Source organism: Anaerostipes stercorihominis, assembly GCF_057535655.1.
This window is the reverse complement of sequence record NZ_BAAJCL010000017.1, coordinates 1-45,841: the sequence shown is the minus strand read 5'-3', so window position 1 is coordinate 45,841 and position 45,841 is coordinate 1. Positions and strand designations below refer to the sequence as shown.

Genomic DNA, 45,841 nt, shown 5'->3' with positions numbered 1-45,841 from the left:
CCCAATTTGGATTAGTCTCAATGTTAGATTACTACACCAAAAGGTGTGTTACTTGTTAAGTTGATTAAACCGCCGTATACGGAACCGTACGTACGGTGGTGTGAGAGGTCGAAATTTCTCGCCTAAGAGGAATTTCTCCTACTCGATTGTGACTGAGGAAGCGTTTGGTTTAGTTTGTGAGGAGGTTCAGAAGGAGATCGTTTTCTTCTTTTTTGCGAATACAGAAACGAATGTATTCGCCGTGAAGTCCCCGGAAGCTTGCACAGTCTCGAATCATCAGTCCATGCCGGATACACCGCTCGAACATGGCAAAGGATGAGGTGCCGTCCAACAGTCGGATCAAAAGAAAGTTGGCATAGGAAGGATAAGTCTTGAAAGAAGTACAGGCTTTGAGGATATCCAGACATCGGCATCGCTCGCTGGAAATATAGTCTCTTGTCGCCTGAATATAGTCGGTATCCATAAACATGGAACCTCCTGCCAGTGCAGCCAGAGTGTGAATGGTCCATGGATCTTTGATGTTATTCAGTTTTTCTAAAAAGTTCAGATTTCCGCAGATTCCGTAGCCCAGACGCAGCCCCGGAGCGGCAAAAAATTTTGAGGTTCCGCGCAGCACCATAAAGTCATCAAATTGATCAATGAGAGAGACTGCGGAGATTGTCTCAGGATCAGGAGCGAATTCTACATAAGTCTCATCAATCAAAACAAAAATTTGATGTTTTCGGCAGTGAGTTAAAATCTCAGAGATTTCATCAATGTGTAACGCGCTGGATGTGGGATTATTGGGGTTGCAAAATGCAAATAAATCAATATCATCCGTAAGCTTTTCTTTTAAATCTTTCAAATTTAATTGAAATTGATCTTCTTCTTTTAGATAATATTCTTCCGCGCGCCCGCCTGTGAGAGTGATCTCTCTTGAATATTCAGAGTAAGTGGGAGAGAGCAGCAGTGCACGCTTAGGGGAGAGAAGCTGCATGGTCAGACGAATCATTTCAGTTGCTCCATTGCCGACCATAATGTGTTCGGCAGGTACTTTACAGTACGCTGATAAAGCAGAGCGCAGCTCTTTGTAATCCCGGTCCGGGTATTCCGTGATGGAATCAATATGTGCTATCATACTGTTTCGGAGCTGCTTGGAGATACCCAGAGGATTCACATTTCCGCCAAATGGAATGATCTGGTCTTTCTTGATTCCATAGTATTCTTCGATTTTTTCTAAATCACTTCCGTGAAACTCTTGCTTTTTTTCTGACATGGTATTCCTCTTTTCCTTTCATAATGTGTCGAAATTTGCTATAATTGATTTTATCACAGATGTAAGATTACATTTATTATACTCACAAAATCTTTTGATTGGCAAGGAGCAGAAACAGATTATGTCAGAATCGTTGGAAAATTTTATGAATCTTGTGAAAAGAGATCCTAAGAAAGCGAAAGCACTCTTCTTTTCTGATACATTTAAAGAAGAGTATCTTAAGAGGGAAGAAGAGCAGGGACTTTATCATCAGCTGCTGCTGGGACGCAACAGAGAACAAATTCTGGAAGAATTTTTAATAAGTGTGGGAGAAAAGAAGCCGGCACAATTAAAAGCAGTGAAAACTCTGTACCAAGTAGATCTGTTTCATTTCGATGAACCGCTGGAGATCGTGGTGAAAAAAGAAGGCTGGGGATATCTGGTAGGGAAAGCAGAGACCACCGGCAATTTTACCTCTGTGAAGAACGGAATCTTTTCGGGAGAGGATTTTGAAGATGGACAGATTCGCTTTTATGTAGAGTTATATCATCTTCCAGAGGATGGTGCCAGGGATAGTTTGACGATTCAGACAATGTATCAGACCATTTCCATTGAGATTGTGTACCATGAAAAGAAAACGGAGCGGCAAAGAGAAGAGCAGTCCAGAGAAAAGAAACTTTTTGAATTATATATTGATTTTTGTACCGGCAAAATTTCGCTCCCTGTTTTTGTGGAGCGCGGACATATGGTTTTGCAAAAAATGCCCGATCATCCAAAGAAGAACAGTATCTATAAATTGATGGAACTGCATTTGGATATTCTTGCGAAGGAAGATGTATCCGGGAGAATGCCGGATGCATCAGAATATAAAGAATATCCTATGATTCTATCGTATGTTCTTTATTTACAGGCGCTTTATGAAAAAGATTCAGACAGCATTGCCGCAGCTGTTTCCCAGATCAGAGAAACGTTTGAGCATTGCGGGCAAACGACAGCAAAAGGGTTTTTGTTCTGGTTTCTGATGCAGTTAGATCAGGATCTGGCACAGGATTTCAACGTGCAAATGGAACAGATGAAAGAGCTGTATCAGGAAGGAGTAAAAAATCCGCTGCTTCGATTTGAGGGATGTTGTGTGATCGGTGAGCAGCCGGAGCTGATGCATCGTATCGAATCTTATGAATTGTGGCTGTTAGAGTTTGGTGCGGGTGAGCGTCTGCTCAATGAAAAACTCATTCAAAGGATCTGTTTTCTGCTTTCCAGAAAGAAGATTTTTTCAGAAGAAGTGCTTTGGATGCTGCTTTGTGTTTATAAAGAATATTCTAGTTCGGATATCCTTCAGGCAATTTGTGCATGGATGATCCAGGGGAACTGCATGGATGAGGATTGTCATCCGTATTATGAGAAGGCGCTGCAGCAGGGAATTCAGCTGATCGGACTCCAGGAAGCTTATTTAAGAACAATTCCGGATACGCAGTATCCGATTTTGCCGGAAGAGATTCTCCGGTATTTTACTTACAGCAACAGTTTAAGCAGGCAGGAACAGGGCGCGTTCTATGCAAATTTAGTAAAAAACCGCAGAAAATATCGAAAAGTGTTTCAAAATTATGAAGAATTGATCGGTGTATTTCTGAGAGAGGAATTAAAAAGAGGGCAATTAAATCATCATTTACTCCTTTTGTATCATTACTATTTTGAAGAACTGCTGGAGGATGAAGCTTCCAGAGAAGACTTGGGCAATATTATATTTTATCAGGAACTGGTATGTGAAAATCCTTTTGCACAGAAAGTGGAAATTTTTCAGGAATGGAAAAAAGATTCAGAGCTCGTTTCTTTACAGGAAGGGGCTGCGTATATTGAAGTATTTGATCCTCGGGCATCGTTTGTTTTCCTCGACCAGGAAGAGAATCGCTATGTGGGTTCCGTTTCTTATCAGAAAAAATATGTATGGGGGAAGGAACAGATTGCAGCCTATTGTAAGAGGGCTGCGGGAACCAATCCGCACTATTTAATGTATTTAGGGGCGGAACTGGGAAAAAAGGACGTGCTGACAGAAGAGGATTTTCCGGTTGTGTTATCGGTGTTGGAGACCAATAAATTAAAGGATTCTTTTCAAAATAAAATATTTGAAAAGGTTTTGGACTATTATTGGAAAAACGGAAAAGAAACACAATTAAAAGAAGCTTTGGCTCATGTGGATTGGAAGCAGCTTCCGGTTGAAAACAGAAAGCATATGATCGAGTATTTTATTGCCGGAGGATTCTACGAGGAAGCGCTGCGTGGAGTTGGACAGTATGGTTATCATTTTTTAAAACCCGAATTGCTCAAAGATTTGTGCCTGCATGCTCTGACAACGTTAAGTACGAAGAGATCTGAAGTATTAATTGGAATGTGCAGCCGGGCTTTTGATCAAGGGCAGGAAAATAGTGAGATCATCGGATATTTGCAGAAATATTTTCACGGAACAAAAGAACAAATGCTCAAGGTTTTTTATGCAGGTGAAAAAATAAGCATGTATATGAAATCCTTTGCAGAGAGTGTTCTGAGAGCTTGTGTGGATGAAGGGATGGATGGAACGGAATTTCAGGTCTTTTCCAGATATTTAAAGCAGGCAGGAGCAGACGAAACATTAATTGACGCTGTCTTGGTAGAGTATGTTTCATTGGTATATCAGACCGGGCAAAAGATGCCGGAAGAATTTTACGAGCTGATCGGCAAAAAAATTGATGCGGACAAGATGGACTGGATGTACCAATGGCTGTATTTAGAATATTATCGGGATCACAGAGAAGAACGATCAGAATCGGTTTTGCGCAGAGTAAGAAAAATTTCAGATGTTCAGATTCAGACAGGAAATGTAGTTCCAATCTTATTTGAGTATTTGGATATCTTAAAGCTTCCAAAATATTTATGTGCCAAAACCTTTGTGGAATATCGTGCGGAGGAAGGGAAGGAATTAACGTTTTATTACGCCAATTCCAGAGGCAGCCGGTTTTATGAGCTTGCAATGAAGGAATTGCTGCCCGGATATTATGTAGTTTCTACCGTGATGTTTGCAGATGAACTTTCCGATTTTTTTATTACAATCCCGGGAGAAGAAAAACGCAGGAGAAAAGATATTAAAATCACAGATCACATTAGAAACAGCAGAGGAAGCCGATTTTATGAACTGAATGAAATGCTGAAGAATCAGCATCAGGATTTGAATCAGGGAGCAATGGAGCAGTATGAAATAAAACGGAGAATGGCAGAATTTATAAAACCAATGTTAGAGGATTAGTAAGAATGCAGACGGCAATACATTTTGAACATGGTCTGGCATATGCTTGTGTGTTGGATCAGGAAAAAATAATAGAAGAAGAACCGGTTCGATTCCGCGGCTCATGGCTGGATGTTGTGTTTCACGCTCTGGGCAGCAGAGGAGAAAAGACGATTGGGATTGTTGCGGACGATATGACGCCTCAGGTGTTTCAGAAGGCGGAGGAAGAGTGCAGGCAGCATGGAATTGAAAAGGAACGATTTAAATTCTATACAAAAGAAGAAGCGATTTTGGGATTTCTTAAGTTCCATAAAATGGATTTTAGGAGAGGAACGATCGTATTTTTTGATGATACAAAGGAACGCTTTATTTGCTATAAGGTCCGGGAAGACAAAGGAACGATTGTCGTGGAGAAACAGGACTGTACGCAGGAAATGGGAGATTCCCGGTCTGCTTCGGAAAAAGATCAGAATTTTTTGAAAATTATTCAAGGTCTTTTGTCTGCAGATGTTGTTGCTGCCGTATATTTGACCGGGAGCGGATTTGATGCCCGATGGTATGAGCAGTCTGCAAAATTACTTTGCAGGGGACGCAGAGTTTTTCTGGGGAAACATCTTTATGCCTGCGGAGCCGCATACTTAAGCGGCAAGGAGATTTTAAACACGCACGGTGAGGATGCGCTGATTCTGACGGATTCGGTGGTAACCTGCCAGATTGGGCTTGTGGTACATCATCACGGAAGAGATATCTTTTGTCCGTTGATCAAAGAAGGAAAACCATGGTTTGAGAGCAAGGGAATGCTGGAGATTTTTGTTTCTGGAAGGAATGGTTTGGTGTTTGAATTGAGAAGTCCTGCCGGAATTAAACAGGCATCTATACGTTTTATGATGGAAGGGATGAAAAAGGATCCCAAAGTGGTTTATAAATTGAAGATTGAGGGAGAATATGTAACGCCGGATCAGTGCAGATTGAAAGTGTATGATCTCGGTTTTGGAAAACTGAGAGAATCCAGTCATCAAGTATGGCAGCAGGTGATTCGTCTGGAGAAGGGGGATTTTCATGAGTAAAATTGTTTTATGTGAGACACAGGAAGCCTCTGTTTCTTACCGTATTGAGAAAATTAATCAGACATTTCAAAGCTATGAGGAGTTTTGCTGGCTGTTAGAGCATTATCTGATTTTCTTTTTGACGGAGGGATTGGACCATTCGTTGAAAGCGTATTTAAAAGAAGAATTAAATCTTTCAGTAAAGAGCGACGATACGGTGCAGCAAGTGAAAGAGATTGTAAATTTTCGCAATTATTTTAATGCGGATGAGAAGATTTTGTTTCAGCAGAAATTAAGAACCACATATTTGTATTCCGCAGCCAGAAAACAAAAACTTCTCGCGGATTTGTATCTAAAACACCAATTGTATTTAAGTGCACTGCTTGCGTATCAGAAATTATGGAAAACGGCAGGTCAGCTAAGGCCTTCGGAGAAAGTGGAAGTATTATATCATATGGGATTATGCCAAAGTCGTATGTTTTGCTTTGAGGAGGCAAAGGAATGTTTTCAAAAAGCCCTGATGCAAAAAGAGCAGAAAGAGATTCAGGAGGCATATTTTACGGCTGCCTATCTTTCCGGGGATTATCATTCGTTTGTGGAGGATGGAAAGAAGATTTCATTTTCAGAAGAACGATGTAAAGTCATTTATGATAACATAAAACAAAGGGAGCAGGAAATTCGGGAGCAGGAATCATTTGTAAAACTTCGAAAAATCGATTATCATAGAAAGAAAGCAGATGATATTATGACAAGAAGGCTTACAAAAGCGATGTTAGGGAAGTGGAAGGATGAATACAAAGCAGAGATTATCTGAAGATCTTGAAAACAGCAGGGAGATTCAGCTGGAAAAGAGATTTGTGGCGCTTTATGAAAATGAAATTCAGAAAATTGATGATCAGAAGGAAGATCTTTTGCAATTCATGAAACAGGAACCGGGAGAGCGTGCGGAAATTGAAGATGCTGCGAGACAGTATTATCGGGTATTTGCCAGAGAATTCTATGAAGTTTCTGAGGGAAGAATCAGTGATGATGAATTCTTAACCCTGTGGGAGAGAGAAGAAGAGCTAAAGCAGGGGCTTCACAGCATTCACTCATTGGAGGGTGAGAAAAAACAATTGGAAAAAGAGTTAGAACATGTCCGCCGGGATGAGGCAGAACTTGAAAAAACCATCGGCGGGGCCAGAGAGAAGAAAAAAAATCAATGGGCGATTTTTTTGTCTTTTTTATGTATGGGAGTGGCGGCGCTGATCTTTGCCGTTGCAGTCACCATTCGTTTTCGAATTCCGATTTTACAGTATCTCTGGCAATCAGCAGCAGTATTTGTCATTGTTTTGCTGTTGCTTGGCATTTTATTTCAGATGCAGAAAAAGGCAGCCGAAAGTGTCAGATTGTATGAAATGATGAACGGGCATAAAAACAGTTCCAGAAGGAGACTTGAGAATAATCAGCAGGAGATTGCCAATGATTTGAAATATTATTATGAAGAATTTGAAGTTCTATTTGAATATATATCGGAAGAACAGTGGAAATTATTTGATTTTTGTGTTAAAGTGTCAGCCAGACTCCGATTTTCGGGAGAGATTTCAAAGGAAGCGGAGAAACTGGAGCGGATACTGAAAAAATATCAGTGGAAGAGTGCAAAGCTATGGATGTATTATCCCAGGGCTTTGTATGATCCGGGAAAGAAAACAACATGTCTTGACACACTGCTTCAACGAAGAAACCGATGTGAGCAGATGCTGATCAAGCATGAGAAAATAATTCAGGAAAGCGGTCTCGATTGAGACCGAAGTTGAGAAACATTGTATAAAAGGAATAAATTTTTAATAGAGGAGTTTTGACATGAAGAAAGAATTAGAAAAAACCTATGACCCGGGCGCCATTGAAGAGCGTCTGTATCAAAAATGGCTGGATCACAAGTATTTCCATGCAGAAGTGGATCACACAAAGAAACCATATACCATTGTAATTCCGCCTCCGAATATTACCGGGAAACTGCATATGGGGCATGCGCTGGATGAAACACTTCAGGACATTTTAATCCGTTTTAAGAAAATGCAGGGATATAGTACTCTCTGGCAGCCGGGAACAGACCATGCAAGTATCGCTACAGAAGTAAAAATTATCAATGCCCTAAAAGAAGAGGGAATTGAGAAAGAAGATCTTGGAAGAGAGAAGTTTTTAGAGCGTGCATGGGAATGGAAAGAAGAATATGGGGGAACTATTGTAAGTCAGTTGAAGAAACTGGGTTCCGCCTGTGACTGGGACAGAGAACGTTTCACCTTGGATGACGGATGTTCTGAGGCAGTAAAAGAGGTCTTTATTAAATTATATGAAAAAGGCTATATTTACCGTGGGTCCAGAATTATCAACTGGTGTCCGGTGTGTCAGACATCTATTTCCGATGCGGAGGTAGAATATAAAGATCAGGAAGGACATTTCTGGCATATTAAATATCCGGTGGTTGGAAGTGAGGAATATTTGGAGATTGCCACCACCCGTCCGGAAACGATGCTTGGAGATACTGCGGTGGCAGTTCATCCGGAGGATGAAAGATATGCCCATCTCATAGGAAAAATGTTAGAGCTTCCATTATGTAACCGGCAGATTCCGGTAGTTGCAGATGAGTATGTGGATCGGGAATTCGGAACCGGTGCAGTAAAAATTACTCCGGCACATGATCCCAATGACTTTGAAGTGGGAAAACGTCATCATTTGGCTGAAATCAATATTTTAAATGATGATGCAACCATCAATGAAAACGGCGGGAAATATCAGGGAATGGATCGGTATGAGGCAAGAGAAGCCATTGTGAAAGAATTAAAAGAGCAGGGGTATCTTGTAAAAATCAAGAAGCATGAACATAATGTGGGAACCCACGACCGCTGCAAGACGACGGTTGAGCCGATGATCAAGCCGCAGTGGTTTGTAAAGATGGATGAGCTGGCGAAACCTGCCATTGAGGCGGTTAAAAACGGTGATTTAAAATTTGTTCCGGAGCGTTATACCAAAACATATCTGCATTGGCTGGAAAATATTCGTGACTGGTGTATTTCCAGACAGCTTTGGTGGGGACACCGCATTCCGGCATATTATTGTGATGAATGCGGAGAGGTCGTTGTAGCAAGAGAAGAACCTCATGTCTGCCCGAAGTGCGGATGTACTCATCTTACACAGGATGAAGATACGCTGGATACATGGTTCAGCTCCGCTTTATGGCCGTTCTCAACTTTGGGATGGCCGAGACAGACCGAAGAATTGGATTACTTTTATCCGACCAATACGCTGGTTACCGGATATGATATTATTTTCTTCTGGGTAGTAAGAATGGTATTTTCAGGTTATGAGAATACAGGAAAATGCCCGTTTGATACGGTACTAATTCATGGATTAGTACGTGATGAACAGGGCCGTAAGATGAGCAAATCCTTGGGGAATGGCATTGATCCTCTCGAAATCATTGCAGAATATGGTGCAGATGCACTGCGCTTTACACTGGTGACAGGAAATGCACCGGGAAATGATATGCGTTTTTCTGAAAAACGTGTCATTGCCAGTCGTAATTTTGCCAATAAAGTCTGGAATGCATCCAGGTTTATTATGATGAATCTGGAACAGGCAGAGTTTAAAAATGTAGAATTAAAAGATTTAACCAGTGCAGATCAATGGATTTTATCAAAATTAAATACATTGGCAAAAGATGTGACAGAAAATATGGAAAAATTTGAACTGGGAATTGCCGTTCAGAAATTAAATGATTTTCTGTGGGAAGAATTCTGCGACTGGTATATTGAGATGGTGAAACCGCGTCTGTACAATGATGAAGATGAAACCAAAGCGGCTGCTTTGTGGACTTTGAATACGGTTCTTACAGAAGCGTTAAAACTGCTTCATCCGTATATGCCGTTTATTACCGAAGAAATCTACTGTAATCTGACAGACGAAGAGTCCATTATGCTTGCCAAGTGGCCGGAATTTAAGAAAGAATGGAATTTTGAGGAAGATGAGAAGGCAGTGGAAACAATCAAAGAAGCCGTTCGGGGAATCCGAAATATTCGTGCCCAGATGAATGTATCTCCAAAGAAAAAGGCACAGGTATATGTCGTATCCGAAAGTCAGGAAGTGCGGGATATCTTTGAACAGGGGAAAGTGTTCTTTGCAACTTTGGGATATGCCAGTGAAGTCTTGATTCAAGATGACCAGACAGGCATTGGAGAAGATGCGGTATCTGCCGTGATCCCAAATGCGGTGATTTATATGCCATTTGCGGAATTAGTAGATATCGAAAAGGAAAAAGAACGTCTTGCAAAAGAGCAGAAACGTTTGACAGGAGAGATCAAACGCTGTGAGGGTATGCTTGGAAATGAAAGATTTATAAGCAAGGCACCGGAGGCAAAGGTACAGGAAGAAAAAGATAAGCTGGCGAAATATCAGCAGATGTTAGCACAGGTAAAAGAGCAGTTAGAAAGAATTGCAAAGTAAATAAAATAAAAAACAAAACGGTTTCAAAAAGCTGGTCTTTTTGAAACCGTTTATTTTTTTGGAGAACCGAAATGTTTTATCAGCTCTTCTTAATTATTATAATATTTGTAATGTTTAATACAATACCTAGATGAAAAAAATAATTGTTGACAAATGATAAAGGTAAAAGTAAAATAGAATCCAGAATAATTATTCTATGGAGAAATAAAATTAGGGTAAATACGAATTTTGAAAGGAGGAAATGGTGTATATCATTAAGAAAAGGAATTTGAAATAATATATTAAAAAGAGTTTTAAAAGGAGAAATTGTAAATATGAAGATAGTGAAAAGATGGAAAATGGCAATTGTTATAATATTATGTACATTAGGAGGGACGATAACTTCTTTTAGCACAATTCCTGTTTCAGCATCGAATGAAGAGAAAGAAGATTATCAAAGACAAGAAGAAATTGTGAAAGCGCAAGAATCTGATATTATGCCTTGTGGAGAAATTAGCGGGAAAAAATATTCTTTTGCATATGATTTTAAATACTATGTTAATTTAGCGGTAAACGCCAGTTTGTCTAAACCTAATATAACGGTTCATTTATCTACCACGAATTCAGGAGGGGAAGATTATATTTATTTTACGGCATATAAAAATAAATTATTTGGAGGAACTAAAAAAGGTGAATTGAAATTTAAAGCAAGTGGAAGTTCTACAAAAGTAATGAATTTAGCAAAAGGAGATTATTCTTTCCGTGTTCGTAAGTCTGAAAAAAGTCCTAGGAAGAAGGCGGTTATAGGAACCGGTTGGATAAAACAAAATTAGAAGGAGAAATATATGTCTTTTATAAATGAAATATTTGCAGTTGTTTTTTTTATGATTTTTTCGATTTTTATCATTGTTTTATTTCAGTTAAAGTATCATTGGGATGTTTGTGAGCTGTTTCAAAATATAATATGTATGATGATGTTGACCGGGGTTTTGACAATAACTTTATTCCCTGTTCCGTTGGGAAAAGAGGATGTTTCATTTTATTATGCGTCGAATTTCATACCGTTTCATTCCATATTAGGATATATATATGATGCAGCCCATGGAATATATCATGGAGTGAAAGTTCAGCTTCTGGGTAATATCGGTTTGTTTTTGGTTGTGGAACTTATTTTATGCTGGGTTTTTAGACTGTCATCCTGGAAAAAAGCAGTTGCGATAGGGTGTGGCTTTAGTATTGCCATAGAGGGACTGCAGGGAATTTTGGGAATGATGTTGGGAGTGTTTTATCGCTCAGTGGATATAGATGATATCATTTTGAATACAATAGGATGCATGATTGGGTATGGTTTGTATTCTGCAATTACAAAAAATAAAAAGCAGATTTTGGAAAATTAAATCCGTTCAGCTAGAAAAACGGTTTCAAAAAGCTGGTCTTTTTGAAACCGTTTGAATGTTATGATAATTTACCGGATTTACTACAGGTTAGTTTTACAGTGCGTGTTAAACTTTGTATATAACTGCCGTCTTGATATTTTTTTGCAGTAGCAGTAGCTGAAGCGGCAGCATTTGATTTTGCTGCGGATGTCTTTGTAATTTTCCAGTTGCTGTTTGGGCAGGTAGTAGATACCGTTGCTTTGGTACATTTGGCAGAACTTCCGTTATAAGTAAAGGTACCGGTCACAGTGACAGACCAAATGGTTTTGCCGGAACTGCTTTTATAAGTATTGGTTTTACGTCCGCTTTTAGTGGAAGATGCAGAAAACAGCAGAACATCAGAGCTTTCTTCTATGGTTGATTCCATATAGCTGCCATCTTCGAAGGTCTCAATTGTGACAGTATTTGATGTGTCTTCTGCCATAATAGGAACACTGTAAAGTAAAATACATAAAAATGTGAGAAAAAATATTTTTAAATGTTTCATCCTGAAATTCCTCCCTAAAGTTAAGGTAATTCTTCGATTGTAGTATCTTCATGAATAATAATAGTATCTCTTGCATCTAAATAGGATTGGTATACTGTATAAGTGCGGTAAGAAAAGAAAGCAATTATTATAATAAAAATACTGATCAAAAAAATACGAATATTATTTGCTAAATTTGTCTTTTTTAATAAATAATCGTCTTCAACACTGTCATAATAGCTGAGTACGATTTCTTTTGGAGAACCAAAATTCTCTACTAATTCTTCATAAGAAAAATCAGGAAAATCAATAGAAAACTCCTGAATGCGTTCTTTTAATTTTTTGATAAACTGTCGTTCATATTTTCCGTAAACAGGAAATAGTCTTCGGCAGTTTTTTAAATACTGATTCATAAATCCTCTCCTTAATGGTTTGAAAATCATTCTCTGGGTCCAAGAATGGATTGAATTGCATCAATCATTCGGTAATAGTCTTCTGTCAATTTAGATAAATGCTCTTTTCCGGCAGTTTCCAAATGATAATAAACTCTCGTCTGGCGTTTTCCTACCAATTCTTTGTAATCAGAAATAAATTTTTGATCTAAAAGTTTATACAAAATAGGATACATGGTTCCCTCGGCAATTTTAATTTGTCCGTTGGAACGTTTTTGAATCGATTGAGTTAACTGATATCCATAACAGTCACCTTCTTCTAAAATTTTTAAGAGAAGCATCTCAATTCTATATAGGTTGCGATTGGCCATATCGTAATCCCTTTCTAATGTAATATATATTTATTATAATATTATGTAATTTAAAAGACAATACATAGATGAAAATAATAATAGTTGACAAATGGAAGAAATAAAAGTAAAATAGAACTCAGAATAATTATTCTATGGGGAGATAAAGGTTTGAACAATATGAATTTTGAGAGGAGGAAGTTGATGAAGTGTTTTTAAAAAACAGAAAATCCATATAATACAAAAGGTGGTCAACCGATTCTGTAAAACAGACTGTATTATATAGATGTGACAGGTATAACAAAAATAAAAAGAAAAGTGAAGCGAAGGGAGAAAAAATATGAGGTCTACTATTTCAAAGTTTACTCAAATTAGTATTTGTAGTGTGATATTAGCATTTGTCTTAATTAGTAATGTGTTGGCGGGTTCCAAAAAGTTAGATGCTTCAGGGCAAGTAAGAACGACAATTAAGGCAACTCATAAAAATCCAGTGGTTGTGGAAAAATCAGGATATAAAAACTTCCAAACAGTAAAATAGTGAAATGTTTATCTAACATTAATATCTTATGGATGAAACAGTGTATTTTATCCATAAGATATCTTTTAAAATAAGGAAGATTCAGAATATGAAAAAATTATTTAATTTAATTGGACTTTTTACGGTATTTTTTACGATTCTGTTTTTTTGTTATCTTGCAGATAAAAAATATACAATTCAAAGTACGCAAAAAGAGTATTTTTTTAATTTGTCTCATTATATTACAGATGAGAGATTAGAAAGTTTAGCAGAAAAAAGTGATGTTACAATACAAATTAGGGAGTTTAAGAATGCAAGCTTTGGGCATAAACGAATGAATATCACATTTCTCCATCCCAAAGGAAAATTTAAAAGTGGAGTACAGCCAAGTATTTTTCCAAAGGAAAAAGTCGTATATCGAAGAAGAAATTTAAAGAAAAGAGCAAAGATCCAATATTTTTCAGTGAAAGAATCCAATGAAGAGAAAGTACAAAATCTGGAAAATTGTTGAAAAAGGATGGCTTTGAAACGAGTTTGGATGCAGAATCCCCGCATCCTTTTGGTGTTGCTATGCTGTTCAATATATTAAATGTAAAGTTTTTTTCGCAAATCTTTCTTTTAGCTGTTTTTTGTATTGTGTCCTATTATGTTTACCGGTCAAAAGAAATTGGAATTTTAAAATTATACGGATGGGGTACATTTCGCATTTCCTGCCGGATGTTTCAAACGATGTTCATTCATACTGCAGCATTGGCTTTAGGAGGCATGATTTTATTTGGAGGATATGTTTTAAAAGCCGATATTTCTATGCTTTTGATTTATCTGAAATTATGTGTTTATATGCTGGGATTTTTGTTCTTGGTTTATATGGTATCAGTGCTATTCGGAAGTTTTTTTATATCAAGAATTTATATTGCCGATGCAGTAAAGAATAAGAAAAATTATGAAATAAATTTTTATCTGACATTAGCATTGAAGATTATAATTGTAATCTGTGTTATGACCAATGCCAAACAGTTTGTTCGTCAGATTCGTTATACAAAAAATGTAATTCAGGAAATGAAGCAACGGAATTCATGGAACTTCAGTTGGTTAAATACATCAACTGTGCCGGCTGAAAACATACAAAGAGAATTGGAAGCGGTCATTGGAAAGTTTTCCGATAAAGAGATATATAACTATACTCCACCGGAAGAATTATATCAAAATTCAGAACTTAAAAATGTTTCTACGGAAGAATTTACGGGAAATTATATGGAACTTTCCGATAATTTATGTGAAAAAATAAAAATTGTGGATACCAAAGGCAATCGAATCCGGACAGCAGATATGGAGGGCAGGACATGGCTTATGATTCCGGAGAAGTACAAAAAAGAACAAAAGCAGATAGCAGAAGAACTTGGAATTGAAAATGCCAAAATACGTTGGTTGAAAAACGGACAGATCTATGAGGATATTTTAACGCCGGGCTATTACGCAATGGACGTGGTTTTGTATGTACATCCTGTAAAGAAAGTTCTGTGGATGAACCAGGGAAGTGTGTTGTATTCGGAAAAAGGGGCAAATAAATTGAAAAAGGCAATTCAACAAAAAGGTATTGATTTTTCTGCAATGAAATTATACACACTGAAAAATGAGAAAGATATTTATGTTCGGGATGCAAAAACCGATTCATTGGAAGCAGGATTCCTTTTGGTAATGAATTTGTGTTCATATATTTTATGTTTGATGACAGTTTCTGTTATTTATTTGGAGTTTAGAAAGAAAGAGTTTGGAATCTACAGACTGTTTCATCGAATTCCCGTCTGTGCAATGTTAAAATTTTTATGCTTGAATGGAATCATTACCATAGCGGCAGCATTGGCGATTGGTGTTTCTGTTTGGATGTATCTGATGATGGAAGGTATGCTTTATGGAATCATGTTCTGGAAATATTTTAGAAAAAAAGCAATTTTGACATTGAAAGGGGCATAGGGGAAAATGGCATATATAGAAATGAAGCATATTAGAAAATCTTATGGAGATAAAAAAGTTTTAAAGGATTTTAATTTATCCGTAGAAAAAGGAGAATTTATAGGGATTCGGGGAGAAAGCGGAAAAGGAAAGAGTACTCTTTTGAATATTGCGGGACTTTTAGAACCCTGCGAAGGAGAAATAAAAATAGACGGAAATGCAGTAACTTCAAAGGATTATAAAAATTTGTTGAAACGATTTCATATTAAGATAGGTTATTTGTTTCAAAATTTTGCATTGATTGACGATACTTTTGTTTATGATAATTTGAAGATTGTACAAAAAAGATTTTCAAAAGAAAATCGAAAGAAGATAATGGAAGTATTATATAAAGTGGGTTTTTCGGAAAGTATACTGAAACAGAAGGTTTATCAATTATCGGGAGGAGAACAGCAAAGAATTGCTTTAGCTCGTATTATGTTATATGACAGTGATATTATTTTGGCAGATGAGCCTACCGGAAGCTTGGACCGAAAGAATAAAGAAATTGTAATGAAATTGCTTGTGAATTTGCAAAAAGAAAAACGGACGATTTTGATGGTGAGTCATGATGACGATGCGTTAAAGTATTGTTCAAGAACTGTTCAATTATAAGATTTCCGACTTGTCAAAAAATATCAATATGATAATCTACAAGCAGAGTGAACAAAGGGTTCACGAAGGGGTACACCACCATGGGTGAGAGCTTCTTCGTGGACCTTTTTTGATGTCAGGAAAGAGGTTCCTTTTCTATAGGGGAAATATGTCGATATTATTCTGAACGACAGTGACCCCTTGGAAGTGGTTGCATTTGTTGGAGGCGGCTGACAAAATTAAATATAGTTGAATAGGTAAGACTTAGATTAAGTTAAACTCAACATTTTCAATCATCATTTCATGAATGACACGAACAAGTTTGTGTGCTACATGTCCTAATGCATTGTAATGACGGCGGCCTTGTGAAATCTTAAGATGGTAATAATCCTTAAAGGTTTTATTTATTAAAGTTGTCTGCCATGCAGCATTTATAAGTGCATAGCGAAGAAGTTTAGAACCCCGCTTGGATCATCCGGAACTGCCACTTGGCAAGGCTGCTGAGAATCTTGGAGTCAGTGGATCTGCGCTGAAGAACTGGATGAAAGCAGCAAAGGAACATAAAGGCGAGGTTCCTACCTGTGGTTCCGCAAATTATGAAAGTGAAGAAGCAAAAGAGATTGCGAGATTGCAATGTGATCTTCTAAAATTTTTAAGAGAAGCATCTCAATTCTATATAGGTTGCGATTGGCCATATCGTAATCCCTTTCTAATGTAATATATATTTATTATAATATCATGTAATTTAAAAGATAATACATAGATGAAAATAATAATAGTTGACAAATGGATGAAATAAAAGTAAAATAGAACTCAGAATAATTATTCTATTGGAAGATAAAGTAAGGATCAATATGAATTTTGAGGGGAGGAAGTTGATGAAGTGTTTTTAAAAAACAGAAAATCCATATAATACAAAAGGCGGTCAACCGATTCTGTAAAACAGACTGTATTATATGGATAAAATTATGGTAGCATACTTGTTAGGAAAAGAAAAGGAGTCTTTATGAAGTTAATAAAAGATGCAAGACGGGTTTTTCTAAAATCCAAACTGCTGACATTTGCAACGGTTTTAGTTTATGGGTTTGCAGTCTGCTTTTTGCTTCGGTATTATAAATTGCCGTTAGGGTCAGATTCTATTACTTTGCCTCTGGAGCGAGCATTGAAGTTGTCTTTTATTTTGTTTCTGGCAACTCTTTTTATTAGTTATGAATACTATCTGAAGTTTCAAAAAGAAGGGATTGCGGAAATTGCAATTTGTACAGCCAAAGGGAAAAAACATCGACAGTTGATGGCAGCATTTTTTATTTTGACTGTATGGGTGTTTTTATTGTCTGCGATCATTATGGGAATTACCATTATAGAATATCAGTATTATCAGATTTCTGATCCGAATCATGAATATGTAATACATATTGTAAAGAATATCATAGTAAATATTTTCCTTATATTGCAGTTGGCATCTTGTATCGGGTTTTGCTTATCGAAGACGGAGAAGAGAATTTTTTCATATCTCGTGTTTTTGGTAATTGTATACTGTGTTTCTCCGTATCCTGAAAAGATTGCGGATGCACAGTGTATGGCAGGAAATATAAAAAACAGTATTTATCCAATCGTGGAATTTTTGAATATTATGCCATTGGTAAATAGCGGATTTTCAACCATCTATGCATTTGGGCAATCAATTTTAAGTTATAGGATTGCTTTGATTTTATTTTGGACTTCAATGGTAGTTTTTTTCATTCTCATGAGTAGAAAGTGTAGAATCTGCTATAAAATTGCGGCATTTATATGTTGTGTTATTTTTTTGGCAGGATATGCAATGCCGGCATCAAAAGTGAACATGAATAATAATCCGGACAATACCATGGCACATGATCAATATTATTATGAGACTGGCGTTGGTAAGGTGAAAAGAAAAGATGCAAATTATAAAATTACGGCTTACAATATGGATTTAAAAATCCGAAGGCAATTAGAAGCTAAGGTTTCCATGAAAGTAACTCGAAGTTTGAAAAAATATCTTATGACGTTATATCATGGATACAAAGTACGAAAAGTATACGATCAAAATGGAAAATCAATGGGGTATGATCAGAAAGGGGATTATATTGAAATCCGAGCAGAGGACAATATTAAAACCATTACAGTAGAGTATGAGGGATATAGTGCTGCATATTACTCTAATGCACAGGGAATTTATCTTCCGGGAGACTTTGCATATTATCCGAGAGCAGGGTATCTTCCGCTATATCAAAAAAGCCAAATGGCGATGACTTCCAATTTTGTATCAGAGGATACAAAATTCAAAGTTTCCATTGATTATCGAGGAAAAATTTATACAAATTTAGTAAAAAGAAAAAAAGATTATCAAGGAAAAAATGACGGGTGTACAATTTTTGCAGGGTTTTATAAAGAAAAAAACTTTGGAGACGGCAATCGAATGATTTACAATTACCTGTATGATGAGTGTTATACGGGAGAGGGTGGATTTGAAGAAGTGATACGGGAAGCTCAAAAAACATTAAAGGAGATGAAAAAGGATCATGTAACGATTTTTGTTGCGCCGAATGTAAATCAAACGAGAAATTGTGATCTTGGGCAGAAGCAAATCTTGTTGAGGAATAGTCCATGGCTTTAGATGGAGGAACGATATATGCTTGAAATGAAAAATGTGACAAAAAAATTTGGAAGAAAAGAAGTATTGCACCATATTTCTGCAAATTTAGAGAAAGGTACCTACGCTCTTTTGGGAGCAAACGGTGCAGGAAAAACTACATTGCTCCGATGTCTGGTTGGACTGTATGATGTGCAACAGGGGGAAGTACTGTGGAACCATAAAGCTATAAAAAAGGCAGAAGTACGACTTGGGTATCTGCCGCAAAAATTTGAGGGGATTCGGGATTTGACAGTGGGAGAATGTCTGGAATATTTTTCTGATCTTAAAAATATGAATTTAAAAAATATAGAAGAGGAAATCTCAAGAGTTTTGGAATTGGTGAATCTGAAAGAAAAAGAGAATACGAAAATAAAGAAACTTTCCGGAGGGATGTTAAGAAGGGTTGGAATCGCACAGGCATTGTTAGGAAATCCGGAACTTTTAATTTTTGATGAACCAACAACCGGATTGGATCCTCAGGAAAGGCTTCGATTTAAGAATCTTATGACCGGTCTTGAAAAAGAGAAAATTGTAATCATATCTACGCATATTGTAGAAGATATTGAAACTTTGTGTGATTATCTTCTTGTGTTAGATCAGGGGAATCTTTTGGGGATTCTGACTACAGAAGAAATCAGACAGCGGGCAGAACATAAAGTATATGAAATATTGCCGGAAGATGTGAAAAAGATCGTTGGAAAATATCAGGTGATTCGAGAATATCAAAAAGAAGATCAAGTAAAATGGAGAATTCTGACAAATGAAAACCAAGAATTTCCGGAACAGAAACCAACAGTCGAGGATGGTTATTTATGTATGATTTTAAAATTCGACTAAGAAAATGGCAGCTTTTTATAAAGGAACTTGGAGTTTGTTTTTATCTTCCTTTCTTAGTAAATCTCTTTTGCATTCCACTGATTGTCTGGCAGACATATCAGGTATATGGAGGACAGGAAGAAACAAAGCTTCAGATGATTCGATTTTCACAATATTTTACTCCGGTACTGGTTCTTTTGTGGGTTTTATTTTCCATGATAAAATATATTGAAAGTGATGGAAATGAAATTTACTTTGTGACGAAGGTGGTAAAGTGGAAAGAAATTTTATTTTTATATGTTCTTTATATTATTTTAAATACATGGCCTTTCTTAATATATGGGATTTTATTTCAAGGAGTGGGATTGGAATGGGTGCGGATTGTGCTGGAAACTTTTTTGTTTGTGGCGGCAGCCTATGCAATTGCTTTTTTTGTTAAAAATATTGCAGTGACGCTGGTAATTGTCTTAAGTTATGCTTTCGTATCAGTATTTCTGAGAGGTCAGACTTCGGCAGTTTATCTGTATTATGGTCCTTATGCTATGACAATGCAGGAATTGCAGTCCAAATATTTATGGATTGGAGCCGTGGGAATTTTATTGTTTCTTCTTGGAGTATGGAAGAATGGGCATATGAAAGTTTATCGTTGAAATAAGGCAGATTTTCGGCTTGACAAAAAAATATCAATGTGATAATCTACAGAAAGAGTGAACAAAAGGTTCACGAAGGGGCACACCACCACGGGTGTGAGCTTCTTCGTGGACCTTTTTTGATGTCAGGAAAGTGCTTCCTTTTCTGCATCAGAAACACTTCGCGCGGATGCATTGTGTCGGAGTGAAAGGTCACTGCAGAAACGACAGACACCGATAGGAGGAATTTCATGAAATTAAACGGAATTGAAAAACATTTGGAAGGTCCCGTGAAATTAAGTGATTTTTTAGTGCAGGAAGGGTTCCTGGACACAAGAATTGCTGTGGAGAGAAATGGGGATATTATTCCCAGGGGAAAATATGCCGATATTATTCTAAATGACAGTGATACTTTGGAAGTGGTCGCATTTGTCGGGGGCGGCTGACAAAAGAGTATGGATGGACAACGAAAAAGAAAAGCAAAAAGGAGAATGACATGAAACAGGATAAATTAATCATTGGAGGACATGAATTCCAGTCCCGGTTCATTTTAGGATCAGGAAAATATTCTTTGGATTTAATTGAGGCGGCAGTGGAACACGCAGGAGCCGAAATTATCACATTAGCTCTTCGCAGAGCCAACACAAACAATACGGCAAATATTTTAGATTACATACCCAAAGGAGTGACGCTGCTTCCAAATACTTCCGGCGCCAGAAATGCAGAAGAAGCGGTGCGCATTGCAAGGCTTGCAAGAGAAGTTGGATGCGGAGACTTTGTAAAGATTGAAGTGATTCATGATTCTAAATATTTACTTCCGGATAATTATGAAACAATTAAAGCAACAGAGATTCTTGCAAAAGAAGGGTTCATCGTTATGCCTTATATGTATCCGGATTTAAATGCAGCAAGAGATCTGGTCAATGCAGGCGCGGCGTCTATTATGCCGCTTGGTGCTCCGATTGGTTCCAACAGAGGAATCTGCACGAAAGATTTTATTCAGATCTTGATTGATGAAATTGATTTGCCGATTATCGTGGATGCGGGCATCGGGAAACCATCGCAGGCATGTGAGGCGATGGAAATGGGAGCCGCCGCAGTTATGGCAAATACAGCTATTGCCACAGCAGGAGATCTTCCAACGATGGCAGAAGCATTTAAAAAAGCGATTGAAGCAGGAAGAAGTGCATATTTGTCAGGTCTTGGAAGAGTTATGGAAAAAGGAGGAAGTGCTTCTTCACCATTGACGGGATTTTTGGAGGAGTAGAGATGATGGACATTAGAATAGATGAGCATACAAATCATATGGAGTATACACCGGATATGGAAGCAATTTCGTCTGATCTGATGGATCAGGTGGCTGCGGAGATTGAAACATATCATGCGGATGAGTATACAGAAGAGGATGTGAAGGCGGCAATTGAAGCAGAGCGCTGTTCATTGGAAAATTTTAAGGCGCTGCTCTCACCGGCAGCGCTGCCGCATTTAGAAGAAATTGCGAGGAAAGCTCAAATGGAGACGAGAAAACATTTCGGGAATTCTGTAATGATTTTTACGCCTCTTTATATTGCCAACTATTGTGAAAATTATTGTGTATACTGCGGATTTAACTGCCATAATCAGATTAAGCGGGCGAAACTTAATGCGAAAGAGATTGAGCGGGAGATGAAAGCCATTGCCGACAGCGGCTTGGAAGAGGTTTTAATTCTCACAGGAGAAAGTCCGAAAATGTCAGATGTAACATACATTGGCGATGCATGTAAAATTGCTCGGAAATACTTTAAAGTCGTGGGATTGGAAGTCTATCCAATGGATTCCAAGGATTATGCTTATCTCCATGAATGCGGTGCGGATTTTGTTACGGTATTTCAGGAAACCTATAATCCGGAAAAATATAAGACATTACATTTGGGAGGAAGAAAGCGAATTTTTCCTTACCGCTTCAATGCACAGGAGCGGGCGGTGATGGGAGGCATCCGCGGAGTAGGTTTTGCGGCGCTTTTGGGATTGGATGACTTTCGGAAAGATGCGCTGGCAACAGGGATGCATGCATGGCTTCTTCAGAGAAAGTATCCTCATGCGGAAATTGCGTTTTCTTGTCCGAGATTGCGTCCGATCATTAATAATGATAAAATTAATCCAAAAGATGTCCATGAACCCCAGTTGCTTCAGGTTATTTGTGCATATCGTATTTTTATGCCATTTGCAAGTATTACCATATCTAGCAGGGAATCTGCAAAATTTAGAAATCATATTATCAAGATTGCAGCTACCAAAATTTCGGCAGGCGTGAATGTTGGAATCGGAGGGCACAGTCAGGAGGAAGAAAAAGGCGACGAACAGTTTGAAATTGATGACGGAAGAACTGTGGATGAGATTTATCATATGATTGAGAAAAGTGGCATGCAGCCGGTTATGACAGATTATATTTATGTGTAAAGAAGATCGGGGGATATCAGGGCGTGAAGACAAAAGAAGGAGAAGCAAAGGTATGACGATGAAATATCAGGGGATCATTTTTGATTTTAACGGAACGCTGTTTTTTGACAATGATAAGCATGAGAGAGCATGGAATGAGATTTCAAAGCTTTTGAGAAACAAAGATATCACAGAGGAAGAACTTCACGGACAATTAAATGGAACACCGAACGTGCAAAACATTCGTTATCTGACGGATGGAAAAGCAACGCCTCAGCAGGAGGAAGAATATTCTCTTCGGAAGGAAGAGTATTATCGAAAGTTTTGCAGAGAGGACCGGAAGAATTTTCATTTGGTTTCCGGAACAGAAGAATTTTTTGAGAAGCTAAAACGGCAGAAAATTCCTTTTACCATTGCAAGTGCTTCAATCAAAGAAAACATTGACTTTTTTGTGGAATCATTTCATTTGGATCAGTGGATGGATCCGGAGTTGATTGTGTATGACGACGGAACTTATGAAAATAAGATTGCAATGTTTCAAAAAGCTGCAAAAAACATCGGGGTAAAAATGGAGGATATCTGCATTTTTGAAGATTCCCTTTCGGGTATCAAAAATGCTTATGAATCCGGCTGCCGTCAAATTGTGGTAATGTGTGAAAAAGAAAAGGAACAGCAATATCAGAGGATGTCGGGAGTCATTAAAACAATTCAGGATTTTCAGGGAGTTTCATAGACGAAACTCCCTTTTTATGTTAGAATAATCAGCAGTAAGCGGAAAGAAAAAAAGAGAAAAAGGAGATTTCGATGATCAATCAGTTAGTAGATAAGATTAAAAAATTAAATGCGCCGATTGTAGTGGGATTAGATCCAATGCTTGATTATGTGCCGGAGCATATAAAGAAAGCTGCATTCAAAACATATGGAGAAACTTTAGAGGGAGCTGCAGAAGCAATCTGGCAATATAATAAAGGAATTGTAGATCATATTTATGATTTGATTCCGGCAGTAAAACCGCAGATTGCAATGTATGAGCAGTTTGGGATTCCGGGACTTGCGGCTTTTCAGAAAACCTGCGAATATGCCAAAAGCAAAGGACTGTTGATCATAGGAGATATTAAGCGAGGGGATATTGGTTCCACCTCAAAAGCGTATGCCATTGGTCATGTGGGAAAAGCGGTAGTTGGAACTAAGGCATACAGCGGATTTTGTGAAGATTTTGTTACAGTGAATCCATATTTGGGAAGCGATGGAGTGCGGCCATTTATGGAGGTGTGCAGGGAAGAGAAGAAGGGAATGTTTATTCTTGTGAAAACTTCAAATCCATCCAGCGGAGAATTTCAGGATCAGAAAATTGACGGAACTGCGCTGTACGAACTGGTCGCTCGAAAAGTTGCCAGCTGGGGCGAAGCGCTCATGGGAGATTCTTACAGCTATGTTGGCGCCGTTGTCGGAGCTACATATCCTGAGATGGGAGAAGTATTAAGAAAAATTATGCCCAAAGCTTATATTCTCGTTCCTGGTTACGGGGCACAGGGAGGACAGGCAAAGGACTTAGCGCCATTTTTCAATGAGGATGGACTTGGTGCCATTGTAAATTCTTCCAGAGGAATTATCTGTGCTTATCAACAGGAAGCCTACAGCCGGTTTGGTGCTGAAAAATATGCGGAGGCATCCAGACAGGCAGTCCTTGATATGAAAGAGGATTTAAGACAGGCATTTATAAAATAGGAACGCAGGCTTTACACAGCTGTAAATGAAAAAAATAAAGGAGATGCCAAATGAGTAAAAAGCAAATGGAAGCAGAAGTGATCTGTCAGACATCTCTTGCAGATGGAATTTTTGATATGACATTAAAAGCGGAAGAAATTGCAAAGGAGACCAGAGCCGGTCAGTTTCTTTCTGTATATTTAAATAATCCTTCCAAACTTCTTCCAAGACCGATTAGTATCTGTGGAATTGACAGAGAACAGGGAACTTTAAGAATTGTATATCGGATTGCAGGAGAAGGAACAAAAGAGTTATCTTCCTATCAACCGGGAAGCCGGGTGAAGATCTTAGGACCTCTCGGAAATGGATTTACAATAAAAAAAGAAAAAGCCATTTTGATCGGAGGGGGGATTGGAATTCCGCCGATGTTGGAATTGGCAAAAGAACTTTCCTGTGAGAAAACCATTGTGCTTGGATATCGAAATCAGCAAATGTTTTTAAAGGACGAGTTTGAGGAGCTTGGCAAAGTTGTGGTATCGACAGAAGATGGTTCTTATGGGACACGAGGAAATGTGATGGATGCAATCAGAGAACAGGGAGTTGATGGAGAAATCATTTATGCCTGCGGGCCAACGCCGATGCTTCGGGGAATTAAGAGTTATGCAGAAACAGAAAATATAGAGGCACAGGTTTCACTGGAAGAACGGATGGCATGTGGAATCGGTGCGTGTCTTGCATGTGTCTGTAACTCCAGAGACGTGGACAGCCATTCTAATGTACACAACAAAAGAGTCTGCAAGGACGGACCGGTATTTGATTCCAGGGAGGTGGAGCTGTAATGAATTTATCAGTAAATATTGCCGGAGTAACAATGAAAAATCCGGTAACAACAGGATCTGGAACATTTGGATCCGGCGAAGAATTCAGTGAGTTTGTAGATCTCTCAAAACTTGGAGCGGTTACCACCAAAGGAGTTGCAAATGTTCCGTGGCCGGGGAATCCTGTTCCAAGAGTTGCAGAAGTATACGGAGGGATGTTAAATGCCATCGGACTGCAAAATCCGGGAATTGATGTTTTTGTGAAGCGGGATCTTGCGTTTCTTCAGAAATCCGGGGCAGCGGTGATTGTGAATGTTTGTGGAAAATCAGAAAAAGATTATGTAGAAGTGGTAGAGCGGTTGGCAGAGGAGCCAGTGGATCTTCTGGAAATCAATGTTTCCTGCCCCAACGTAAAAGAAGGCGGAATTGCATTCGGACAGGACCCAAAAGCTCTTTATGAGATTACAAAGGCGGTGAAGGCGAAAGCAAAACAGCCCATTATTATGAAATTAAGTCCTAACGTAACAGATATTACGGAGATGGCGAAGGCTGCGGTGGCTGCCGGAAGTGATGCGCTGTCTTTGATCAATACCCTGACCGGTATGAAGATTGATATTGAAAAACGAGACTTTGTTCTGGCAAATAAGACCGGAGGAATGTCAGGACCGGCAATCAAACCGATAGCACTGCGTATGGTGTATCAGGCAGCCAATGCGGTGGATGTACCGATTATCGGAATGGGGGGAATTGCAACGGCACAGGATGCTTTGGAGTTTCTAATGGCAGGTGCGACGGCGGTGTCGGTTGGGACTGCCAATTTTGTAAATCCGTCTGCGACGCTGGATGTGATTGAAGGAATCAAAGAATATATGAGAAGACATCAAGTGGAAGATATTCAGGAATTAATTGGCTGCGTAAAATAAAAGCCAAAGGAGGGAAAGGATATGAATATTTTGTTTTTTCTGACACCGAAAGAAAATGTAGCATATATTCCTGCCGATGAAAGTTTGAGACAGGCGCTGGAAAAGATGAGATATCATGGATATACGGCGGTTCCGACACTGACTGAGGACGGAAAGTATGCAGGAACGATCACCGAAGGTGATATATTGAGAGCCATGGAGTCCATTTGTCATTGGGATATCCTTGAGGCGGAGAAAATTAACATTCAGAAAATTCCGAGAAAACGGGATAACCAGGCATTGACTATCAGCACGGATATGGACGATTTGGTGGACATTATAACGGAACAAAACTTTGTTCCGGTGATTGATGATCAGAAAAATTTTATTGGAATTGTAACAAGAAAAGATGTCATTCGCTTTTATTATAATGAGTATAAAAAGCTTGAAAGTAAGTAAAAATTCAGCTTATATGCTGGTATTTTACTTTAAGATATCGGATGTGAGGTTGTAAATACGGAGGTTTTAAGAGATATGGAAGCATATAAACAGGAATTTATTGAGTTTATGGTGGAGAGTGATGTGCTGAAATTCGGGGAGTTTACATTGAAGAGCGGCAGAAAATCTCCATTTTTTATGAATGCCGGAGCTTATGTAACAGGATCACAGTTAAAAAAACTGGGAGAATATTATGCAAAGGCTATTCATACCACATATGGAGATGACTTTGACGTATTATTCGGACCGGCTTATAAGGGAATTCCTCTGGGCGTTGTAACTGCCATTGCCTATAGTGAACTGTACGGAAAAGAGGTAAGGTATTGCTCTGATCGAAAGGAAGTGAAAGATCACGGCGCAGATCAGGGAGGTTTTTTGGGCAGTCAGTTGAAAGACGGAGACCGTGTTATTATGATTGAGGATGTGACAACATCCGGAAAATCTATGGAAGAAACCGTTCCAAAGGTAAGAGAGGCTGCTGATGTGACAATTGTAGGATTGATGGTTTCTTTAAACCGAATGGAAGTGGGAAAAGGCGGAAAAGAGTGTGCTTTAGATGAAGTAAAAGATCTTTATGGCTTTGATACCGCCGCGATTGTTACAATGGAAGAGGTTGTAGAATGTCTTTATAATAAGGAATGTCTGGGAAAAATCATAATAAATGATACATTAAAATCAGCAATTGACGCATACTATGAAAAATATGGCGTAAAACATGAAGGATGAGTCTTGTGGCGATCAATAAGAAAAAAATTGTCAAATGCGGGGTGAAAATTTTATTTTACCTTTATATCATAGTAATTTTTTATTTTGTGCTATTAAGTGAGCGGTATGGAAGAGATACAGGATATCATAGCTCCCATGTGAATTTGGTACTTCTGAAAGAAATCAAACGATTTTGGATGTATCGGCACCTTTTGTCGGCAGAGGCAGTGATTACCAATTTATTTGGAAATATTTTTGCATTTAGCCCATTTGGATTTATGATTCCGGTCGTAATTGAAAAACGAAAAGCACTGTTTCGGTCTGTGCTTGCTACCTTTATTTTTAGTCTGGTCATTGAAACCAGTCAGCTTCTGATGAAGGTTGGCGTATTTGATGTAGATGATTTACTGATGAATACAATCGGTGGGTTTATGGGATACCTTGTCTATCGGATTTTGTTGGCGTGCTATGATGGATACAGGAGGAAAAAGAAATGAAACGGAATCGGAAGAAGACATTTGCATATCGTCCGTCAGATCAGGTGATTTCCGCAAGATCAGTGATCTCAGTGATTTTAGGGGCGGCGGGATTGGCTGGCTATTATTTTCTGATATTAAAGTCAGTAGATATGAAAGGAAATGGAAGCATCCTTTTAGGAGCTGCCGGATGGCTTTTTATGGGGATGGCAGCTCTTGGTCTGTTTTTGGCAATACAGAGCTTTCGCGATACAGCGGCAATTATAAAATGGAAAGTCGTTGGATGCATCAGTAATGGAATGGTGCTGATTTTTTCAGTGGTTTTATTTATTTTAGGAATCATAAAATAAAAGGAGTATATTGTGAGTGAAATTTTACTGGAAAGACATGAATTAAATAAAGAAAGACTTCAGGGGATAAAACAGGATCTTCAAACTATGGGAAAATTTTCCGCTTTCTTTTCTGAGATGGCGGACACGCTTTTATTTATCAATGATGTTTATGATACCAATCCCAAGTCTCTTGCGCAATTGAAAGTATGGAATCAGAAATGGTATCAGGAGATTTCACCGGAGGTTTATGAACACTGTCTTGGGAATCCAAGGTTTTGTGTTCATCAGTTTGGAGATGACTATGGCCAAATCTTTGCGTTTCTTTATACAGAGATCCGAAGTGGGTTTCTGTATGCAGTGGAAGAAAGACTTTTTGATTTGGTCATACACAACGAGCTGTTTTTAGAGATTTACCAGTTATTTGCAGCGAGAGAAGAAAAGCCGGAAAAAGTGCGGCAGATTATCTTTGACCATATGAGGGATTACAGCGAGGATGTTTTTGAGTATCGAATTCGGGAGCAGTTAGATCCGACGTTAACCTTTGCTGTAGATATTGTAATGAAATCAGATCTTAATAATCCGGACAGCTTATATCAGTATGGAGAATACATTTCTGAAAATGAAATCCGAACGCTCATGTATTTAAACTCTCTTCCCAAGGAAGAAATTAAAAAGATGGCAAAGACGTATGTGGAAGGATTTCATGAAGGATTTATCATAAACAATATTGACATGAGTGGGAAACGGACCGTGAATCTCCGTTATACGATTGGATTCGAGCCGATTGTAAGAGAAGCTGTCCGTCAATTTGCGGAGATCGGACTTGCACCGATTATTTATCGAAACGGAATTTCCAGTCTGACCAAAGGACTTGTAAAGACGGGGTATGGATCTTCCAGTCCAAATCCGCAATATGAATATGACCATCGATACGATCAGGCATTATATTTTGATAACCGTTTTATGAAGCATAAGCTGGAATGTTATCGCAATGCCTATGAACGTTATAAGGAGGAGGCGAGTGTATTTGCAGGTCCGGCATGTATGGAAACCTTTGGGGAACGTCCGTTTCTTCCTGAAAATAAAGAAGAAAATTTGAAATACAGTAAAAAACAGCAGGAGTTATCGGTAGAATTTCAGATTCGGTCATCGGAAATTGTCAATGAATATGTGAAGCCAGATCAGAGAAGCTTTACGATCATCGCGTATCCGATTCCGGAAATCGGCGATCAGTTTGAACAGATTTTTGAGGAAGTTGTCAAAGTTAATACATTGGATAAAAATAAGTATCGAAAGATTCAGCAATATCTGATCGACGCACTGGATCAGGCTCTGGAGGTTCACATCAAAGGTGCCGGGAAAAACCGTACAGATTTGTATGTGTCAATGCATGAAAGAAAGGATCCTGCAAAAGAGACAAATTTTGAGAATTGTCTGGCAGATGTGAATATTCCGGTGGGGGAAGTTTTTACATCCCCAAAACTTGCAGGAACCAACGGGGTGTTGCATGTGGGAGAAGTTTATCTTCGAGATTTGAAGTTTATAGATTTATGTCTGATCTTTGAAAACGGAATGATTGTCGATTACACTTGCAAAAACTTTGAGAACGAAGAAGGAAATAAAGCATTGATCAAAGACAATCTTCTGTATGGCAGAGAGACGCTTCCAATGGGAGAATTTGCGGTGGGAACCAATACCACAGCATATGCAATGGCAAAAAAATATGACATTTTATATAAACTTCCCATTTTAATTGTGGAAAAAATGGGTCCGCATTTTGCCGTCGGCGATACCTGCTACAGTCACAGTGAGGAGACTAGGGTATATAATCCCGACGGCAAGGAAATTGCAGCCAAATATAATGAGAAGTCCAGAAAGGGAGAATATTTCCAGTGTCATACGGATATTACCATTCCCTATGAAGAGCTGGATTCGATTGTCGCAGTTGGATTGGGGGGAACAGAGATTCCGATAATTGAAAACGGACGATTTGTGCTGCCGGGAACGGAAACGTTAAATGAACCATTGACGGAAATCTGTGAAATCAGTACAATAAAAGGATAGAAAGAACTGCGCTGTGCTTTGTGCGCAGCGCGATAAATTATTTTATAAAGGATAAGGAGAATACAAATGGCAAAAGTAGCGATTGTAATGGGCAGTGATTCTGATATGCCGATTATGAAAAAAGCAGCAGAGTTTTTAGAAGAAATGGGAATTGATTTTGAAATGACAATCATTTCCGCTCACAGAGAACCGGATATTTTCTTTGAATGGGCAAAGGGCGCTGAAGACCGCGGAGTCAAAGTCATCATTGCAGGAGCAGGCAAAGCAGCGCATTTGCCGGGAATGTGTGCGGCGCTCTTTCCAATGCCGGTTATTGGTATTCCAATGAAAACTTCAGATCTTGGCGGGGTAGATTCCCTCTATTCGATTGTTCAGATGCCTTCCGGAATTCCGGTTGCAACGGTTGCAATTAACGGAGGATTAAACGCAGGAATTCTGGCAGCAAAGATTTTAGCAGCATCGGATGCGGAAATATTAGAAAAATTAAAGCTGTACAGTGAAGATATGAAGCAGTCTGTTGTAAAAAAAGCAGAGAAGCTTGATCAGATTGGGTATAAAGATTACAAATAAGAATAAATTCCGGCGAGTATCGGAAGAACTTAGGAGGAAAATACATATGGATTACAAGACGTCCGGAGTTGATATTGAAGCGGGGTATCGCTCTGTGGAATTAATGAAAGAACATGTTAAGAGAACCATGAGGGAAGAAGTACTTGGTGGATTGGGAGGATTTTCCGGCGCATTTTCTTTAAGTAAAATCAAGGAAATGGAAGATCCTGTGTTATTATCAGGAACAGACGGGTGCGGAACCAAAGTAAAGCTTGCGATGATTTTAAATCAGCATGATACCATTGGAATTGATGCGGTTGCCATGTGTGTGAATGATATCGCATGTGCAGGAGGCGAACCGCTATTTTTCCTGGATTATATTGCCTGCGGCAAAAACTATCCTGAAAAGATTGCTGCTATTGTAAGTGGCGTGGCAGAGGGATGTGTTCAGTCAGATGCGGCGTTAATTGGCGGAGAGACTGCGGAGCATCCGGGACTGATGCCGGAAGATGAATATGATCTGGCTGGCTTTTCCGTAGGTGTCTGTGATCGCAAAGATTTAATTACCGGAGAAAATCTTAAAGATGGAGATATTTTAATCGGAATGGCGTCCAGCGGAGTTCACAGCAACGGATTTTCTCTTGTAAGAAATGTATTTGATATGAGTGAAGCATCGTTAAATACTTATTATGAAGAATTAGGGAAAACTCTTGGAGAAGCGCTGCTTGCGCCTACAAGAATTTATGTAAAAGCGCTGAAAAGTATTAAAAATGCAGGAATTAAAGTAAAAGCATGCAGTCATATTACAGGCGGCGGATTTTACGAAAATGTTCCGAGAATGTTGAAGGATGGAGTGCACGCGGTGATCGAAAAAGACAGCTATGAGGTTCCGGAAATCTTTCAACTGCTTGCAAAAGAAGGAAATATTGCAGAAGAGATGATGTACAATACCTTTAATATGGGGCTTGGAATGATTGTAGCAGTGGAAAAGGATGATGTAGAGAAAACGATGGAGGCGATTAAGGCAGCCGGAGATACTCCATATGTGGTAGGGTATATAAGATCAGGAGAAAAAGGAGTTACTTTATGCTAAAGCTTGCGGTACTGGTATCCGGAGGAGGAACAAACCTGCAGGCGATCATTGATGGAATCAGTCAGGGTTCGATTACCAACGCTGCCATTGATGTAGTCATCAGCAATAATAAAAACGCTTATGCATTGGAGCGTGCAAAAAGCCACGGCATTGAAGCCGTGGCTCTTTCCCCAAAGGATTTTGATACAAGAGAGTTATTTAACGATGCACTTTATAAAGAATTAACAGATCGGAACATTGACTTAATCGTTTTGGCAGGATGTCTGGTTGTAATTCCGGAAAAAATCATTCATAAATTTGAAAACCGAATTATGAATATTCATCCGTCTTTGATTCCTGCCTTCTGCGGAACCGGATATTATGGACTGAAAGTCCATGAGAAAGCTCTGGAGCGGGGTGTGAAGGTTTCAGGTGCAACGGTGCACTTTGTAGATGAAGGAACCGATACCGGACCGATCATTGATCAGAAAGCGGTTCTCGTGAAAGAGAACGACACACCGGAAATTCTTCAGCGCAGAATTATGGAGCAGGCAGAGTGGGTGATTCTGCCTAAAGCCATTGATGATTTTGCAAATGGAAGAATCAAAGTAATGGATGGAAAAGTGCAAAAGAGATAGACGAAAGCGATAAAAAGATAGAAAGGGAAAAAGAATGAAAGTTTTAATCGTAGGAAGCGGCGGAAGGGAACATGCCATTGCCTGGGCTGTAGCACAAAGTCCGAAAACAGAAAAAATATACTGTGCACCGGGAAACGCGGGAATTTCAGAATTTGCGGAGTGTATTGAGATTGGCGCTATGGAATTTGAAAAGCTTGCTGCCTTTGCAAAAGAGAAAAAAATTGATTTGACGATTATTGGAATGGATGATCCGCTGGTGGGCGGGATTGTAGATGTATTTGAGGCAGAAGGGCTCCGCGTCTTTGGACCTAGAAAGAATGCAGCCATCATTGAAGGATCCAAAGCTTTTTCCAAGGATTTAATGAAGAAATATCATATTCCGACAGCAGCATATGAGAATTTTACGGATCCTGAGAAAGCGCTTACATATTTAGAGACAGCAAATATGCCGATTGTTTTGAAGGCAGATGGATTGGCTTTGGGAAAAGGTGTATTGATCTGCAATACATTAGAAGAAGCTAAGGCAGGGGTAAAAACTCTGATGCTTGATAAGCAGTTTGGAGATGCGGGAAATGAAATCGTCATTGAAGAATTTATGACGGGAAGAGAAGTCTCCGTTCTTGCTTTTTGCGATGGGAAGACGATTCAATGTATGACTTCTGCTCAGGATCATAAACGTGCAAAGGATGGAGATCAGGGACTGAACACCGGCGGTATGGGAACGTTCTCACCAAGCCCGTTTTATACAAGAGAAGTGGAAGAATTTTGTGAAAAATATGTATATCAGCCGACCATAGACGCTATGGCAGCGGAGGGAAGACCTTTTACCGGAATTTTATTTACCGGATTAATGCTGACAGAAGACGGACCAAAGGTCTTGGAATATAATGCTCGCTTTGGAGATCCGGAGGCTCAGGTTGTTCTTCCAAGAATGAAGAATGATATTCTGGATGTTATGGAGGCCTGTGTGGATGGAAGATTAGCCGATATAGAGTTAGAGTTTGAAGACAATGCGGCAGTCTGTGTTGTGCTAGCGTCTGATGGATATCCGGAAAAATATGAAAAAGGTTTTGAAATTCAGGGATTGGATACAGTAAAAGGAAAAGATGGGTATTATGTATTCCATGCCGGAACAAAATTTGATGAAGGTAAAATTGTAACCAACGGAGGCAGGGTCCTCGGCGTTGTAGCAAAAGGTGATAATTTGAAAGAAGCCAGAGCAAATGCTTACAAGGCAACAGAATGGATTGACTTTGCCAATAAATATAAACGAAATGATATCGGAAAGGCAATTGACGAAGCCTAAGATGATCCTGAAAGAAGCATAGCTGGGGAAAGGGAGGAAAAATATGTTTTGTCCGAAGTGTGGAGCCGAAAATCCGGAGAATGCAAGATTTTGCGGGGAATGTGGATGTGATATTCAAAAAGAATCGCAAAAGAAACAGAGCATTTCTGAAAAAACAAAAGGAAGAGATGCAGCAAAGAATGAGAAAAATTTGATCCTTGGTCTGTTTGCAGTGATTCTTATGGTTGCAGTCTTTTTTGCATGGCAGATGATTGCAGGAAATTCTGAAAAAGAAGAACAGAGTGTGTCGGAAAGCACGACAACGGAAACTTCTGAGACAACGTCAGCCTCCACAGAAGCTGTGACAGAGGCATCTACAGAGGAAGAAAAGACAGAAAGCGAGAGTGAAGAGAAGAATCAAAAACTTCCGCTGATTTCCAGTCAGAGTCAGGCGGATTATAGCAGTATTTTAGACTTAGATGATTATGAGACTTTTTATGCAGGAGATTATTCTTTTGGGTATCCAAAAAAATTGTATAAGAGCGTTGTTCAGGTTGGAAATTCCTATGAATTTCAGTCAGATTCATACAATTATGTTACATTTCGTCGTGAATCTTTAGAGTCCGGAACGACTGTAAAGAAAAAGCTGAAAAGTTCTTATGATCAGGTGAGAAAAAATTTGACAGACAGAAATGAAATTCTTTATAAAGAGGATACCGGACTTTTTGTAATTGCAGGACGTCAAAAAGGGGATACCAAGCAATCCTGCTACTATTTGGTTCGGATTGAAAATGGATATCTGTACTCTATGACAATCGGGTATCGCCACACCACCGATAAAACAGAAGATAAGAAACAAAATTATTATATTGATACAATGTATCGTATGTGCAGCTTTGGAAGGGGAACCTATCAGCCGCGAACTTATCAGCAATTTCTGAATGATGATATGGGGACAAAAAAGTAAATCATGAAACGGAAAAACAGAGTGCTATGCTTGGTTGTGGTATGTTTGATTGCAGCCTTTACGGCGTTTGTGTTCAGAGACACAAAATCATCAGTACCCAGAAATCAAAAGAGGTATGAGAAGACAGGACAGAAAAAATTTCCTCATTTGGTTGTTATGATTGATCCGGGACATGGGGGAAGACAATCCGGGGCGCAGGCAGTTTACGATCAGGGAATTGTTTCCGAAAAGGATATCAATCTAAAAATCGCAGGAAGTCTGAAGAAGGAACTAGAGAAGTATGCAGAGGCAGAAGTCTATATGACAAGAACTGCAGACGAAACAGTCGGTTTGGAAGAGCGAGTAAAAAAAGCAAAAGAAAACGGAGCTTATTTATTTGTCAGTATTCATAATAATGCCAAGGGAGGAATGTCAGAATACGAACGAGGATGTACGGTGATTACATCCAAGGGAAATTACCGGGCGTCGTTTGCAAGAGAGGATCAGGAGCTGGCATGTTGTATTTTGTCTGAATTGGAATCTTTGGGACTGACAGACCAGGGGATTTTACTGCGGACTTCTGAAACCGGAGCCAAATATCCCAATGGAAGGCTTTGTGACTATTATAATGTGGTAAAAAACAGTTTGTTATCCGGAATTCATGGGATCATTGTAGAACATTCCTTCCTGGATCATCCGGAAGACTATCAAGAGTTTCTTTCGACAGATCAGAAGCTGGAAGCGCTTGGAAAGGCAGATGCCCTTGCCATCGCTAAATACTATGGATTGGGAAACGAAAAAAATAAATTATCGGATTTAACCGAACAAGTAACATTGGTATCCCACGGCAAAAAAGGAACAAAGAAAAAATACAAAAGAAAGTTTTTTATAAAAAGTACAAATTCCGCAAATTTGCCTTGAACGTGTGATATCAATCACCGGAAGTGTCAAAAGACACTTCCGGCATTGTAAGCGGTCGCTTTTGGATTTTCCTTGAAAGTAGAATCTTTTAAGGAGAATTTGCGAAGGCGTCCGCTGTTTTGTTAGTGTACGGCTTTTTTTGCAAAAGTATTATCAATTAATGTCTGGAAAGGAATGGTTTCTTTTAATTCACCGGCATCTTTTAAAATATCCTGAAGCAGTTCAAAGCCTTTTTTAGAGAAAACAGGGTTTGATTTATAAGTATCTTGATTTTTGTAGCGTGTAATAATAGTAATTAAATCCTTTCTGGAAGTATCGGGGAATTGACCTTTGATAACGTCGGCAATTTCTTCAGGTGAGTGGTTTTGGACATATGTCTGTCCTTTGGCAATGGCATTGGTAAATCCCTGAATGATTTCAGGATGCTTTTTGATATAGCTTTGTTTGGCACAGTAAGCGGTGTAAGGAACAAAGCCGCTTTCAATTCCCAGGGAAGAGACAACATATCCGGCACCTTGCTGTTCCAGAGAAGTAGCGTTTGGTTCAAATTCTACAGTAAAATCTCCGGTTCCGCCGGAGAAAGCGCCAGAAGTATTGGCAAAATCAATATTTTGGATCAAATGGATATCTTTTTTGGGATTTAACCCTTTCTTTTTCAAAATGTACTCAAAAATCATTTGGGGCATACCACCTTTTCGGCCGCCGATGACCTCTTTTCCTTTTAGATCTTTCCACTGAAAATCTTTATTTTCTTCTCTTGATACCAGGAAATTTCCTGCTCTCTGGGTAAGCTGTGCAAAGCAAACCGCATAATCTTTGTTGCCCTCGTTGTATTGATAAATTGCGGCTTCCGGTCCCATGAAGCCGATATCGGCATTGTCAGAGATGACGGCAGTCATAGTTTTATCCGCACCGAAACCGATATCAATTTTCAGGTCGATTCCTTCCTCCTTAAAGTATCCTTTTTCTAAAGCTACATATTGGGGCGCATAAAAAATAGAATGAGTGACTTCATTTAGAGTTACTTTGGTAAGTTTTGCTGAGGACTGCTTATTTTGTGAGCATCCTGCGAGACATGCGGTAATAAGGCATCCTGCGAAGAGCAGACAGATGAATTGACGAAAGCGTTTCATAGAACCTCCGAAAAATGATTGTATGATATTATATGCAGAAATGAAAAATATGCGAAAAAAGAGAGGAAGCCGAGAGATGTTCATCTCCCGGCCTTATGAAAAAGTATGAAAAAAGTTTTAGCAAAATTAGCTTAGCTAATTGCTATGGTTATAGTATAGACGAAAAATGTGAATATCATGTGACAAGAAATTGAGGAAATTATGACGAGGTTCTTAAATTATTGTGAAGAAAAAAATCGAATTATATAAAAAAATACTTGCAAATTTTTCATATTTCCGATAAAGTGGATATTGCGAATAAAATGTAAGTGATGCTTCTTATTTTACTTAATGAGAAGTTATAAAACTCTGGAGAGTCTCATAAGTGAGCGCCGAAGGTGTACGGTTTTGTAAAGGCCAATCTCTCAGGCAAAAGGACAGAGGTTTCTAAGCGACGGATTAGATACTCTTTAGAGCTGATATTATCAGCTCTTTTTTTGTGGCATAGAAAGGTTTTTACTTTTCTATATCACAAAACGCTTTGCGGGATGCACACGATGTGCATAAGAAGGATGCAAAATACATTCGCATAGAAAGTTTACGGAGGAATAAAAAATGTTGAAAACACTGAATTTGGTCTTGGCCGGAATTAATGATTTTATTTGGGGAATCCCATTGATTGTTTTAATTCTTTTTACGGGTATTTTATTAACAATCCGGCTGCGCGGTCTGCAAATCAGACATTTGAAGAAGGCATTACACTATGTATTTCATAATGAAGAAGACGGGGTAGGAGAAGTTACCAGTTTTGGAGCGCTGTGTACCGCGCTTTCTGCAACAATCGGAACGGGAAACATTGTAGGATGTGCTACGGCGCTTGTGGCGGGAGGACCCGGGGCGCTGTTTTGGATGTGGCTTGCAGCCTTTTTCGGCATGGCAACAAAATATGCGGAAGGAATGCTGGCGGTCAAATACAGGGTCATTGCCGAAGACGGACATGCGTTGGGTGGTCCGTTTTATTATATTGAAAATGGTATGGGAAAAAAACTGGAGATGGCTGGCAAAATTATTTTGTGTGTTTGGAACAATGGTAGGATTGTTTGGAATCGGAACGTTTACACAGGTAAATGGAATTACTTCAGCGGTCAATAACTTTTTTGATCCAAAGAATTTGCATACAGTAAATATTCTGGGGAGAGATTATTCATGGAGTGTTGTCATTGCAGGGGTGATTGTAGCAGTTTGTGTGGGGCTTGTGGTAATCGGAGGAATTCAGAGAATTTCAAAAGTATCAGAGATTATTGTTCCGTTTATGGCGGTTACATATATATCTGTATGTCTGATTATTGTATTGACGCATCTTCCGCAGCTTCCGGGAGCCATTGCAGAAATTGTGCGGTCTGCCTTTGGATTGCGTGCAGCAGCTGGAGGAGCGCTGGGAGCTATGATGGTTGCGATGCAGAAAGGAATTGCAAGAGGTATTTTTTCCAATGAGTCAGGTCTGGGATCTGCTCCGATTGCGGCGGCTGCTGCGCAGACCAAAGAACCGGTACGACAGGGATTGGTTTCTATGACCGGAACCTTTATTGATACCATTATTGTCTGCAGCATGACAGGACTTGCCATTGTCATAACCGGAGCATGGGACATGGGACTGGATGGCGTCGCAGTGACAACAAAAGCATTTTCCATGGGACTGCCGTTTCCGGAAAGAGTTTCCTCCTTTATCCTGATGGCCTGTCTTGTGTTTTTTGCATTCACTACAATTCTTGGATGGGATTATTATAGCGAACGGTGTCTGGAATATTTGACCAATGGAAAACAAAAGGTTGTGATGGTATTTAAATGGCTTTATATTCTGGCAGTGTTTATCGGACCGTTTATGACCGTTAGCGCAGTGTGGACCATTGCTGATATTTGCAACGGATTAATGGCATTTCCAAACTTAGTGGCGCTTTTGGCTTTGAATGGAGACATTGTGGAGGAGACCAAGAGTTATTTTCAAAGAATTACAGAGTCATAGAAAATGGGAAAATACTTCTTTACTTTAACGCACTGATATTGTATAGTGAAAGTATAAGTTCAGAAAGGAAGTAATGGCCAATGAGTAAAAAGATTAAGACAGAAGCCGCGAAGAGATTATTTCAGGCCGTTTTAACGTTAAAAACAGAGGAAGAATGCTTTACCTTCTTTGAGGATCTTTGTACGGTAAATGAGCTGGAATCGTTGGCACAGAGATTTGAGGTAGCTTCTATGCTCCATGACCAGCATACGTATTTGGAAGTTGCAGAGAAAACCGGAGCTTCCACAGCGACCATCAGTCGTGTGAACCGTTCTTTAAATTATGGAAGTGACGGATATGAATTGGTTTTTAAACGAATGAAGAAATAGGAAACACCTATTTCTTCTTTTTTTGTGATCTCTCGGATTCTTTTGGCTGATAGAATTCATCAATCATGGTTTCGATCATCTGCTTGCGAAGATAAATGTCGTATCCCAACAGTGTAATAAAAGCAAATTGCTGTAAGGAAGCTTGTTTTTTTTCGTCCTTTACATTGGGAAAGGTATTCTGTGCTTTGTGAAAGGTTTCCAGGATCGAATTTTTGATTGCATCGTTATGTTGGTGCTCTAAGGTAAAAATTTCTTCATAAATATCAAAAAATGAAAGTTCCCGTTCTTCCTCATAAAAAGCATCGGTCAGAGGATGCAACAAATCTTTAATATCAGAAATCGATAAAAAGTTTTTGAGGTAATAAATATAAATTAAAAGGATCATATGATTTCTGGAATATTTTTTCTTGTTGGAAGGCGGAAGAAGATGATTCTTTGTGTAATTGTTAATCATAGTTTTTGTAAAAATCTTATCTTCTTGATAACGTTTGGTATTTTGTAGCTGTTCTTCTAAAAATGTGGTGATCTGATCCATATACAATTCAATGTTGGGAAGATCTTTCGGGAGTACGCAGTCAAGCTGCATCCATTTTTCTAGTCTTTCTTCAAATTCCATAATGATTTCTCCTTTGTAACTACATTATACGGTTATTTAAACTAGATGACAAGAGTTCTGTGCATTTTGTTTGCAGATGTAGTATAATAAAGTTCGTTGAAACAAAACAAGAAAGGATTTATTTATGGGAATTTATGATACGTTAAATGAACAGCAGCAGGAAGCCGTGTTTTGTACAGAGGGACCGCTGCTGCTGCTGGCTGGAGCAGGATCCGGGAAAACCAGAGTTTTAACTCACAGAATTGCCTATTTAATAGAGCAGGGAGTGAATCCTTATCATATTATGGCAATTACTTTTACGAATAAAGCAGCCAAAGAGATGAGAGAACGAGTGGATGATTTGGTAGGTTATGGAGCGGAACATATCTGGGTCAGCACATTTCATTCTACCTGTGTTCGGATTTTGCGAAGACATATTGATAAACTGGGGTATGGAAACAGTTTTACCATTTACGATGCAGATGATCAGAAATCTCTGATCCGTCAAATTTGCAAGCAATATAAAATTGATACGAAAATGATGCCGGAGCGCAGCATTATCAATGCGATTTCTTCTGCCAAGGATGATTTTATAACTCCTTCAGAGTATGAATTGAAGTATCAGTATGATTTTCGCAAGAAGAAGATCGGGGATATTTATAAGGAATATCAAAAACAGCTAAAGGCCAACAATGCATTGGATTTTGATGATCTTATTTTTAAAACAGTAGAATTATTTCAATTTCATCCTGAAATCTTAGATGAATATCAGGAAAGATTCCGATATATTATGGTGGATGAATATCAGGATACCAATACCATTCAATTTCAACTGATTAGTATGCTGGCGAGAAAATATCATAATCTTTGTGTCGTAGGAGATGATGATCAGTCAATTTATAAATTTCGAGGGGCAAACATCAAGAACATTTTGAATTTTGAGAATGTTTTTCCGGAAGCAGAGACAATTAAGCTGGAGCAGAATTACCGCTCTACCCAAAATATCTTAAATGCAGCAAATGAAGTGATTCGCAATAATAGAGGAAGAAAACAGAAGAAACTTTGGACAGAAAATGATGAAGGAGAGTTGATTGAATTTCATCAGTTTGGGACAGAATATGAAGAGGCACGACAAATTATTGAGGAGATAGAAAAACTGCAAAAAGAGGGCTGTGAATATAAAAATATGGCAGTATTATATCGCACCAATGCACAATCCCGCGTCTTTGAGGAAAGCTTTATGCTGAAAAATATTCCATACCGAATTGTAGGAGGCACAAATTTCTATCAGAGAAAAGAAATAAAAGATTTCATTTGTTATTTAAAATCAATCGACAATGGCATGGATGATCTTGCAGTTCGCAGGATTATTAATGTGCCGAGAAGGGGAATCGGTGCGGCGACGATTGAAAAGATCAGTGTTTATGCGATGGAACACAATTTGAGCTTTCTTGACGCCTGTTTTGAGGCGGAACAAATTACAACGTTGGGAAATGCGAGAAAGAAGATTCAGGGATTTGCCGATATGATTCAGGATTTTCGGAATCAACAGGCTAAGAGTTCTTTAGAAGAATTGTTTCACTACATTGCAGATCAAACCGGGTATATCAAAGAATTGGAGGCGGAAGAAACAGAAGAAGCAGCCGGCAGAATTGAGAATATTCATGAGCTTTTAAATAAGGTGGTGACTTATGAAGCGGAGGCGGAGATACCATCTCTTTCTCAGTTGCTGGAAGAAATTGCGCTGGTGGCTGATATTGATAATCTCGAAGAGTCAGAAAATCGAGTTGTTTTGATGACATTACATAGTGCAAAAGGTTTGGAATTTCCATATGTTTTTATCTGTGGAATGGAGGATGGCATTTTTCCAAGTTATATGACAATGATATCTGAAGATGACGAAGATATGGAAGAAGAGCGCAGATTGTGCTATGTGGGAATCACAAGGGCAAAGGAAAAACTTTATTTAAGTGCGGCAAAACGCCGGATGATGCAGGGAAGAACACAGTTTAATAAAGTATCAAGATTTATAGATGAAATACCGGATCAATTATTAAAGGTTGATCATGGCGTGGATTTAAAGGAGAAAAGTCCGCAAAAGACTTTATTTTCCTCAAATCGCGGAACAAAATTCCGAAAACCTTATCAGGCAAAATCATTTAAAACATTCTCTGCGCCAAAAACAGAGAAATTATCTTATAGTACAGGGGATCAGGTGTCTCATACAAAATTTGGAACCGGAACTGTTCTGGAAATTACAGCTGGAGGACGAGATTATGAGGTGACGGTTGATTTTGAAAAGTTTGGCGTCAAAAAAATGTTTGCATCCTTTGCAAAATTGAAAAAAATTCAGTAAAAATGATAAAAAAGTTAGTAATGTATAAGGATAAGTGATATAATAAAAAAAACACCTAAGAAAGGATGAGCGGAATGAAAAATTTAAGTGATCTTTTAGAAGTGGCAAAAGTAACGGATATTATGAGTAAGAAAGACAAAGAAAGCAATAAAATTGTCTGGACTTTGGCAATTATCGGTGCAGTTGCAGCGGTAGCAGGTATTGCTTATGCGGTGTATAAGTATCTGACTCCAGATTATATGGATGATTTTGATGAAGACTTTGACGATGATTTTGACGAAGATTTTTTTGAGGATGAAGATGTCGATGTCACAGAAGATGAAATTAAAGAAGTAGAGTAAGAAAATGGGGCAGGCATTTTGGTGTCTGTCCCTTTCGTTTAAATGAAAAATCCTCCGATGGAATAATTGATCGACCATGTAAAAAAATAAAAAAAATGTTGACATTTTGTAGAAGCTTCTGTATAATAAATTTTGCTGTTGAGGAAATAGGACAATGGCAAGAACTGATTACGGGGTGTGGCTCAGCTTGGCTAGAGCGCTTGATTTGGGATCAAGAGGTCGCAGGTTCGAATCCTGTCACCCCGATTAAGCGGGTGTAGTTCAATGGTAGAACTCCAGCCTTCCAAGCTGATCACGTGGGTTCGATTCCCATCACCCGCTTTATGAGTCTGTAGCTCAGTTGGATAGAGCAACGGCCTTCTAAGCCGTGGGTCGGGGGTTCGAATCCCTTCAGGCTCGTTTTTCTTTGGAAAAAATAAAAGATGAGATACTTAATCGGGCAGATTCGGTCCAGTGTGAGAAGCACTGTGGGGTTGCTGATGCTTTTGAGAAGTATATCTGTGGTGGGTATAGCGCAGTTGGTTAGCGCGCCAGATTGTGGCTCTGGAGGCCGTGGGTTCGAATCCCATTACCCACCTTAAATTATGGGTGTGTAGCTCAGGTGGTAGAGCACTTGACTTTTAATCAAGTTGTCCGGGGTTCGAATCCCCGCACGCTCATTATGCGGATGTGGCGGAATTGGCAGACGCGCTAGATTTAGGTTCTAGTGTCTTTGACGTGCAGGTTCAACTCCTGTCATCCGCAGGAAGAGAAAAAAGCTTAGAAACGTTGAAAATACGTCGAATGACGTAAAATCAATGTTTCTAAGCTTTTTTTATGCATGGTAATTTCATGTTGCTGCAACGTTGATTAGAATGGTATTTTTTCCGGTAAAAGAAATCCATAGTTTCATCTCTGTAAAAATTATAGATCCAGAAATAAAGTGGTAATTCAATTTATTTTTGCGTTCCGGATTCTGCTAAGTGGGATAATGCGTATTCACAGCATTGTACAACCAGTTGATTGAAACTGACGTCATTTTCATATGCAAGAGCTTCTAATTGATGAATTAAATCATCCGGCATGCGTACTGTTTTGTTGGATGATGTTGTTTTTTTTATTTCAAACATAAAATACCTCCATATAAGATATTTTATCCTTTTTTCTATGCATAATAATATATTCATATTTATAATTAAAAATAACTTGCAAAAATGAATGTAAAAGGTATAATAGAAAGAGAGAATGAAGGACAGAAAGAGATCTGATCCACTCATTTTCTGAGGGTAGGATGTGGAAACGGACCATAGAAAAAGAACCATTCATAATCTGGAGAGGGAAAGATTACGGATGGTTCTTTTTCCTTGTGTATTCAAATTCTAAAATATTCATTTTTGTGTATCGGAGAATATCAGTATGGTAATCATGAGGCAAAGATTTCATCAAAGACAGAATTTCTTTGGTCGTTTCATTTAACGTCATATCGTTGTACTGATGCGGTTCTTTGGTTCTTCCAAGAAGATAATCTGTAGTGACGTTAAAATAATCGGATAGCTTTACAAGAGTATCAAAATCAGGTTCCCTTTTGCCCAATTCGTAATTGGAAAGTACCTTACAGCTGCATTGAATGTCAGCAGCAACTTGCTTTTGAGTCAGGCCTTCGCTTTCTCTTAATTTTCTCAGGCGGTTTCCGAAGTTGTCCAATCTTATTTCCTCCCTTCCGATTTCTTTCATAGATTATAATATAAGATGTATAAAAAAATAGCGGAGTTCGTCAAAATGTTCTGAAAATAATTGACAATAGAACGAAAAGAAGATATACTGACAATATATCATATCGAGTGATATAGCATTGCGGCAGTTGAATAGGTTTCGTATTACAGGGTACAAGAATACAGCCGCGAAAACGAGTGGAACTTGCAAGGCTTGTTTCGCTCGTTTTTTATGATATAGAAAAGTTCTAACTCTCCTATATCATAAAAACGCTCCGTGGAATACAGCTTGTGATAGGTTGGTTTTGGGAGCAAATGACAGCAAGTGAAAAAAATGAAAAAAACTATTGACATTTGTTTTGGGTTAGAGTAAAATAATTTTTGTTGTGAGTGAAAAGCACAGAACAAGGGTTATATAGAATACCGGGGTGTGGCTCAGCTTGGCTAGAGCGCTTGATTTGGGATCAAGAGGTCGCAGGTTCGAATCCTGTCACCCCGATTAAGCGGGTGTAGTTCAATGGTAGAACTCCAGCCTTCCAAGCTGATCACGTGGGTTCGATTCCCATCACCCGCTTTTTTTGAGTCTGTAGCTCAGTTGGATAGAGCAACGGCCTTCTAAGCCGTGGGTCGGGGGTTCGAATCCCTTCAGGCTCGTTTTTCTTTTCATTGTGATCAGAATGTACAAGCTAATATTATGGTGGGTATAGCGCAGTTGGTTAGCGCGCCAGATTGTGGCTCTGGAGGCCGTGGGTTCGAATCCCATTACCCACCTTTCCTATAAAATGATGGGCTATCGCCAAGCGGTAAGGCACAGCACTTTGACTGCTGCATTCGCTGGTTCGAATCCAGCTAGCCCAGTTTATGGGTGTGTAGCTCAGGTGGTAGAGCACTTGACTTTTAATCAAGTTGTCCGGGGTTCGAATCCCCGCACGCTCATTTGCAGTGATGGTGCTGTGGAAAAAGTATTGACGGATTTGGAGATCTGTTATATAATACAAAAGTTGTTACATATAATGGGGTATCGCCAAGCGGTAAGGCACAGGATTCTGACTCCTGCACGCGCTGGTTCGAATCCAGCTACCCCAGTTTTTTGGGTGTGTAGCTCAGGTGGTAGAGCACTTGACTTTTAATCAAGTTGTCCGGGGTTCGAATCCCCGCACGCTCATCGAGAAAATACTCCGGCATGAAAGCAGAAAACTGTTTTGATGTCGGGGTATTTTGTTTTGCTCTTTAGGCAATGCGATTCAAGGTCAATAAAAAATTGCGAATTTGTAAAAATAAGCCTGCAAATAAAAAGTCAGGGCCAAATTGAAAGAACATTGAAAATTTTATATAGGTTGAAAATTAGGTATCAAAATAAGACCACCACGCCAGTGCTGGTCTGGAAATTGTAGTTGATAATTAGAATTCTGGAAGAGAGACAAGATATTCTTTCACTCGACCATAATATAGTAAGGTTTACCTTGCGAACGTTTCTTGTCTAAAAACTTGGTGTTAGAATATAAATAGCACAAAATAAACATGACCATTTTCAATAAATCGTATATGATAGTCATAGATCAAGGAGGAGAATGGTTATGGCAAAAGGTACAAAATATTCCCAACAGTTTAAAGAGGATGCAGTGCAGTATCGCCTGGATCATCCGGAGCTGCCACTTCGCAAGGCTTCTGAGAATCTTGGAGTCAGCGAATCTGCACTGAAAAACTGGATGAAAGCAGCAAAGGAACATAAAGGAGAGGTTCCTACCCGTGGTTCTGGAAATTATGCAAGTGAGGAAGCGAAAGAAATTGCCAGATTGCAGCGTGAATTACGAGATACGAAGGATGCTCTTGAAGTGTTAAAAAAAGCAATCGGTATTCTGGGAAACTGACAAAAGCTCTTTACACGGCTACTTCTGAGTACGTGGAAGAAATCAAATCCCTGCCTGTGAAACGTCAAGTTTCTGTCAGCGGAATACTGAAAAAATTAGGCGTTTCACGTTCGGGTTATCATGCATGGAAGAAACGGGTTCCTTCGGACACATCTGTTCGCCGTACAGTTTTAAAAGAAAAAATCCAAAAGATTTACGAAGATTCTCATCAAAACTATGGCGCTCCTAAAATTACTGCAGAATTACGAAAATCCGGGGAATCTGTTGCCGAAAAAACAATTGGAAACTATATGCGTCAAATGGGA

46 protein-coding genes, 14 tRNA genes, 1 pseudogene and 1 riboswitch are annotated in these 45,841 nt (G+C 38.8%); of the genes and pseudogenes, 53 read left to right on the top strand and 8 right to left on the bottom strand.

The features are described 5' to 3' along the window. Positions 1-169: 169 nt before the first annotated feature. The gene (locus AC27EF_RS12500; RefSeq protein ID WP_487111104.1) at positions 170-1,255 is read right to left on the bottom strand and encodes a pyridoxal phosphate-dependent aminotransferase; all 1,086 of its coding nucleotides are present in this window, start codon (positions 1,253-1,255) and stop codon (positions 170-172) included. Positions 1,256-1,376: 121 nt separating this feature from the next. Between AC27EF_RS12500 and AC27EF_RS12495 the strand changes: the two genes are divergently transcribed. The 7 genes from AC27EF_RS12495 (at position 1,377) to AC27EF_RS12465 (ending at position 11,394) form a co-directional block, all read left to right on the top strand. Beyond that, on the top strand, positions 1,377-4,511 hold the full coding sequence (locus AC27EF_RS12495; RefSeq protein ID WP_487111103.1) for a DUF5717 family protein: 3,135 nt from the start codon (positions 1,377-1,379) through the stop codon (positions 4,509-4,511). 5 nt (positions 4,512-4,516) lie between these two features. Continuing rightward, positions 4,517-5,557 carry a DUF5716 family protein gene (locus AC27EF_RS12490; protein WP_487111102.1) on the top strand — a complete coding sequence of 347 codons (1,041 nt, stop codon included), beginning with the start codon at positions 4,517-4,519 and terminating at the stop codon, positions 5,555-5,557. After that, positions 5,550-6,350, top strand: a complete 801-nt coding sequence (locus tag AC27EF_RS12485; protein ID WP_487111101.1) for a tetratricopeptide repeat protein — start codon at positions 5,550-5,552, stop codon at positions 6,348-6,350. The genes AC27EF_RS12490 and AC27EF_RS12485 overlap by 8 nt, the downstream gene beginning before the upstream one ends. Beyond that, on the top strand, positions 6,325-7,320 hold the full coding sequence (locus AC27EF_RS12480) for a hypothetical protein (RefSeq protein WP_487111100.1): 996 nt from the start codon (positions 6,325-6,327) through the stop codon (positions 7,318-7,320). The genes AC27EF_RS12485 and AC27EF_RS12480 overlap by 26 nt, the downstream gene beginning before the upstream one ends. A gap of 58 nt (positions 7,321-7,378) precedes the next feature. Continuing rightward, on the top strand, positions 7,379-10,018 hold the full coding sequence (locus AC27EF_RS12475; protein ID WP_487111099.1) for a valine--tRNA ligase: 2,640 nt from the start codon (positions 7,379-7,381) through the stop codon (positions 10,016-10,018). A 314-nt stretch (positions 10,019-10,332) separates the two neighbouring features. Next, on the top strand, positions 10,333-10,830 hold the full coding sequence (locus AC27EF_RS12470) for a hypothetical protein (RefSeq protein WP_487111098.1): 498 nt from the start codon (positions 10,333-10,335) through the stop codon (positions 10,828-10,830). Between the two features lie 12 nt (positions 10,831-10,842). Further along, on the top strand, positions 10,843-11,394 hold the full coding sequence (locus AC27EF_RS12465; RefSeq protein ID WP_487111097.1) for a VanZ family protein: 552 nt from the start codon (positions 10,843-10,845) through the stop codon (positions 11,392-11,394). Between the two features lie 58 nt (positions 11,395-11,452). Here AC27EF_RS12465 and AC27EF_RS12460 read toward each other — a convergent pair whose 3' ends face one another. The 3 genes from AC27EF_RS12460 to AC27EF_RS12450 are packed head-to-tail and all read right to left on the bottom strand — an operon-like array spanning position 11,453 to position 12,662. Beyond that, positions 11,453-11,920: a hypothetical protein gene (locus AC27EF_RS12460; protein WP_487111096.1), complete on the bottom strand. Its 468-nt coding sequence runs from the start codon at positions 11,918-11,920 to the stop codon at positions 11,453-11,455. 20 nt (positions 11,921-11,940) lie between these two features. Beyond that, positions 11,941-12,312, bottom strand: coding sequence for a DUF6120 family protein (locus tag AC27EF_RS12455; protein WP_487111095.1), 372 nt, complete (start codon positions 12,310-12,312; stop codon positions 11,941-11,943). A 26-nt stretch (positions 12,313-12,338) separates the two neighbouring features. After that, on the bottom strand, positions 12,339-12,662 hold the full coding sequence (locus tag AC27EF_RS12450; RefSeq protein WP_487111094.1) for a PadR family transcriptional regulator: 324 nt from the start codon (positions 12,660-12,662) through the stop codon (positions 12,339-12,341). A 319-nt stretch (positions 12,663-12,981) separates the two neighbouring features. Between AC27EF_RS12450 and AC27EF_RS12445 the strand changes: the two genes are divergently transcribed. The 26 genes from AC27EF_RS12445 (at position 12,982) to AC27EF_RS12320 (ending at position 35,179) form a co-directional block, all read left to right on the top strand. Further along, a complete protein-coding gene (locus tag AC27EF_RS12445) occupies positions 12,982-13,179 on the top strand; it encodes a hypothetical protein (protein ID WP_487111093.1) in 198 nt (65 codons plus the stop codon). An 88-nt stretch (positions 13,180-13,267) separates the two neighbouring features. After that, positions 13,268-13,669 carry a hypothetical protein gene (locus tag AC27EF_RS12440; protein WP_487111092.1) on the top strand — a complete coding sequence of 134 codons (402 nt, stop codon included), beginning with the start codon at positions 13,268-13,270 and terminating at the stop codon, positions 13,667-13,669. A 254-nt stretch (positions 13,670-13,923) separates the two neighbouring features. Further along, positions 13,924-15,132, top strand: coding sequence for a bacteriocin-associated integral membrane family protein (locus AC27EF_RS12435; protein ID WP_487111091.1), 1,209 nt, complete (start codon positions 13,924-13,926; stop codon positions 15,130-15,132). Between the two features lie 6 nt (positions 15,133-15,138). Continuing rightward, positions 15,139-15,765, top strand: a complete 627-nt coding sequence (locus AC27EF_RS12430; protein ID WP_487111090.1) for an ABC transporter ATP-binding protein — start codon at positions 15,139-15,141, stop codon at positions 15,763-15,765. Between the two features lie 445 nt (positions 15,766-16,210). Further along, positions 16,211-16,462 (top strand): transposase, encoded by a 252-nt coding sequence (locus AC27EF_RS12425; protein ID WP_487111089.1) that lies wholly within the window; start codon positions 16,211-16,213, stop codon positions 16,460-16,462. 288 nt (positions 16,463-16,750) lie between these two features. Beyond that, complete coding sequence (locus tag AC27EF_RS12420; RefSeq protein ID WP_487111088.1) at positions 16,751-18,385, top strand: hypothetical protein; 1,635 nt, start codon at positions 16,751-16,753, stop codon at positions 18,383-18,385. A 15-nt stretch (positions 18,386-18,400) separates the two neighbouring features. Beyond that, positions 18,401-19,240, top strand: coding sequence for an ATP-binding cassette domain-containing protein (locus AC27EF_RS12415; RefSeq protein ID WP_487111087.1), 840 nt, complete (start codon positions 18,401-18,403; stop codon positions 19,238-19,240). Then, positions 19,216-19,869 carry a hypothetical protein gene (locus AC27EF_RS12410; protein ID WP_487111086.1) on the top strand — a complete coding sequence of 218 codons (654 nt, stop codon included), beginning with the start codon at positions 19,216-19,218 and terminating at the stop codon, positions 19,867-19,869. Before AC27EF_RS12415 ends, AC27EF_RS12410 begins: the two co-directional genes overlap by 25 nt. Before the next feature lie 230 nt (positions 19,870-20,099). After that, positions 20,100-20,294 carry a sulfur carrier protein ThiS gene (thiS, locus tag AC27EF_RS12405; RefSeq protein WP_487111085.1) on the top strand — a complete coding sequence of 65 codons (195 nt, stop codon included), beginning with the start codon at positions 20,100-20,102 and terminating at the stop codon, positions 20,292-20,294. 50 nt (positions 20,295-20,344) lie between these two features. Further along, positions 20,345-21,115 (top strand): thiazole synthase, encoded by a 771-nt coding sequence (locus AC27EF_RS12400; protein ID WP_487111084.1) that lies wholly within the window; start codon positions 20,345-20,347, stop codon positions 21,113-21,115. 2 nt (positions 21,116-21,117) lie between these two features. Beyond that, on the top strand, positions 21,118-22,287 hold the full coding sequence (gene thiH / locus AC27EF_RS12395; RefSeq protein ID WP_487111083.1) for a 2-iminoacetate synthase ThiH: 1,170 nt from the start codon (positions 21,118-21,120) through the stop codon (positions 22,285-22,287). 52 nt (positions 22,288-22,339) lie between these two features. After that, on the top strand, positions 22,340-22,999 hold the full coding sequence (locus AC27EF_RS12390) for an HAD family hydrolase (RefSeq protein ID WP_487111082.1): 660 nt from the start codon (positions 22,340-22,342) through the stop codon (positions 22,997-22,999). A gap of 71 nt (positions 23,000-23,070) precedes the next feature. After that, the gene (gene pyrF, locus AC27EF_RS12385) at positions 23,071-23,994 is read left to right on the top strand and encodes an orotidine-5'-phosphate decarboxylase (RefSeq protein ID WP_487111081.1); all 924 of its coding nucleotides are present in this window, start codon (positions 23,071-23,073) and stop codon (positions 23,992-23,994) included. A gap of 50 nt (positions 23,995-24,044) precedes the next feature. Beyond that, the gene (locus AC27EF_RS12380) at positions 24,045-24,812 is read left to right on the top strand and encodes a dihydroorotate dehydrogenase electron transfer subunit (protein ID WP_487111080.1); all 768 of its coding nucleotides are present in this window, start codon (positions 24,045-24,047) and stop codon (positions 24,810-24,812) included. Then, a complete protein-coding gene (locus tag AC27EF_RS12375) occupies positions 24,812-25,714 on the top strand; it encodes a dihydroorotate dehydrogenase (protein ID WP_487111079.1) in 903 nt (300 codons plus the stop codon). Before AC27EF_RS12380 ends, AC27EF_RS12375 begins: the two co-directional genes overlap by 1 nt. A 21-nt stretch (positions 25,715-25,735) precedes the next feature. Continuing rightward, entirely contained in the window at positions 25,736-26,152 is a 417-nt protein-coding gene (locus tag AC27EF_RS12370) for a CBS domain-containing protein (RefSeq protein WP_487111078.1), read from the top strand. 75 nt (positions 26,153-26,227) lie between these two features. After that, entirely contained in the window at positions 26,228-26,917 is a 690-nt protein-coding gene (gene pyrE, locus AC27EF_RS12365) for an orotate phosphoribosyltransferase (protein ID WP_487111077.1), read from the top strand. Then, positions 26,914-27,393 carry a VanZ family protein gene (locus tag AC27EF_RS12360; protein WP_487111076.1) on the top strand — a complete coding sequence of 160 codons (480 nt, stop codon included), beginning with the start codon at positions 26,914-26,916 and terminating at the stop codon, positions 27,391-27,393. Before pyrE ends, AC27EF_RS12360 begins: the two co-directional genes overlap by 4 nt. Beyond that, complete coding sequence (locus tag AC27EF_RS12355) at positions 27,390-27,722, top strand: DUF6142 family protein (protein WP_487111075.1); 333 nt, start codon at positions 27,390-27,392, stop codon at positions 27,720-27,722. Before AC27EF_RS12360 ends, AC27EF_RS12355 begins: the two co-directional genes overlap by 4 nt. A gap of 21 nt (positions 27,723-27,743) precedes the next feature. Next, positions 27,744-29,768, top strand: a complete 2,025-nt coding sequence (locus AC27EF_RS12350; RefSeq protein WP_487111105.1) for an aminopeptidase — start codon at positions 27,744-27,746, stop codon at positions 29,766-29,768. Between the two features lie 66 nt (positions 29,769-29,834). Further along, complete coding sequence (gene purE, locus AC27EF_RS12345) at positions 29,835-30,338, top strand: 5-(carboxyamino)imidazole ribonucleotide mutase (protein ID WP_487111074.1); 504 nt, start codon at positions 29,835-29,837, stop codon at positions 30,336-30,338. Positions 30,339-30,384: 46 nt separating this feature from the next. Further along, the gene (purM, locus tag AC27EF_RS12340; RefSeq protein WP_487111073.1) at positions 30,385-31,410 is read left to right on the top strand and encodes a phosphoribosylformylglycinamidine cyclo-ligase; all 1,026 of its coding nucleotides are present in this window, start codon (positions 30,385-30,387) and stop codon (positions 31,408-31,410) included. After that, positions 31,404-32,027: a phosphoribosylglycinamide formyltransferase gene (gene purN, locus AC27EF_RS12335; protein ID WP_487111072.1), complete on the top strand. Its 624-nt coding sequence runs from the start codon at positions 31,404-31,406 to the stop codon at positions 32,025-32,027. The genes purM and purN overlap by 7 nt, the downstream gene beginning before the upstream one ends. A 34-nt stretch (positions 32,028-32,061) precedes the next feature. Then, positions 32,062-33,333, top strand: coding sequence for a phosphoribosylamine--glycine ligase (purD, locus tag AC27EF_RS12330; protein WP_487111071.1), 1,272 nt, complete (start codon positions 32,062-32,064; stop codon positions 33,331-33,333). Between the two features lie 43 nt (positions 33,334-33,376). After that, positions 33,377-34,279 carry a zinc ribbon domain-containing protein gene (locus tag AC27EF_RS12325; protein WP_487111070.1) on the top strand — a complete coding sequence of 301 codons (903 nt, stop codon included), beginning with the start codon at positions 33,377-33,379 and terminating at the stop codon, positions 34,277-34,279. A gap of 3 nt (positions 34,280-34,282) precedes the next feature. Continuing rightward, positions 34,283-35,179, top strand: a complete 897-nt coding sequence (locus AC27EF_RS12320; RefSeq protein ID WP_487111069.1) for an N-acetylmuramoyl-L-alanine amidase family protein — start codon at positions 34,283-34,285, stop codon at positions 35,177-35,179. 122 nt (positions 35,180-35,301) lie between these two features. Here the strand turns inward: AC27EF_RS12320 and AC27EF_RS12315 are convergent, their stop codons facing one another. Continuing rightward, a complete protein-coding gene (locus AC27EF_RS12315) occupies positions 35,302-36,312 on the bottom strand; it encodes an ABC transporter substrate-binding protein (RefSeq protein WP_487111068.1) in 1,011 nt (336 codons plus the stop codon). 338 nt (positions 36,313-36,650) lie between these two features. Further along, a riboswitch (glycine riboswitch) is annotated at positions 36,651-36,742 on the top strand. A gap of 164 nt (positions 36,743-36,906) precedes the next feature. Here AC27EF_RS12315 and AC27EF_RS12310 point away from each other — a divergent pair. Both AC27EF_RS12310 and AC27EF_RS12305 read left to right on the top strand, forming a co-directional pair. Then, positions 36,907-38,314: pseudogene (locus AC27EF_RS12310) on the top strand (alanine/glycine:cation symporter family protein). 80 nt (positions 38,315-38,394) lie between these two features. Further along, the gene (locus AC27EF_RS12305; RefSeq protein ID WP_412230469.1) at positions 38,395-38,682 is read left to right on the top strand and encodes a YerC/YecD family TrpR-related protein; all 288 of its coding nucleotides are present in this window, start codon (positions 38,395-38,397) and stop codon (positions 38,680-38,682) included. 7 nt (positions 38,683-38,689) lie between these two features. Here AC27EF_RS12305 and AC27EF_RS12300 read toward each other — a convergent pair whose 3' ends face one another. Beyond that, positions 38,690-39,298, bottom strand: coding sequence for a DUF1836 domain-containing protein (locus AC27EF_RS12300; protein WP_487111067.1), 609 nt, complete (start codon positions 39,296-39,298; stop codon positions 38,690-38,692). A gap of 124 nt (positions 39,299-39,422) precedes the next feature. Between AC27EF_RS12300 and pcrA the strand changes: the two genes are divergently transcribed. The 8 genes from pcrA to AC27EF_RS12260 all read left to right on the top strand — a co-directional run bounded on the left by pcrA (position 39,423) and on the right by AC27EF_RS12260 (position 42,718). Then, positions 39,423-41,633, top strand: coding sequence for a DNA helicase PcrA (gene pcrA / locus AC27EF_RS12295; protein ID WP_487111066.1), 2,211 nt, complete (start codon positions 39,423-39,425; stop codon positions 41,631-41,633). Between the two features lie 65 nt (positions 41,634-41,698). Beyond that, positions 41,699-41,974, top strand: coding sequence for a DUF4366 domain-containing protein (locus tag AC27EF_RS12290; protein ID WP_487111065.1), 276 nt, complete (start codon positions 41,699-41,701; stop codon positions 41,972-41,974). A 171-nt stretch (positions 41,975-42,145) separates the two neighbouring features. Beyond that, positions 42,146-42,220 (top strand) — tRNA-Pro (locus tag AC27EF_RS12285). A 4-nt stretch (positions 42,221-42,224) separates the two neighbouring features. Continuing rightward, positions 42,225-42,295 (top strand) — tRNA-Gly (locus AC27EF_RS12280). Positions 42,296-42,299: 4 nt separating this feature from the next. Then, a tRNA-Arg gene (locus AC27EF_RS12275) sits at positions 42,300-42,373 on the top strand. Between the two features lie 104 nt (positions 42,374-42,477). Then, positions 42,478-42,551: transfer RNA gene (locus AC27EF_RS12270), tRNA-His, on the top strand. Between the two features lie 9 nt (positions 42,552-42,560). Then, positions 42,561-42,633: transfer RNA gene (locus AC27EF_RS12265), tRNA-Lys, on the top strand. 4 nt (positions 42,634-42,637) lie between these two features. Then, a tRNA-Leu gene (locus tag AC27EF_RS12260) sits at positions 42,638-42,718 on the top strand. A 191-nt stretch (positions 42,719-42,909) separates the two neighbouring features. Here the strand turns inward: AC27EF_RS12260 and AC27EF_RS12255 are convergent. Next, positions 42,910-43,083 (bottom strand): YlcI/YnfO family protein, encoded by a 174-nt coding sequence (locus tag AC27EF_RS12255; RefSeq protein ID WP_487111064.1) that lies wholly within the window; start codon positions 43,081-43,083, stop codon positions 42,910-42,912. Positions 43,084-43,297: 214 nt separating this feature from the next. Further along, positions 43,298-43,657, bottom strand: a complete 360-nt coding sequence (locus tag AC27EF_RS12250; protein ID WP_487111063.1) for a helix-turn-helix domain-containing protein — start codon at positions 43,655-43,657, stop codon at positions 43,298-43,300. 432 nt (positions 43,658-44,089) lie between these two features. Between AC27EF_RS12250 and AC27EF_RS12245 the strand changes: the two genes are divergently transcribed. The 10 genes from AC27EF_RS12245 to AC27EF_RS12200 form a co-directional block, all read left to right on the top strand. Next, positions 44,090-44,164, top strand: a tRNA-Pro gene (locus AC27EF_RS12245). 4 nt (positions 44,165-44,168) lie between these two features. Next, positions 44,169-44,239, top strand: a tRNA-Gly gene (locus AC27EF_RS12240). 6 nt (positions 44,240-44,245) lie between these two features. Continuing rightward, positions 44,246-44,319, top strand: a tRNA-Arg gene (locus AC27EF_RS12235). A gap of 43 nt (positions 44,320-44,362) precedes the next feature. Further along, a tRNA-His gene (locus AC27EF_RS12230) sits at positions 44,363-44,436 on the top strand. Positions 44,437-44,451: 15 nt separating this feature from the next. Next, positions 44,452-44,523 (top strand) — tRNA-Gln (locus AC27EF_RS12225). A 5-nt stretch (positions 44,524-44,528) separates the two neighbouring features. Continuing rightward, a tRNA-Lys gene (locus tag AC27EF_RS12220) sits at positions 44,529-44,601 on the top strand. Between the two features lie 78 nt (positions 44,602-44,679). Next, positions 44,680-44,751, top strand: a tRNA-Gln gene (locus AC27EF_RS12215). 6 nt (positions 44,752-44,757) lie between these two features. Further along, positions 44,758-44,830: transfer RNA gene (locus AC27EF_RS12210), tRNA-Lys, on the top strand. Positions 44,831-45,242: 412 nt separating this feature from the next. Continuing rightward, on the top strand, positions 45,243-45,536 hold the full coding sequence (locus AC27EF_RS12205; RefSeq protein WP_024854392.1) for a transposase: 294 nt from the start codon (positions 45,243-45,245) through the stop codon (positions 45,534-45,536). A 32-nt stretch (positions 45,537-45,568) separates the two neighbouring features. Then, positions 45,569-45,841, top strand: a 273-nt coding sequence (locus tag AC27EF_RS12200) for an IS3 family transposase (RefSeq protein WP_487111062.1), incomplete at its 3' end; no start/stop codon positions are given.

Bases quoted from the DNA above. Each gene is read 5' to 3' on its own strand.
- AC27EF_RS12455 (WP_487111095.1), bottom strand. From the start codon at position 12,312: ATGAATCAGTATTTAAAAAACTGCCGAAGACTATTTCCTGTTTACGGA.
- AC27EF_RS12445 (WP_487111093.1), top strand. From the start codon at position 12,982: ATGAGGTCTACTATTTCAAAGTTTACTCAAATTAGTATTTGTAGTGTG.
- AC27EF_RS12420 (WP_487111088.1), top strand. From the start codon at position 16,751: ATGAAGTTAATAAAAGATGCAAGACGGGTTTTTCTAAAATCCAAACTG.
- AC27EF_RS12470 (WP_487111098.1), top strand. From the start codon at position 10,333: ATGAAGATAGTGAAAAGATGGAAAATGGCAATTGTTATAATATTATGT.
- AC27EF_RS12300 (WP_487111067.1), bottom strand. From the start codon at position 39,298: ATGGAATTTGAAGAAAGACTAGAAAAATGGATGCAGCTTGACTGCGTA.
- AC27EF_RS12480 (WP_487111100.1), top strand. From the start codon at position 6,325: ATGAATACAAAGCAGAGATTATCTGAAGATCTTGAAAACAGCAGGGAG.
- thiS (WP_487111085.1), top strand. From the start codon at position 20,100: ATGAAATTAAACGGAATTGAAAAACATTTGGAAGGTCCCGTGAAATTA.
- AC27EF_RS12485 (WP_487111101.1), top strand. From the start codon at position 5,550: ATGAGTAAAATTGTTTTATGTGAGACACAGGAAGCCTCTGTTTCTTAC.
- AC27EF_RS12440 (WP_487111092.1), top strand. From the start codon at position 13,268: ATGAAAAAATTATTTAATTTAATTGGACTTTTTACGGTATTTTTTACG.
- AC27EF_RS12360 (WP_487111076.1), top strand. From the start codon at position 26,914: ATGAGTCTTGTGGCGATCAATAAGAAAAAAATTGTCAAATGCGGGGTG.
- pyrE (WP_487111077.1), top strand. From the start codon at position 26,228: ATGGAAGCATATAAACAGGAATTTATTGAGTTTATGGTGGAGAGTGAT.
- AC27EF_RS12400 (WP_487111084.1), top strand. From the start codon at position 20,345: ATGAAACAGGATAAATTAATCATTGGAGGACATGAATTCCAGTCCCGG.
- AC27EF_RS12435 (WP_487111091.1), top strand. From the start codon at position 13,924: ATGATTTTATTTGGAGGATATGTTTTAAAAGCCGATATTTCTATGCTT.
- AC27EF_RS12380 (WP_487111080.1), top strand. From the start codon at position 24,045: ATGAGTAAAAAGCAAATGGAAGCAGAAGTGATCTGTCAGACATCTCTT.
- AC27EF_RS12430 (WP_487111090.1), top strand. From the start codon at position 15,139: ATGGCATATATAGAAATGAAGCATATTAGAAAATCTTATGGAGATAAA.
- AC27EF_RS12465 (WP_487111097.1), top strand. From the start codon at position 10,843: ATGTCTTTTATAAATGAAATATTTGCAGTTGTTTTTTTTATGATTTTT.
- AC27EF_RS12410 (WP_487111086.1), top strand. From the start codon at position 19,216: ATGTATGATTTTAAAATTCGACTAAGAAAATGGCAGCTTTTTATAAAG.
- purM (WP_487111073.1), top strand. From the start codon at position 30,385: ATGGATTACAAGACGTCCGGAGTTGATATTGAAGCGGGGTATCGCTCT.
- AC27EF_RS12490 (WP_487111102.1), top strand. From the start codon at position 4,517: ATGCAGACGGCAATACATTTTGAACATGGTCTGGCATATGCTTGTGTG.
- purN (WP_487111072.1), top strand. From the start codon at position 31,404: ATGCTAAAGCTTGCGGTACTGGTATCCGGAGGAGGAACAAACCTGCAG.
- AC27EF_RS12495 (WP_487111103.1), top strand. From the start codon at position 1,377: ATGTCAGAATCGTTGGAAAATTTTATGAATCTTGTGAAAAGAGATCCT.
- AC27EF_RS12390 (WP_487111082.1), top strand. From the start codon at position 22,340: ATGACGATGAAATATCAGGGGATCATTTTTGATTTTAACGGAACGCTG.
- AC27EF_RS12255 (WP_487111064.1), bottom strand. From the start codon at position 43,083: ATGTTTGAAATAAAAAAAACAACATCATCCAACAAAACAGTACGCATG.
- AC27EF_RS12500 (WP_487111104.1), bottom strand. From the start codon at position 1,255: ATGTCAGAAAAAAAGCAAGAGTTTCACGGAAGTGATTTAGAAAAAATC.
- purD (WP_487111071.1), top strand. From the start codon at position 32,062: ATGAAAGTTTTAATCGTAGGAAGCGGCGGAAGGGAACATGCCATTGCC.
- purE (WP_487111074.1), top strand. From the start codon at position 29,835: ATGGCAAAAGTAGCGATTGTAATGGGCAGTGATTCTGATATGCCGATT.
- AC27EF_RS12475 (WP_487111099.1), top strand. From the start codon at position 7,379: ATGAAGAAAGAATTAGAAAAAACCTATGACCCGGGCGCCATTGAAGAG.
- AC27EF_RS12305 (WP_412230469.1), top strand. From the start codon at position 38,395: ATGAGTAAAAAGATTAAGACAGAAGCCGCGAAGAGATTATTTCAGGCC.
- AC27EF_RS12290 (WP_487111065.1), top strand. From the start codon at position 41,699: ATGAGCGGAATGAAAAATTTAAGTGATCTTTTAGAAGTGGCAAAAGTA.
- AC27EF_RS12320 (WP_487111069.1), top strand. From the start codon at position 34,283: ATGAAACGGAAAAACAGAGTGCTATGCTTGGTTGTGGTATGTTTGATT.
- AC27EF_RS12355 (WP_487111075.1), top strand. From the start codon at position 27,390: ATGAAACGGAATCGGAAGAAGACATTTGCATATCGTCCGTCAGATCAG.
- AC27EF_RS12415 (WP_487111087.1), top strand. From the start codon at position 18,401: ATGCTTGAAATGAAAAATGTGACAAAAAAATTTGGAAGAAAAGAAGTA.
- AC27EF_RS12370 (WP_487111078.1), top strand. From the start codon at position 25,736: ATGAATATTTTGTTTTTTCTGACACCGAAAGAAAATGTAGCATATATT.
- AC27EF_RS12325 (WP_487111070.1), top strand. From the start codon at position 33,377: ATGTTTTGTCCGAAGTGTGGAGCCGAAAATCCGGAGAATGCAAGATTT.
- AC27EF_RS12375 (WP_487111079.1), top strand. From the start codon at position 24,812: ATGAATTTATCAGTAAATATTGCCGGAGTAACAATGAAAAATCCGGTA.
- pcrA (WP_487111066.1), top strand. From the start codon at position 39,423: ATGGGAATTTATGATACGTTAAATGAACAGCAGCAGGAAGCCGTGTTT.
- AC27EF_RS12450 (WP_487111094.1), bottom strand. From the start codon at position 12,662: ATGGCCAATCGCAACCTATATAGAATTGAGATGCTTCTCTTAAAAATT.
- pyrF (WP_487111081.1), top strand. From the start codon at position 23,071: ATGATCAATCAGTTAGTAGATAAGATTAAAAAATTAAATGCGCCGATT.
- AC27EF_RS12205 (WP_024854392.1), top strand. From the start codon at position 45,243: ATGGCAAAAGGTACAAAATATTCCCAACAGTTTAAAGAGGATGCAGTG.
- AC27EF_RS12315 (WP_487111068.1), bottom strand. From the start codon at position 36,312: ATGAAACGCTTTCGTCAATTCATCTGTCTGCTCTTCGCAGGATGCCTT.
- thiH (WP_487111083.1), top strand. From the start codon at position 21,118: ATGATGGACATTAGAATAGATGAGCATACAAATCATATGGAGTATACA.
- AC27EF_RS12460 (WP_487111096.1), bottom strand. From the start codon at position 11,920: ATGAAACATTTAAAAATATTTTTTCTCACATTTTTATGTATTTTACTT.